This window comes from Mesorhizobium sp. U510 (assembly GCF_059180695.1).
In genome coordinates this window covers 5859873-5914411 of the sequence record NZ_CP180532.1, presented here as the reverse complement: position 1 = coordinate 5914411, position 54539 = coordinate 5859873, and the positions used below count along the sequence as shown (strand labels likewise).

Genomic DNA, 54539 nt, shown 5'->3' with positions numbered 1-54539 from the left:
GGTCCAGCGTCACATCGTATGACGAGGCGCCGGAGCCATCGAGCACCACATTGTCATCGATCGATGTGATCAGGTAATCCGTGGTCACCTCACTGCCCTTGTTGCGGCCCTGGAACAGCATGTTGCCGCCATAGAAAGTGGTGAATTTGCCGGTCTTGCAGTTGGCGGTGATCTCGAAATGCAGCGGCGACTTCATTTCCGCGTCTATGCACTCCTTGGAGAAATCGTGGCCATATTCGCGGCAGTAGACGCCGGCCTTCTGCCTGTTGTGCTTGGCCAGGATGCTGGCGTGCTCGGAGCCGATGCCAGACCTTTTGACGATGGTGAGTTCCATTCCCACCTTGTTGCCGTAGTAGATGGTCCTGGCTTCGGCAGAGGTGGCCAGCAGCAGGGCGGGAAGCACGAGCAGAAGACGTCGCATGAAAAATCCTCCCTTTGGCCGGGAGGATTTCACGCACGCGATCGCACGGTCAAGGCCTCAACGCACAACCGCCGCCGATGGGCATGTCATCGGCGGCGGCGCTACGCAGTTTCTGGACTGGCCTTACTGATTGATCTCCGGCTCGACCAGCTTTGCCAGGTTCCGCAGCAACTCCTGCCAGCCGAGATAGCAGGCCTCGACTGGGATGACGTCGGGAATGCCGGCCTGGGTGATGTCGATCTCGGTGCCGACCGAGACTTTTTTCAGGATCACCGTCACCTGGATCTCGCCGGGCAAATTGGGGTCGTCGAACCTGTCGGTGTAGCGCAGGCGCTCGCCCGGGACGAGTTCGAGATATTCGCCGCCGAAGGCATGGCTGCCGCCCGTGGTGAAGTTGCGGAACGACATCTTGAACGTGCCGCCGACCTTGGCCTCGAGATGATCGACCGTGCAGGTGAAGCCGTTCGGCGGAAGCCATTTGGCCAGCGCGTCGGCTTCGACGAAGGCGCGATAGACCTTTTGCGGGCTGGTGGTGAGAACGCGGTGCAAACGTACGGTACCGGGCATATCGTGTCCTTTCATGATGCCAGTTCGATGTCCCAAGGACGAACGGGGCTTGACCGATCCGACACGGGCTCGCAAATTTTTCGAGAACCCGGCCACGGGCCTGTCACGAAGGCGTAGGGCAAAACAGGTCGATTTGGGACTCGATTTTACGGTGGCTGGACTAATCGTCGCAAACGACGAACCCGATAGCCATTATGAGGAGAGTGTTTATAACGGTCGCTGAAATCGCGATATCCAAGGGGAGACGATGCGCTACATACGTCCGCTTTCAATCGAAGATGCCGTCGGCCAATTGGCCGGATCGGCTGGCATATCAGCCATTCTGGCCGGAGGCAGCGACCTCCTGGTGAGGATGAAGGGGGGCTTCGTCGAGCCCGACCTGATCGTCGACATCAAGTCGATCGCCGGCTTGAGCGACATCCGCGAAACCGCCGACGGCTTCAGCATTGGTGCTGCCGTTCCCTGCGCCGTGCTGGGCGAGAATGCCGCCCTGAAGAAATCATGGCCGGGCGTCGTCGAGGCGGCCAAGCTGATCGGCTCCAAGCAGGTGCAGGGTCGCTGCACCATCACCGGCAATCTGTGCAACGCCTCGCCGGCGGCCGACAGCGTGCCGGCGCTGGTGGCCGCGGGTGCCAAGGCAGTGATCGCCGGACCTTCGGGCAAGCGCACCATCCCCGTTGAGGCCGTGCCGATCGGGCCGGGCAAGACGTCGCTCGCCAAGGGCGAGATCATCGAGGCGATCCTGCTCGACAAGCGCTCGCCGCGTTCGGGCGATGCCTATCTGCGCTTCATTCCGCGCACCGAGATGGACATCGCCGTGGTCAGCGCCGGGGTGAACCTGACGATCGACGAGCATGGCGTCGTCACGGCGGCCCGCGTGGCGCTGGGCGCGGCGGCACCGACGGTGCTGCTGGTCGACGAGGCCGCCGAGGCGCTTATCGGCAGGAAGCTGGACGAGGCAGCGCTGGAGCGGTTGGCCAAAGTCTGCGCCGGCGCCTGCCGCCCGATCGACGACAAGCGCGGTACCATCGAATTCAGACGGAAAGTCGCGGGCGTGCTGGCCAGGAGAGCCGCAACGACCGCCTACGCACGTGCAGGAGGCAAATAATGGCTGGCATTGCAGTCTCGACGACAATCAACGGCGACAATATCGAATATCTCTGCCAGCCTGACGAGACGCTGCTCGACGTGCTGCGCGACCGGCTCGGCCTGACCGGCGCCAAGGAAGGCTGCGGCACCGGCGATTGCGGCGCCTGCAGCGTCATCCTCGACGACCGGCTGGTCTGCTCATGCCTGGTGCTTGGCGCCGAGGCCGAAGGCCGGCGCATCGAGACCGTCGAAGGCATGGCGCATGGCGACCAGCTGCATACGCTGCAGCAGAAATTCCTCGAGCACGCGGCGCTGCAATGCGGCATCTGCACGCCGGGCTTCCTGATCGCGGCCAAGGACCTTTTGGCGAAAAACCCCGACCCGACCGAGGAGGAAATCCGCTTCGGTCTCGCCGGGAACCTCTGCCGCTGCACCGGCTATGACAAGATCGTGCGCGCCGTCCAGGACGCCGCAATTGTGATGAAGGGAGCCTGAAGATGAATTTCGATCCGCGTTTTTCCGGGCGTAAATTCGCATCCGTCGGCACGCGCCCCATCCGCCCCGACGGCGTCGACAAGGTGACGGGCCGCGCCCGCTATGGCGCCGACTTCAACATGGCCGGCCAGCTGGTCGGGCGCGTGCTGCGCAGCCCGCATGCGCATGCGAAAATCCTCAAGATCGACACGTCGAAGGCGGAAAAGCTGAACGGCGTGAAGGCGGTGATCACGGCGAAAGACCTGCCCGACCTCACCGATGGCGATGCCGCCATGTACGACATCCTCGACAATTGCATGGCGCGCACCAAGGCGCTCTATGACGGCCATGCGGTGGCCGCCGTCGCGGCGATAGATGCCCGCACGGCAAGGCAGGCGCTGAAGCTGATCGAGGTCGAGTACGAAATCCTGCCGCATGTCACCGATGTCGACGAGGCGATGCAGCACCACGCCCCGCTGATCAATGACACGATCTTCACCGAGGGGCTGGAGGAAAAGCCGGTAAAGCCCTCCAACGTCACCAAGCGCAGCCAGTTCGGCCACGGCGATGTCCATCAGGGTTTCGGCCACGCCGATTTCATCGTCGAGCGCTCCTTCAAGACCGAGCAGACGCACCAGGGCTATATCGAGCCGCATGCCTGCGTGGCGAGCGTCTCGTCCGACGGCACCGCGGACCTCTGGGTCTGCACGCAGGGCCATTTCGTCTACCGCCAGCATTGCGCGCAGCTGCTCGGCATGGAAGCCTCGAAGCTGCGCGTCACCTCCTCCGAGATCGGCGGCGGCTTCGGCGGCAAGACGCATGTCTGGGCCGAGCCGGTGGCGCTTGCCTTGTCACGCAAGGCCGGCCGGCCGGTGAAGCTGGTCATGACCCGCGACGAGGTGTTCCGCGCCTCGGGTCCGACCAGCGCGACCTCGATCGACGTCAAGATCGGCGCCCGCAAGGACGGCACCATCACCGCGGCGGAAGCGACGCTGCGCTACAGCGCCGGCCCCTATGCCGGCTCCTGGGCCGAGATCGGCGCCATGACGGCGTTCGCCTGCTACAAGCTCGATAACGTCAAGACTGTCGGCTACGAAGTGCTGGTCAACCGGCCCAAGACCGCGGCCTATCGCGCGCCGTCGGCTCCGATGGCGGCCTTCGCGGTGGAAAGTGCGGTCGACGAGCTCGCCAAGGAGCTCGGCATGGATCCGGTCGACTTCCGCATCAAGAACGCCGCGCAGGAAGGCACGCGCTCGTCCTACGGCCCGGTCTACGGCCCGATCGGCATCGGCCCGACGCTGGAAGCGGTGAAGCACCATCCACACATGAAGGCGCCGCTCAAGAAGAACCAGGGCAGGGGCATGGCCTGCGGCTTCTGGTTCAATTTCGGCGGCCAGACCTGCGTGGACCTCAACATCGGCATGGACGGCTCGGTGTCGCTCGCCGTCGGCACGGTGGACGTGGGCGGCTCGCGCGCGTCGCTGTCGCTGGTGGCGGCGGAGGAGCTCGGCATCGACTATGCCCAGCTCAAGGCGGTGGTCGCCGACACGTCTTCGCTCGGTTACAACGACATGACCGACGGCAGCCGCGGCACCTTCTCCTCCTCGATGGCGACCATCTCGGCCGCCCGCAACGCGATAAAAATCCTGCGCGAGCGTGCCGCGCAGATGTGGGACATTTCCGTCGACGACGTGGTCTGGGAACAGGGCCACGCTGTCGCCAAGGGCGAGAAGCACGGCAATCTCGGCAAGCTGTCGCTGAAGGAGATCGCGGCCGAATCCGGCAAGACCGGCGGGCCGATCGCCGGCCACAGCGAGCTCGTCGCCGACGGCGCCGGCGTCTCCTTCGCCACCCATATATGCGACATCGAGGTCGACCCCGAGACCGGGTCGACCCGGGTGATCCGCTACACGGTGGTGCAGGATGCCGGCAAGGCGGTGCACCCGACCTATGTCGAGGGCCAGTACCAGGGCGGTGCCGCGCAAGGCATCGGCTGGGCGCTCAACGAGGAATATATTTACGGCAAGGACGGAAGGCTGCAGAACGCCGGCTTCCTCGACTACCGCATCCCGGTCTGCTCCGACCTGCCGATGATCGACACGCAGATCCTGGAAATCCCCAACCCCAACCACCCCTATGGCGTGCGCGGCGTCGGCGAAACCTCGATCGTGCCGCCGCTGGCGGCGATCGCCAACGCGGTGTCGAACGCCGCCGGCGTGCGCATGACCCACATCCCGATGTCGCCGCCGCGCATCCTGGCGGCGATCGAGGCGGAACGGGGAGAATAGGGCGAAAGCTAGGGGTAAGGTGTGTTGAGATTCAGGTCAGGCCGAGCCGAAAGTGGCGGGTTCCGAGAACCGGAGCGGAGCGTACTTGAAGTACGTGAGCACCGGAAGCCCAGGAACCTGCCATTTGCAGGCCGGCCTCACCTGAATATCAGCACACCATAGCGGCGATGGTCGAAGTCACCCTTTGGGGCGCGCTCGGCCAGCTCGCCGGCGGCAAGAGCAAGGTCGAGGTCGAAGCCAAGGACATCAGGGAGCTGTTCAGGAAACTGGCTGAACAGTATCCCGGGTTTGAGCCATGGATCGATCGCGGCATTGCGGTGGCGATCGACGGGACGATCTATCGCGATACGTGGTCGAAGAAGCTGCCGCCGGGGGCGGAGATTTTTTTGCTGCCGAGGTTGGCTGGGGGGTAAAGGAGCGAAGGCACGCTACCGCCGCTGATCGGGATCCGGCCCGTCACGTGGACTTGAGAAACGGCTCGATTGGCTGGGCAATTGCTTACCAGCTCCGCCGGTGAGTCATGCGACTCCCACGAACGTTATGCACTATTGGTGGACACCTGAAAGAGGGCCGATTTACTGGTCTGCCCCGTTACAGACCTCTCACGTTCGAGAACCAAGGCCGAATCACACGGCCCTTCGCAGGGGTCTGATGGCTAATACTCTCGATCGTATTCCGGCAATCCTTGCCGTTGATTGATGGGCAAAAGCTACCAGTCTCGCTCTGTAACATGACGATGTACCGTAGCGATTATATCGCTGGAACGGTCACGGCCATTTTCGAGGTTGGTGCATGTGCGTATGGCGTGCGACATACTAATCGCGGGAGTAGGATCATCAGAGGATGAAGTCGGAGCGCTGCCACGGAATGAAATCCACAAAAATAGCCTTGAACGCTCAGCCTGAAGCGGATGTTATCTCATTCTATCGGGCCAACGAGCGCCCTTATGGCGTGTTAAGTAATCTTTATCGACGGGAGATCGAGTTCGAGGGGCGCATTTTCCCTACATCCGAACACGCGTACCAAGCTGGAAAGGCCCTCAAACCTGCCGTTCGAGAATGGATTTTGGCCGCGCCGAGTCCTTCACTTGCGGCCATGGCCGCACACGGTCTTTACACGTGGGACGTGGTTCCCAACTGGGCGAGCATAAAGTTTGACCGTATGCGGGCAGTCCTCCGTGCCAAGTTCACGCAACACTCTGATCTGGCGGAAATCCTAGTTTCCACCGGTACGAAAAGGCTGGTCGAAGTTGGCTCCGTGAACAATGCCGTCAATCGACTTTGGGGAGAGATCAACGGCAAAGGCAAAAACATGCTGGGTATCATGCTTATGGAATTGAGGGACCAGATTTCCTGTCACACAGTAGGACACGCTCCGCGATCAAAACGGGAAGAAGTAGCCGATCAACAGCAATCTGTTTGCTTAAATGCGCGCTGACTCCCGATGACGCCATATGAAATCGAACTGGAACAACTGCAAGCAAGCCTCGACAGAGCACACGCTGAGTCGATCGAGCCTCTCAAATCGGCGATTGCCGGCGCAAGCCAATCGAGTGTCATTGCCGTGGGTTCTGGCGGCTCCTACACAGTTGCCTCCCTTCTATGCAGCCTCCACGAGGCCTATACAGGTCGCATTTCAAGGCCGATTACCCCGCTCGAACTGATCTGCAATCCAACTTTGGCGTCCACCAGCCCGATTTTCATCTTCTCCGCTGAAGGCAAAAACCCAGACATATTGGAGGCATTGCAGCGAGCTCGTCAGCATAGCTCTAGGGCTGTCCATGTGATCACTAACAGGCAGAATAGCCCGTTAATGGATCTGGTCCGGTCGATGAATGACGTCACCCCGCACGTATTCGATCTAGCCCAGAAGGACGGATATCTCGCGACCAACAGCCTCGCCTTGAGCGCCTCCCTAGTTGCGCGGGCATTCGGCGAACTCGATAAGGATGGCCCGCCTGATCTTTTCAGGATGTCTGACATCCGCTTCGATCAGCTCTCCTTGTTCGAATGGTTGGAAAGTGCGAGCGCGTTTGCGAGCGAGGCCGTTACTCGTAGAAGCATGATCATTGTCTTTTCACCGCGCCTCCGGCCCATTGCCGAAGATCTTGAATCGAGGTTTGCAGAATCCGCTCTGCTCTTCATTCAACTTGCCGATTTCCGTTCCTTTGCACACGGGAGACACTTGTGGCTGACTGAGCGATCCAACGACACAGCGCTTCTAGTGATTACAGAGCCTACTGTTGGAGGACTTTGGCAGGACATGCGTGCGCAGGTCCCTTGCGAAGTGGCGACATTTGAAATGCCGCTGAACGGATCGACTCCGACAGATCTGATCGCGGGCCTTCTGGGCGGTATGCATCTTGTCTCGAAAGTCGCAAATGCCGCAGGGAAGGATATCGCCAAACCGACGATCTCCGAGCTTGGCCGCAAACTGTACTATGCGAAGCTGGGCGAATTGGTACCGCCGCCTGAAGAAGAACAGATCCGTGGCGAACACTCCAAGTATGAGGTTCTGGGTGCCAGGTGGCCAAGCCGTCGCAGCAGCGGCAAAATTCGCCGCGCCCGGCTAGAGGCAGAAGCATCATTGGAGAGTCAGAAGTTTCGGGCGGTAGTCTTCGACTACGACGGAACATTGTGCAGCTCAAATGCAGTGGATACACCGCCGCCCGAGGCGATTTGCGCCCATATTCGGCGGCTGGCCGAAGCCGGCGTCATGATCGGGATTGCTTCAGGACGCGGCGGCTCGATAGCAGAGAGCTTCGAGAGTTTGTTCGATAAGTCTATTTGGCCGCGAATTCGAATGGGTCTTTACAATGGCGGCTGGATCGGCGAACTCGGCCACCGACCGCCCGCACAGGCAGGTTTGAATGACTTCCTAATTCATGCGAAACGGATTGTGGCGAGCTTGAAGTCTAGTGGTGTGCCAATTTACGTTGTACGTGAAAACCCTCCTCATCAGTTGAGCGTACGCTTCCAGAATGGAGTCAGCACTGAGGACATGTGGTTCGTCGTTGCGGACGCAATGAAGCAATCGGGGCTTGAGACCGGGACTATTCTTAGAAGCAAACATTCTATTGATATCCTTGCAAGCGGGGTTAGCAAATCGCACGTTGTCGCAAACATTGTGCAACGCGAGCGTATAGATCCCTATGAAATCGTGACGATGGGTGATCTGGGCGCATGGCCGGGAAACGACTCGTCGTTGCTGCAACATCGCTTTTCCCTAAGCGTCGATCTTCCATCGAGACGTCTTGACCGTGGTTGGAAATTGGCGCCTCGGTTTAAGAGAGATGTCGATGCAACCTTGTGGTATCTGGACCGTATGCAGACCTCTGATGAGGGGAGTTTCAGCTTCTCGCTTTCCGGTCAGGAAGAATGAAAGACGTCAACGCTCAAGCTCTCCTCGCTCAAGTGATGGACTGGAAGGATCCCGAAGTCGTTGGGCGTAACGCTACCGTTCTGCAATTACTGGCCGAATATAAATATAATCATTATCAACGGTTTGGGCCAGGAAAACAATTTGTCGAGAGCTTGGCTTTGTGGCTAAACCAATTCGACAAGAATGATCGGCCGGTGGCGCTCGAATTGGTTCGTGACAAGCTGATTTTTATCTCCGAACGCGAGATTTCGCACCTTGTTAAACTTTCTTACCCCGATGTGATTGTCCAAGACAGAATCCGATTGGTCGCCGAGGAAAATGAAATAGCGCCACACAAGGTGGCCTCATTGGCGACGCACCCCCGTTTCGAGGAGTTGAGAATCCGGTCGCTCTATCTTGGGTTGAGCGACGGCGCTCATACTAACGAACTTAGACGGGCCAGCAACGGAGCCATCAGTAACGAGCAGATCTGGCAGGCTTATGAGCTAGGAGACGCCAAGGCGGAGGACATGCTGGCAGCGCTTCACAAATCTCTGACGGCCGGGAGCTTTATTCCGCGCGCGGGCGCAAGTCAAAGTGACAAGGAACGCTTTAGTCTCGTTTGGCTAGTGGACGATTTCTCTGGGAGTGGTAACACTTATATCCGATATGATGCTGAAGATCGCAAATTCAAAGGAAAGATAAAGAAAATATATGAGCGAATTTATGAGGGCGACCTGATCAACCCGAATTACTATGAAGTGTCTCTCCTTCTATATGTCGCGACTAGGCAAGCGATCGACCACATTGAATACTGGTCAGAGCGGTTCACGAACGAAAAGGGCTATAAGCCACTGAAAGTACATGTACTTCATCCGATCGAGAAATACAGCTCACTCTCGGCGCCCCTCGATGCTCCAATTATCGAGATCGCCAAACAGGATCGATACTACGACGAAAGAGCTAGTGACGAACACATTAGGATAGGGGGCACGCGTGACGCAAAGCTTGGATTCGCGGCGTGCGCGCTTCCGCTAATCCTGTCTCATAATACCCCGAACAACTCGATCTATGCGCTGTGGGGCCCGGAAGACAGGTCGTTCTTCGGCCTATTTCCTAGGGTAAGCAGGCATCGAGAACTGTAATGGCATATCGCGCTAATCCCTTTCTTGAACGTATGTCCGAGCGGACAACGTCCGATCAGGACTTCGTTCACCTGTTCTCGCCCAAAATCCTGGAAAAGCTCCACGAGGACTGTTTTAAGGGTGCGGTCCATATTTTTCGCAGTCCGCCTGGCGGCGGCAAGTCAACAATATTGCGGGCCTTTACCCCTAACTCATTGCGGGCGTTTTGGAACGCCGGACCCAATCAGGCAGAAACGTACAAATTCCTGATCGACCGGGGTGTGTTGGGTGAAGAGGATGGGCCCGTCACATTGGGCGTAATGGTATCTTGCTCGTCGGGCTATGCGGATCTGCCCCCCGGTGCGTCGAATGCCAGCACTGAGTTGTTTCGGGCGCTCCTGAACTGCCGCATTGTAATGCGCACGTTACGCAGCCTGTCAGAATTCCTCAATAATGGTATGCCCGATGCGCTTGAGAACGTGCAACTGCACTATGCTGCCGATGCCAATGGATTGAGAGCCATCCCTCTTCACGATACCGCAGCAGCTATGATGAAATGGGCCGAAGACAGCGAGAGGGCCGTCTACGAGCATCTTGACATCTTATCGTCGAACAGGGCGGAAGATCCGCCTCCCTCCCATGCCCGCTTTGAATCTGTGTTATGGCTGCAATCTGTCCGTTTCTCTTACAAGGGCAGAGACGTTGCGGTAAACCGGCTGTTGATGATCGACGATGTTCAAGCCCTACGAAAGGCGCAGCGCTCGCTTTTGATCGATGAACTGGTCACGCTGCGACCGTCTATTCCGGTATGGCTGGCGAGCCGAACCATCGCGTTTGGCGACGAGTTTCTATCCCAAGGTGCAAGAAGTGGCCGTGATGTGCGTGAATACGCGCTAGAGGAGTTGTGGGGGACTGGCAGCAACAACAGACAGTTCATAGCCTTCGCGCAGAGCATCCTTGATCGAAGGTTTCAAATGCAAACTGTCGTTCCGGGTCAGGCTTTCGCGCAATACCTTCAGGAGAACTTTCCGCTCAACGAGTTGAACGATGCCTATGTCGAAGCGCAGTCGTTGTTCAACGTCTTCGCTGTCCGGCATAAGCGAAATATCCGCTATTCGGACTGGTTGGCCAATGCAGCAATTGGACCGCCGACGCCGAGCCTTGACGCGATCATAAACCTCTATGTTACTAGAATCCTGATCGCGCGAGACGAGGCAGACAAGCAGCTTTCGCTTGAGCTGACTCCGCTTCCAGCTGAAGAGCTTCAAGAGCGTGACAGTGCCGCGACAAAAGGCGCTGCCGAGATTTTTCTCAATTTCGAGCAGAAATTCCCATATTATTATGGCATCGAGAGATTGTGTACACTGGCGACGAATAATGTCGAAGAGCTCTTGTTTTTAGCGGCAGCGCTTTACGAGGGAATGAAGGCCAAGCAGGTTCTTCGACAAAGAGCAGCTCGGGAGTTGCTGCCGCAGGAGCAGGAAAAAAGATTCAAGGAAGCTGCCGCAAGCAAGCGTGATTTCATAACGCGCAACCACAAGGACGGCACCATGGCTCAGCGATTGCTGGATTCGATCGGCCTATTCTGTCGGGACCGGACTTTCCAGCCCAATGCCCCCTACGCTCCAGGTGTAACTGGCGTGCGGCTGTCTAACTCTGAGCTGTCGAAATTTGAGCGCACCCAGGACCAGACCAAGATTGGCAAGTTGAAAAAGGTACTCTTCGAATGCGTTGCTGAAAACCTTTTGGTAACTCGAGAAAGTTCTGCAAGCACAAACCGCGAAGGTGGCACTGTGTTCTACCTTAACAGAACACTCTGCGCGCACTTCTCCTTGCCGCTCCAGTACGGAGGTTGGCAGGAAACCACAATCCAGAAGTTATCGGACTGGATGGACGGTGGCTATCAGCCTACGGCAAAGCTCAGCTTGGAAGGTCGATGACATGATCTGGGAGAACTATGTCTTCCGTCGCGGAGTCGCGGTCGAAGACCTGTGGGACGATATGTATGCGGATCGTAAGGCGAACAATCGTCCGATGCGCCTTCTGTACATCGCTGGTCGCGGTTTCGACCTGAGGGCAAACGATGTCATTTCCAAATATGTTGAGCGGCTGAACGCGTCTGGGTGCCAGATTGAACAGGCGACCCTTCTTCTTATCGGCTTTGGTGGTTATCAATTGTCGTCTGAACTCGAGGAGCTGACGGAAGAAAATGCAGGCATTCTGGAAGAAATATTCAGTCGTGTTGGCAAGGTCGAAACCTACTTCATCGACGAAATAGAAGATGACGAGGAGTTGAATGCGACCATCATGCTGCGGCTTGGCGCATCCAAGATCCTTACATATCTGGACGACGTTACCGACGTCGTCCTCGATGTCAGTTCGCTGCCTCGAATTGTCTATCTCACAATTCTTCTTTCTATCTTGGCCCGGATCGTCCCGGCAACAGATAGTCAAGACCGACTGACGCGTCAGGGCGTGACCTTCCAGGTTTTGGTCGGTGAAGATCCCGAACTCGATAGCAAAATAGCAGCTCTAGACCCGAGTAACGATCTCGTATTGATCCCGGGCTATTCGGAGGCCTTTCAATCAGAGACGTTAAGGGATATGCCGATGGTGTGGTTTCCAATACTTGGGGAAAATCGCCTCGCGCAAGTGTCGAAGGTCGAAAGCAACATCCCTGAGTGGGCGGAAATTTGTCCTGTTTTACCACACCCATCAAGGGATCCGCGGAGGGGTGACAAGCTCCTCACGGAGTATGACAACGCGTTTTTTGTAAAGCGGCAAACACCACTCAGTAATATTATTTACGTTCACGAAGGTCATCCATTTGAGGTGTACCGGCAATTACTGGAGGCAATGCTACGCTTCCGAAATACATTAGCTGTTATAGGTGGAAGCCGCCTTGTTGTTACACCGCTCGCGAGTAAATTGATAACTGTAGGGAGCGCATTAGCTTGTTTCGAAATGAAGATGCGTTCCGTTGATACAACGTCCGGCGTTGCCATTCCTTATGCGGAGCCAAAGCGTTATATTGCGGATGTAGATGCGCTGCGATCTTCGAAGCCAGATCTGTCTGTTCTCGTTCTATCCGGTGATCCGTTTCAGGTATAGTTGGTGCATTAGTCAGACTTCTATGCGCCGATTGCTTTGCGGGCTGCAACTGCTCAGTCGCAGTCGACATGCGTCGTGAAGTATCAGTTAAGGGTTCGGGTGCGAAGGTCGACTTCGGGGTCCAATCTCCCTCATATGGCACCCCCATCGCAGCAAAAAACGTCTACATCTCCCTCAAAGTCGCCGTGATTGCGCAATCCTCACTTCGATCTCGCGCCTCCCCGCCAACATCTCATCCCCCGCCACACCCTCAAGCATCGACCACAATAACTCCGCCTTGGCCGAGCAGCATCGCGACCTTCTCCGCCAAAGCGGCCGGCGTGCCCGATCCCTGCCGATACCGCTGGGCCATGCGGTCGTTCTCCGGCTGGTTGCGGATCAGGCCTTCGAGCGCGCCGACCTCGCGGCCCAGCCGGTTCAGCGCCTGGGCGTCGCGACCATTTATACTTCCGCCGCCACCACCCGTCGAATTGTTGAAGCTTTATCTTCGCCCATGGTCTATCCGTAACCATCACCATCCCACACGGAGTTACTCCCATTGAGTGTAGCCTTTGCCAAGGAGGAAAGTGCTGAGGCAGCGTCGGAAACCATCCTGCCGGCTCGCCCTATTTCCGATCGGATCAACCTCGTCACCGAGGCGGGTCTCAAGATGCTGCATGATGAATTGGCTCGCGCCCGGGGGCGCTGGAGGCCGCCAGCGTGCTGGACGATGTCAACGAGAGGCGACGGCAGTCGGCGGTTCCGGTTCGCGATGTCACCTATTATGCCGAACGCGTCCGCACGGCTCAGCTCATGCCGGTGCCGACGTCCAATGACGTGATCGCCTTCGGGCACACCGTTACCTTCGCGCGTGATGATGGCCGCACCCAGACTTTCCGCATCGTCGGCGAGGATGAGGCCAACCCGGCGCAAGCTTCCATATCGCATGGTTCGCCGGTTGCCATCGCGCTGATTGGCAAGAGCGTTGGCGATGTTGTCCAGCTGGGGCAGCGCGAGCTCGAGATCCTGTCCATCTCCTAGTAGACCACCCCCGCCGCCTTTGCCCGCAGATACGCCAGCCCCGCCACCGCCAGATCCCCCACGGCCATCCCCCGGAACACAAACGCCGTCGCCTCACCGGCGCCCTGCCGCCCCACAAAATCACCGCAGACCAGGCCCGTCAGGTCGCCGGCGACCAGTGCTGCGTCGACCATGGGTTTGGGCATCTGCTTCTCCTGCTCCAGGTCGTCGACGACGATGCGGTCGAGGCAGCGCATCGTTGCCGGCAGCCAGGGCAAAGCGAGGTCGGTTATGGCGGTGAAGCTTCCCGGCTTCAGCCAGTTTGCGTCGAGGAACGGTTCGGGTTCGGGCACCAGCGTCACCGTCGACACCACCATGTCGGCGCCCTCCACCGCGGCCCTTGCCGTGTCGCAGGGGATTGCCTGCAGGCCGCGTGACCGCGCCATCTCGCAAAGCGCGTCGCGATTGCTTTTTCCCCGACCGAAGGCGCGGATTTCGCGCAGCGGAAAGAGGTCGGCGAACGCTTCGAGGTGGCCGCGCGCTTGCACCCCGCAGCCGATGAAGGCGATGGACGACGCATCGTGCCTTGCCATGCGCCTGGCGGCGACGGCGCTGAGGCCCGCCGTGCGCTTGGCCGTCACCCAATTGCCGTCGACCAGGGCCAGCGGCAGGCCCGTCTCGGCGTCGAGCAGCGTGATCAGCGAATTGAGCGTGGCCAGGCCGCGCGCGGCGTTGCGCGGGTTCACCACCAGCGACTTGGTGGCCAGAACGGGCGGCACGGTGGCGACGCCGAGCGTCGCCATGAAGTAGCGGTCGTCGCCCGGCCATACGGCCGCCTTCGGCGCACACCAGACCTCGCCCCGTCTCTGGCCGACGATCTGGCGTTCGATCTCGTCGACGATTTCTGGCGTGGAGATCGCCAGGCGATCGAGAACCGCCGATGACAGATAGGGCAGGGTTTCGGCAGTGTTCATCGTGTCATGTTTCCCCAGGAAAACCATCAGACTACACGATGCGCGCGGGGTCGAAAGCCTCGCGCCGCGAGCGGTGTTGCGGCACGCGAGGTCAGGCCGCGCCGCTCAGGCGTCTTGCGGCGGGGTCGAACAGCGCTTCCGCCGCCAGCGTCTGGCTGGAATGGGCCGCTTCGTAGGCAAGCGCCTCGGGCGCGGGGAGGGCGGGCGAGAAGAGAAACCCTTGCGCGACCATGCAGTCGAGCGAGCGCAGGATCAGCCGGTCGGCGTCCGTCTCGACCCCCTCGGCCATGACCTCTATGCCCAGCGTGCGGCCGAGATCGATGACCGTCTTGACCAGCGCCTGGTCCTCGACGGACTTGGCCAGGTCGCGCACGAAATGCTTGTCGATCTTGATCTTGCTGATGCGGCTGTTCTTCAGCGCCACCAGGGTCGAAAAGCCGGTGCCGAAATCGTCGAGCACGATCGATATGCCGGCGTCGGCGAGGCGGCCGATCTTTTCGTCGACCCGTTCGCGGTCGACCGGCGCTTCCTCGGTGATCTCGATCTCGAGCATCGCCGCGGGCAGGTTCCTCGCCCTCAGCATGTCCAGGATCATGTCGTCGACATTGCCGGCCTCGAGCTCGCGCGGCGACAGGTTCATGGCGACCCGCACATCGCCGCGGCCGTTCTTCACCAGGGCCTCGATCATGGCGCAGCAATTGCGGAACACCGTTTCCGTCAGCAGCGGAAGCAGGCCGGTCTCGCGCGCCGCGTTGACGATCTCGGGCGGCGCGATCGCGCCGTGGAGCGGGTGCTGCCAGCGCAGCAGCGCCTCGAAACCGACCACCGCGTTGGTGTCCAGGCGCACCAGCGGCTGGAACCACGAGCTGAGCGCGCCGGCCTCGGCGGCGCCGCGCAGGTCGCGCTCGATGCAGTGCTTGCGCTCCAGCGCCTGGTCGAGCCCGGCATCGAACAGACAGTATTCGTTCCTGCCCTTGCGCTTGGCGGCATAGAGCGCGAAATCGGCTCGCAGCAGCATTTCCGTCAGCCGCGGTTTTTCCGAGATGTAGATGCCGATCGAGGCGCCGACGCGCACGGAGTTCAACTGCGGATCCGGTTGCGCGATGGCCGCGATGAGGGACGAGGCGAGCGCGCCGGCCGCTTGCCGGGATGTCGCGGCGGGGAACAAGAGCACGAACTCGTCGCCGCCGATGCGGGCGATCGTGGCACCCTGCGGCGCATGGTCCTCGATCCTGCGCGCGACCTTGACCAGCAGGTCGTCGCCGATGTTGTGGCCATAGGTGTCGTTGACGGATTTGAAGCCGTCGAGGTCGATCAGCATGGTCACGAACGGGCCGTCGGAGGGCCCGAGCTCACGGATCGCCTGCTCGAGCCCGTACCGGTTGAGCAAATTCGTCAGCGGGTCGCGCCTGGAATTTCGGTCCATCTCGGCGGCTAATTCCGTCGCCTCGTATTTGAGGCGGCTGGCCTCGCGGAAGCTGGCCTGCCCGATCAGCGCGCTCCTGACCATTCCGCAGAGGAAAAGCACGATGGTGAAAGCCAGCACATAATTCTCGATGCCGCCCTTGGCCGCCACGCATCCGGCGGCGACCAGAAGCGGCATTGTCATGAAATTGATCGGCGCCGGTGCATATGAGGCCGAGTAGGTGACCGCGCCCGCCGACAGGCCCGAGAGCACGATCAGATAGAGCGGCGCCTGGGCCGTGGTGTAGCCGTCCGCCAGCAAGGCCAGGAAAGACCAGGCTATTCCCGACAGCAGGGCCAATGCGCCGTAGAGGGACAGCCAGGCGCCGACCCGCCTAGGGTCTCCGTCGGAAATGTTTGGCCGGAAGACGGCAAGCACCAGGCGCGCGCCGTTGATGATGCTGACCGTCGCGAACCACAGGACCGCGTCAAGACCGCCATGCGAAAGCAACTGCACGACCAGGACCAGCGCCGACAGCACCGTGCCCACAGGCATGGAAATGAAGATCCCTTTCCTCAGATCAGCGAACTGATCGCGGAGGATCCCCGTTGCCACGGCTTCGCTCTGCCCCTTGGGAGGGGGGCCAGCAAACAAGCGCTGGAAATGCCTTGCCATGGCATCGTGGTTAGGACAGCGGAATGAAAATCGTGTTAAGGATTTCAGCGGTTTACGGCTTGCCTTGCAAATAAAGGCAGACGCCGTTCCGCGGCCGAGGTTCGCAATGCCCCCCTCGGTAGCGCTGGGTCATGCGGTCGTTTTCCGGCACCGGCTGGTGGCGGATCAGGCCTTCCAGCGCGCCGACCTCGCGGTCCCTGCGCTCGAGCGGCTATCGAGAGCCATGTTCCCGGCCGTGCAGACGACCCCGGGCAGCGGACCTTGCTTAAACCCTTGTTCTTGGGCTGAATGGCGCAACGCAGCCACGCTGCGAGGGAGGGTATCGAGATGACCCAAGACAGTCCAAGACCGCTTGCCGAGATCGCCAGCTATCACGCCCATATCTATTTCGACGGGCCGGCCGAGCGGCAACATGCCGAATGGCTGCGCCTGCGCATCGGCGAGCGTTTCCGCGTGCGCCTGGGCAATTGGCACGAGGGGAAAGTCGGCCCGCATGACCAGGCCATGTACCAGGTCTCCTTCGCCAACGAGATTTTCGGCGCGCTGGTTCCGTGGCTGATGCTGAACCATGGCGGCCTGAGCATCCTCATCCACCCGAATACGCAGAACCCCAAGCGCGACCATCTGGTCGATCCGGTCTGGATCGGCCGGCCGCTGGGGGTGCATGGCGAGGTGCTTCCGGATGAGCATGAGGCGGAAGAGGCGCTGGAGCCGAACACCGAGCCGACGCTGCCGGCGTAGGGCCTGGCCAGCTATCCGTCGCACGGGATCGGGCGTTCGCAAAAAGCCGACAAGTAAGGTACCGTGCCTAACCGAGCAGCCCCTGGATGGTGGCCGCCACGGCTTGCGGCGCGTACGGCTTGGGCAGGAAGACGCCGCCGGTCGGCATGGCGTCCCGGGTCGGCTGTTGCTTGCCTGAGGTGATGATGATCTTGACCGGCGGCCAGCGGTCGCGCACCGCTGCGGACAAGCGCAGGCCGTCCATGGAGCCGGGCATGTCGATGTCGGTGAACAGGATGGCGATGTCCTGACGGCTTTCCAGTATTTGGATCGCCTGGTCGGCATTGCTCGCCTCCAGCACGCCAAACCCCGCCTCGCGCAGCTCGTCGGCGATGGCGAACAGCAGAAAGGCTTCGTCTTCGACGACGAGGACGGTGACAGGCGTCTGAATGGTCATAGCATGCCTTATGTAGTCAGTACGGTGCTGTCGGCAATTGGGGTGCCGGTGCGTTCAGCACGCATTCGACGCCGTCGGGGTGGTAGTCGATCTTGACCGATCCGCCGAAGTCGGTGCCGAAGACGCGCTCGATCAGGAACCGGCCGAAACCGCGCCGGCTCGGCGGCGTCACCGGCGGCCCGCCGCTTTCGCGCCAGCGCCAGATCAGCCTGATGCCGCCCGAACTCTCGTGCGACGGTCGCAGCGACCATTCGATGACCACCTTGCCTTGCGGGGTCGACAGCGCGCCATATTTCAGCGCGTTGGTGGCCAGCTCGTTGACGGCGAGCGCCAGCGTCAGCGCCATCTTCGGGTTGATCGGCAGGGCCGGGCCGGAAATCGAGATCTGTTCGAGCGGGAAGGTGGCGATGGTGTTGTCGACCACTTCGCGGATCGAGGCGCTGGTCCAGCGGGTCTTGTTCAGTATGTCATGGGCGTTGGCCAGTGCGCGCAAACGCTCGTTGAAGGTCGCGCTCGCGGTGGCGATATCGGTGTTGCGCAGCGTCTGCGAGGCGATGGCCGCGACCATCGCCAGTATGTTCTTGATGCGATGTTCGAGCTCGTGGGTCAGCAGCTCCTGCCGCGCCTGCGCCTCGCGCCGGTCGGTGACGTCCTGCATGACGCCGAACATCTTGACCGGCTTGCCGGTCTCGTCATGGACGAAATCGATGTGGCGCGACAGCCAGCGCAATTCGCCCGTGTCGGGACGCCGGATGCGGTATTCCACGGCGGGCACGGCGGTGCCTTCTTCTCGCGTACGCGGGTTGGAGCGGACATCCTTGTCCTCCGGAATGACGATGTCTTCCAGCACCGAGATGTGCACGCTGTCGCGCGGCGACAGTCCCCAGAGACCCCAGAAGCCCTCGGAGCCGACCACGGTTCCGCTGGCAATGTCGAGTTCGAGGGCCGCGATGCCGGCGGCATTCTGCGACAGCTGCAAGCGGCGCTCGCTCTGCAGCAGGGCCTGGGCCGCCTGCTTCTGGTCGTCGATATCGGTGTTGGTGCCGATCCAGCGCAGTATGGCGCCATCGGCATCGCGGATCGGGACGGCGCGGGCAATGAACCAGCGATAGATTCCGTCATGCCGACGTAGCCGGAACTCGGTTTCGTAGAAGGTTCCGGCGGCCAGCACGTGCTGCCACTTTTCACCGGCCGCGACGATGTCGTCGGGGTGCACGATGTCGGCCCAGTCATGACCGTCAAGCTCGCCCGGTGTTGCACCGGAATAATCGTAGACGCGCGGGTTGAACCAGTCGAGCAGCCCCTCCGGCGTCGCCGTCCAGACGTGATTGGGCATCGCCTCGGCGAAGGTACGGAACTGGGTCTCACTCTGGCGCAGCGCCTGTTCGGCAAGCAGCCGGTCGGTGACGTCGACACCTTGCACGAAGATGCCGAAAACCTCGCCAGCGGGATTGCGCACCGGCTGATAGACGAGGTCGATGAAGCGGTCTTCGATCGCCGCACCCGGCGTGCGCTGCAACTCGGCCCTCAGCGCGTGGCCGACGAATGCCTCGCCGGAGTTGAAAACCTGGTCGAGCAGTTCGAAGAAGCCTTGGCCTTCGACCTCGGGCAAGGCCTGGCGGATCGGCAGGCCGATGATGTCGCGGTGGCCGACGAGCTGCATATAGGCGGCATTGGTCAGTTCGACGACATGCTGCGGGCCAGACAGCATGGCCATGAAGCCCGGCGCCTGTTCGAACATCTGGCGCTGGCGGTCGCGCTCTCCGGCGCGCCAGCGGTCGGCGGCAACCTTGGCGGTGGTCTCGATGACGATGGCAACGACGCCGGCCGGTTCGCCGCTTTCGTCGAGCACCGGCGAATAGTCGAGATCGAGCCAGACCTGTTCGGGCCTGCCGGTGCGGTTGAGCGTCAGCACCTGCTCGCGATAGGCCAGCGTGTCGCCGCCCAGGCACACCTTCATGATGTTGTCGTTGAAGTCGGCGACTTCGGGCCAGCCTTCGCGCACTTTCGAGCAGCAATTGCGGATGGCGGCCGCCGGCGAATTCCGAATAGCCGTCATTGTAGATCATGACGCCATCCTCACCCCACAGCATCACGATCGGCACCCTGGAGCGCAGGATCAGCGAGACCGCCGTCTTCAGGCTCTGCGGCCAGACCTCGATCGGTCCGATCGAGGTCTGAGCCCAGTCGAAAGCCGCGATCAGCCGGCCGAGCTCTCCGCCGCCGGCGAGGAAGGCATGATCACGATCTCCTATCGCGTGTGTACTGGTCGCTGGCATGGCGTCTCGTGGATCGGTCGGCGTTTATTCGGGTTCAGTCGGGTCATCGGTAGGATTTCGGGCATCGCCGTCAACGATTGCCCGCCATCGGTCGTCACACCCACGTGACTTCGCGCCACCGGCGCGCCGCCGAACTGTCTCGCGTTCAATGAGATTGTGACCATGCATGCCCCGACCTGCAAAACCCGGGACGGGGCCGATCGGTTCCCGACGCGCGGAAATTTCCTTGGAATACAGGGCCTCGCCGCGCAATGGTCGGCGATTCTACCGAATTTCTTTGCAACCCGTTAATTTGGCCATGCTGTCAATAAGCGTTTGCTAATGCATGCCGGCCGGGACCGCGTGGCGGTTTGGGATAACGGTATGCGCGAAACTGATTGGTTTGGCGCGGGGTACGCAATGACCAAGAATCTCGGCAACGCACGTTATGTGCCGCCCAAGGACATGAAGGTTTCCTTCTTCGGCAAGGTGGCCCCAGCGCTGTTTCCGCTCGTCGCGGCGGCGCTGGGATACATGATCGGGCGACAGTTCTTCGGCCTGTAGGTTCCGATCGCTCGGCCGAAATATCAGCCACTGATTTCGGCTGCCGCGTCCTCGGCATTGGCATCGGCCCGCTTGACGCGTTCGCTGGCCAGCAGCACGACCGGGCAGGCGACCGCGGCGAGCACGGCTGTCGCCGTGTCGCCGAAGAACAGCTCTTCGCCCGGCCGTTGGGTGACACCCATGACCACCATCGCGGCCCCTTTGGCCACCTCCCTGGCGATCGCCCTGTCCGCCGTGGCTCGCGTGCGGATCGCGGTGTCGACGGCGACGCCGTAGCGGTCCGCGAGATCGGCGACATCCTTGAGCACGGCTTCCTCCCGCCGGTGCGAGACCGTGCCCGGCCCGCTGCCTTGCCTGGCTTGCGAGACATAGAGCACCTTGACGCGGGCCCGGTGCGGCCGCGCCAGCGCCAGCGCGAAATCGGCGGCGCGGCGCGCGACTTCGGTGCCGTTGACGGGGACCAGTATCGTCGTTCCGGCGCGCAGCGCCGGCATCTTTCCATTGGCCTTGGCGCCGTTCAGCACCAGGCAGAGCGGGCCGTCGAAACCACTGCTGATGTCCTTCAGCGCGCCGCTGAAGGTGCCTTTGTCGGTCAGCGTGTTCTCCAGTCCGACCAGCAGAAGCCCATAGCCCTTGCGGGCTTCCGCGGCGATTGTCTCGGCGCTGGCTTGAAGCTCGGTGCGGGCGGTGAGATGGACCTTGTCGACAAGCGTGTCCTCGGCCTTGCTGACGGCCCTCGCACTCCTGGCCGCGCCTTTCTTGACCTCCCTCGACGCCCGCTCCGAACCCTTGTCGCCGAGCTGCCCGGCGAGCTCGCCGTCCTGAAGATGAAGCAGTGTGGTCGGCATGCCGCTGCCGCCGCCGACCAGGCCTGCGAGATAGGCGGTGAACTTGCCGACCGGGCTGTCGTCGACCAGCAGCAGCAGGCGCTCCAGCCTGGAGACGAAGCCGCGCTCGTCGAGCAGTTCGCGCTCGACGCGCTGCTTCTCGGCATGGCCGACCGGCAGGCGGCCGAGCGCCCAGCGCAGCATGGGCGGCATGGCGAGCGTGGTGATGACGGCCATGGTGACGATCATCGTGAACAGATTGTGGGACAGGATGTTCATCGACAGGCCGATGCTGGCGACGATGACCTCGGTCGAGCCGCGGGCGTTCATGGCGCTGCCGACGGCGGTGGCTTCCTTCAGCGACATGCCGGCCAGCCGGCCGCCGAGGAAGGCGCCGCCGAACTTGCCGATGCTGGCGATGGCGACCAGTGCCACAGTCAGCAATGCCAGCGTCGGATCGGTGAGCACGGTGAGGTCGGCGGACAGGCCGGCCATGCCGAAAAACACCGGCATGAACAGCGCGGTGATGACGCCGCGCAGCTGGCTCTCGATGTGGTCGGACAGGATCGGCGATTCCCCGACCAGTATGCCGGCGACGAAGGCGCCGAGCACCGTGTGGACGCCGATCAGGTTGGTGATCAGCGCCATCACGCCCATGATGATGAGGATGACCGTGATGACGGCATATTCGCTGCGGAAAGAGTCGTTGCTCCAGCGGATCAGCGTGAAGACAAGCCGGCGGCCGACGGTGAAGGAGAACACCATGAACAGCGCCACCGAGACCACGGTGGTGATGAGCGGCACGACCTGCAGGCTGCCATGGGTGGCTATGCCGAAGGTGATCGCGATGACCAGCCAGCCGATCGTGTCCTCGATGATGGCCGAGGAGATGATGACCTGGCCGAGATTGCGGCGCATGAAGTTCATCTCGCGCACCACCATGGCGACGATCTTGACCGAGGAGATCGACAGGGCCGTGCCGAGGAACAGTCCCGCGACGACGCGCTGCCGCGGGTCGGGCAGCAACGAGTCCGGCAGGAAATGCGCCAGCGCGAAGCCGAAGGCGAAAGGCACGACGACGCCGGTGATCGAGATCGAAAAACAGGCCGCCCCGACGCGGCGCACCAGGCGCAGATCCGTCTCCATGCCGGTCAGCAGGAGCAGCAGCAGGATGCCGAGCTGGGACACCGCATCGATCATGCCCTTCTGCGCCGGATCGCTGGAGAAGATCAGGTGCTGGGCGTCGGGCCATATCCAGCCGAACAGCGAGGGGCCGAGCAGAATGCCGCCGATCAGCTGACCCATGATCGCCGGCTGGCCGTAGCGCTGGAAGATTTCGCCGAGGCCGCGGCCGACCAGCAGGAGAAGCACGATCTCCGCGACGAACAGGCCCTCGGCCGAGCCGCCCATGCCCGAGGCATGTCCGGGCGGCTGGGCGGCGAAAGCGCGGCTTGCCGGTGCCAGGGCAAGGGTAGCCAGCACGAGGGTGGCCGCGAGACGGCCTGACGTCGTTGCCGGTTGCCGGTTCATGGGTTCCCTCAAGCGTCGCGGCGGACTGACCATGACAACGCATGGTCGGCCTTTGCGTTGCAGCCGCCCGTTGCCGCATTTGGAAGTTATCGAGGTCAGACGTGGACATCACCGAAGGTGAGCTCGCCGTCGCCGCCGGACGCGAAAAGGACGATGGCGAACAGCCAGGCATAGAATGCAGCCACGCCGACCACGATCACCATGCCAGGAATGGGGCCAAGGGCGGCGCTGTCGACGGCATAGCGGAGCGAGCCGACGAAGCCGGTCCCGGCACCCCCGACCTGAAGGCTGGGCGTCGATATTTTCAGCACCCATCCAAGAGCAGGATCAGGAAGAGGTAGATGTAATTGCGGCGCAGGCGCCGCGCCAAGGCGGCGCGTTGCGACAGCAGGAATTTCGGCGCGCGCAGGCCTTCGCCGACGATAAGCAGCCAATCCGAGGCGAAGTCGGGTTGCGGGGAGAAGATCTGCGCGAAATAGTGGCGCTCGAACTGGCGCACGCGGGCGCGGTAGAAGTCGAAGAAGCGGTAGCGGCGCGCCTCGATCCACAAAAGCAGCAGGATCAGCAGCATGGCGAACAACAAGACGCCATGATGGGCGCTGGCCGTCGACAGTGAGACCGAGAGCATCGCTGCCACCACGGTGATCGCCCAGTTCGTGGTCCTGTCGAGCCGATCGCGCCAGCCCGCCATGCGCGCGATTTCGGCGCGATGGAAATGCGACAGCGTGTTCACGCGCTCCGTCGATGAAAGGACGGGACCCGCGGGCGTCGCCGACGCATCGTTCATGGCATCCTCCGGCAAGGACTAAAACAGTTTGCCGGCAACATTGTTCCCCTGGGTCACCTGGCGTGATTGTAAGAACGCCCGGTCATTCCGGCCCGCCGATCCAGTCGACCAGCAGGGCGGCGGCGCCAAAGACTGCGCTGATGGCGCACACGCAAGTCCAGCCGCCCCAAGTCCAGGCAACTCCGGCCAACAAGGAGCCGATGGCGCCGCCGATGAAGAAGATGCCGACGAACAGGCCGTTGAGCCGGCCACGCGCCTCGGGCTGAAGCAGATTGACGGCACGGCGGCCGAGCGTCTGGTCGCCGGTGACGCCGATGTCGAGCAGCACGGCGCTGATGCCCATCAGCGCCAGCGATTGCCATGACGCTTCGGACTGAGAGGCGCCGGCCCAGGCGGCGAGTGCCATCGCGCCGATCAGCACGATGAGACAGGCGATGGTGGCGGATCGCGTCCAGCCATGGTCGCCGGCGCGGCCGAACAAAGGCGTGACCACGGCGCCGCCGGCGCCGACGAGCGCGAAGAGGGCAATGCCGCGCTGGCCAAGGCCGAAGGGCGGCTGTGCGAGGCGTAAGGCGACCGCCGTCCAGAACAGGCTGAACGCCGCCATCACCAGCGCCGCGGTCAGTGCGCGCCGCCGCAGCACCGGCTCGTCGCGCAACAGCCCGAACAGTGAGGCAATCAGCGCGCCATAGGTCGATTTCGCCTCCGGTCGCCGCTGCGGCAAGGTGAAGGCGAGCACGCCGGCGAGCAGGACGAGCGCGGTAGCATTGAGGCCGTAGAAGGCGCGCCAACCCCACGCGTCGGCGACGAGGCTGGCCAGCGGCCGCGCCAGCAGGGCTCATCACATCGCCGATGACGCGGCCGGCCTCGCCGGGCGGCGCCATCGAAGCGGCGATCGGCACAAGGATCTGGATCGCCGAGCAGGCAGCGCCGAGGATAAACAGGACGATCAGCAGCGAGGCGATGGTGGGCGCGAAGGCAGCGACGCCCGCCGCAAGGGCGGCCGCGGCCAGCATGCGCAGGATCAGGGCGCGGTTTTCGGCGAGGTCTGCCATCGGCACCAGGAAGAACAGGCCGGCGGCATAGCCGAGCAGCGTGGCCATGGCGACAAGGCCGACGCTGGCGGCGCTGGCACCAAGCGACGGGCCGATCAGCCCGACCAGCGTCTGCGGCGCGAACAGATTGGTGACGATGATGCCGGTGGAGGCGGCGAAGAGCAGCGTCTGCGGGCCGGTGATGGTGCCGGCGGGCAGCCGCTCGCACAGCTGGCCATCATTGGTATCAGGCATGGAGTCCTCAGGAAGTTGCATATTGTGGGAGGACTTTATGCCGAAGCAATATCATGCTACAATTCAATCAATTCGATAATGATTATGCGAGATGTGCATGAATATCCATGACCTCGAAGCCTTCATCGCCGTGGTGGAAACCGGCTCGATCGTCGGCGCCTCGGCTAGGCTCAACCTGACGCAGCCGGGCGTCACGCGCCGCATCCAGAATCTCGAGGATGGGCTGGCGACAGCGCTGCTCGACCGCCAGTCGAAGCCTCTGAAGCCGACGGCGTCCGGGCGCGAGGCCTATGAGCATGGAAGGCGCGTGCTGCGCTCGCTGGAGGATCTCAGGGCGGGCGTGTCGCCGCAAGGCGAGGTCAAGGGCGAGTTCCGCCTGGGCGTCATGCCCTATCTCTCCGACGCGGCACTTGCGCTGCCGCTCGACACTTTGCGCGCCGCCTTTCCGCAACTGACGCTGCGCATCACCTCGGGCTGGTCGCCAAGGCTGGTGGAGCAGGTGGCGCGCAGCGAACTCGACGCCGTGGCGGTGTGCCTCGCCGAAGGCCTGGCGCCGCCGGACGAGCTGGTCTGCGACGATCTCGGCGTGCAATCGGTGCTGCTGGTCGCATCCCCCAGCCTCGGCGTGCCGAAGCCGGCGAATCTCGCCGACCTGTCGCGCTTTGCCTGGGTGATGAACGAAAACGGCTGCGGGTTTCGTGCCTTCATCCGTCAGAGTTTCGAGGCGGCCAGACTGCCGTTCCAGGTCGGGGTAGAGGCGCTCAGCGTCGACCTCAGAATGTCGCTGGTGGCACGCGGCCATGGCATCGGCATCGTCACGCCCGGCGCCTTTGCCGACAGCCGCTGGCGCGATAAGGTGGAGGTCATCGACTGCCCCGACTTCAAACCGCAAGTGCGCGCCTGGCTGCTGCACCGCCCGCCGGCGGGACGGCTCGCCCGTCCGATCGCGCTGTTTCGAGATGCGCTGATCGACGGGCTGAAGGTGCCGATGCCGCTGGTGTCGTAGGGAGGCTGACGACCAACTGGATGTGCACCTTCTACCAGTCGCAATGACGGTCGACATCGCCGACGATCACTTTGCATTACCAGGTCTTGACCCCTCCGCAACGAACCCCAGATCGACCATGCCGCCGCCAGATGAGCCGGTGCAGACTCGGGCGTCAGCTCCATGGGCGGCGGTCTTGTGACCGTTGAACTCGGGCATCATGTGCCGGAGGCGATGACATTGCGGGGGACCCGCGACCGGGCGAGGGCGTTCCCAAAGGTTGAGCGGATCGGACCAGAAGCAGAGCCAAAAAAGCAGCACAGATGGGGCGGGGAGCGATGCCGGCTTCAGACGGCGCGTTGTCCTCCGGAGCATGGCAGCCACAGCATACAAACGTGCCAGAAACAGGATCAAGAAGGAGAAAGTGCAATGACCATTCGTGATCTCATGCCGTGGAGCCGCGACACCAGCCAGTCTGCGACCCTCTTTCGCGAAGGCGATCGGGACCCGTTCATGGGCCTGCATCGCGAGATGAGCCGCCTGGTCGACGACATGTTCCGCGGCTTCGAGTCGCGGCTTCCGTCCATGGGCAGGTTCTCTTTGGCCGGCACCGGTTGGCCCAGCGTGGAAATCTCCGAAACGGACAAGGAGATCCGCGTGACAGCCGAGATACCCGGCATGGAGGAGAAGGACATCGAGGTGTTGCTCGATGACGGCGTCCTGACGTTGCGCGGCGAAAAACACTCCGAGACCGACGACAAGGAGCGTCAGTTCACCGAGCGGTTCTATGGCCGCTTCGAACGTCGCATCCCGATCGGCTTCGAAGTCGCGGAGGACAAGGTCGCCGCCGACTTCCGCAACGGCGTACTGTCCGTGAGCTTGCCGAAGTCCGAGAAGGCGCAGAGCAAGGCAAAGCGCATCCCCATCGGCGGCAAGAGCACCAAACACTAGAGCAGACCTGCCGGGCGTGCGTGCCGCGCACGCCCGGCATTGACCGGCGGATTTCGCGCCGGTCGCCCTTGAGAATCCCCCAGCGTTCGGCAACATGGCGGCAAGGCTGGGAGCGCAAGGATGAACAAGGCCATTTCCGCCGCACCGGGCAAGTCCGTACCGCGCAAGGCGCCGATGGCGCTGACCGAGGCGCTGGTGGCGCGGACCATGCGGGTGGTCGAGGATGCCGGGCCGACGCCGGGCATGGTCCATATGCAGGACGCCGACTATGCGCGGTTTCGCGACGAGATCCTGGCCTCGGCACCGCCCGGACCGCTGAAGCTGTTCGCCTATGGCTCGCTGCTGTGGAAGCCGGCCGGCGAGGTCAGGGGTGGCGAACGCGCGGTGGCGCGCGGCTGGCACCGGTCGTTCTGCTTCACGGTGCAGCGCTTTCGCGGCACGCTCGAGCAGCCCGGCCTGATGATGGCGCTCGACCGTGGCGGCCAGTGCCGGGGCATGGTGTTCGAGATCGCCGCGCCGGTCGCCGCCAATCTGGAAGCGCTGCTGCGCCGCGAGATGACCATCCTGCCCGCCGTCAACGTGCCGCGCTGGCTGCAGGTCAGCACGGAAGGCGGGATGAGCCAGGCGCTCGGCTTCGTCGTCGATCCCGCCAATCCGCGCTATGCCGGCAAGCTCGACAAGTCCGCGGTCGCGGCGACTTTGGCCAGGGCCGTCGGCCACTGGGGTTCGGGCGCGCAATATCTGTTCGAGACGATCCGCCATCTCGACGCCTGCGGCATACGCGACCGCAATCTGTGGCAGTTGCAGGAACTGGTGGCGCAGGAGATTGGGCGCGACCATGCGGCTGTCTAGCCGTTCGCGGGTCTACCGGGGACCGTGCGAACCAGGAAATCCCGAAAGCTTTCCGGCGGCTTACCCGTAAGCGTGGTGAAATCGCTGGAGGTCGAGGTGTAACGGCCCTCGGCGATCGAGGCGCATAGTGTGGCGAAAGCCTGTGGCCAGGGGCTGTCGAGGCGCGCCGACGCCGAAGCCAGATAGTCGCTGAGGGCGCAGGGACGATAGCGCAGGGGCCGTGCTGTCGCCTCGGCATAGAAGGCAGCGATCGCGTCGAAGCCCTGCGCCCGATCTCCGGTGATTGTGTAGAGGGTGCGGGATGTGTCGGTCTTTGCCGCCGCCGCGGCGACGGCCGCCGCCACGTCGTCGCGCGAAACCGGCGCGACCAGGCCCTGTCCGGCAGGCAGCGCCAATTCCCCCGAGGCGGGCTCAAGCCAGGTGTCGAGAATGAAATCGCTGTAGAGGCCGCAGCGCAGGATGGTCGAGGGCACGCCACAGGTGGCCAGCCGGCGCTCGGCGTCACGGTAGACCGGTGCGTAGTAGAAGGGCGAGGGTTCACCGATATCGACGATGCTGGTGAAGGTGATGTGGCGGACACTGGCGGCCGCTGCGGCCGCGATGGCGTTGGCGTGATGGCACATGACCGCCTCCGCAGCGCCATCGCTTGAAATCAGGACCAGCTCGTCGATGCCGGTGAAGGCTGTCTTCAGCGCCGAGGCATCCTCATAGTCGCCGACGCGCAGCGCTGTTTCCCGGGGCAGGCGCCCTTGCGCGGCCTCAGGCTTGCGGACCAGCGCGGCCACCTCGTGGCCTGATGACACCAGCCTCGAGACGACCGCGCGTCCGACATGGCCGGCGGCTCCGGTGACGAGGATCATCAGGGTGCTCCATCTTCTGCTCAGTCCAGTCTTGTGCCAGTCCAATCTTGCACTTGACGAACATATATCCCTGCGGTTATACGTCAACCAATAGCCAACGGGTTATCGATCTGACATGCCGGATACCCATGACATGCTCTTCAGGACGCTCGCCGACCCGACCAGGCGGGCGATCTTCGAACGGCTGTGCCGCCAGGGCGAGCAGACGGTGGGAGCGCTGACGAGCCAGTCCGGCGTCTCGCAGCCGGCCGTGTCGAAGCATCTGGGCGTGCTCAAGCAGGCTGGGCTGGTGCGCGACCGCCACGAGGGTCGCCAGACGCATTACAGCGCGCAGCTTGGCGCGCTGGCGCCGCTGATGGACTGGACACGCGAGATGGCCGGGTTTTGGGAGGCTCGGTTCGATGATCTCGAGGATTTGCTCAAAAGGATGGACCAGTGAACGATAGTGCCACTGAAAACCGCACTGTCGTCGTCGAGCGGCAGATCTCCCATCCGCCGGAAAAACTTTGGCGCGCGCTGACGCAACCGCATCTGATGGAGGAGTGGCTGATGAAGAACGATTTCAAGCCCGCTGTCGGCCACCGCTTCAACATCAGCGCCGATTGGGGCGGCGTGCTCGACTGCGAGGTCCTGGCGGTCGAGCCGAACAAGACGCTGTCCTACACCTGGAACCTTGCGCACCAGGATCCGGCCTTCGATCTCAGGAGCGTGGTGACCTTCACGCTCACCCCGACGCCAACCGGAACGCATCTGCGCATGGAACAATCCGGCTTCCGGCCCGAGCAGCGGCGCGCCTATGGCGGCGCCAAGATGGGTTGGCCGCAATTCTTCGAGAAGCTTGAGCAGCTTCTCGACCGGACGGACTGAAATCCACCGGCCGATTTGAAAAACCGAAGCTGACTTCACCGGGCGGCCCACCGCCAGCAAAACCTATGGAGAAAGACGATGAAGATCAAACTGACCAGCATCTATGTCGACGACCAGGAAAAGGCGCTTGCCTTCTACACCGGCGTGCTCGGCCTGACCAAGAAGGCCGATTTCAGCAATGGGCCGTTCCGCTGGCTGACGGTCGCCTCGCCGGACGAGCCCGAGGGCACAGAGCTGCAGCTGGCGCTCAACGACAAACCGGCGGCCAAGGCCTACCAGCAAGCGATGTTCGAGCAGGGTCAGCCGGCGGTGATGTTCTTCACCGACGACATCAAGGGCGATCATGAGCGCATCAAGGCGCGCGGCGGCAATTTCGCCATGGCGCCAACCGAGGTGACCGGCTCGACCATCGCCAAGCTCAACGATGGCTGCGGCAATCTCATCCAGATCACGCAGCTGGCGCGCTGGTAGCGCGCCCGGTTTTCACACATTTTCACGGGAGGTAAAATTGGACTGGAGCAAATGGATCAGGCAGGCGCATCGCTGGCTGTCGATCATCTTCACGGCGACCGTCGTCGCCAATTTCGTCACCATGGCGTTTGGACAGCCGCCCGCCTGGGTGGTTTATTCGCCACTGCCGCCGCTCTTCCTTATGCTGTTCAGCGGCCTCTATATGTTCGTGCTGCCCTATGTCGCGAAAGGACGTAGCGCACAGCGGGCCAACGGATAGGAGGAAGCGCATGGCCAAGTCGACGGCCGCCAAGGCTGAGCCGAAGCTGCTTTCGGGCGGCAATCCGCAGATCGCCAAGGGCTACGGCGATGCTCCCGTGCGGGCCTATATCGCGGCCATGCCGGGCTGGAAGCGCGAGATCGGCGGGCGGCTCGATGCGCTCATCGAGCGCGCCGTGCCCGGCGTGCATAAGGCAGTCAAATGGAATTCGCCCTTCTATGGCGTCGAAGGCGAAGGTTGGTTCGTCAGCTTCCATTGCTTCACCAGATACATCAAGGTGGCCTTCTTTCGCGGCCTGTCGCTGGATCCGGTGCCGCCGGGCGAATCCCGGAGCCGGGACACGCGCTACCTCGACATCCACGAGGACGGCGCGTTCGACGAGGCGCAATTCAGCGCCTGGGTGAAGCAGGCCAGCCAATTGCCTGGCGAGCGCATGTGAGCGCGCTATTGTTCATGGTTTGAGGAGAAACAGCATGACCGGATCGCAGGAGAGCAAATCTGCCTCCGAACTGATCGACGGCAGGATCAAGGAACTCGGCGACTGGCGCGGCGACATGCTGGCCCGGCTGCGCGCACTCATCCATCAGGCCGATCCCGATGTGATCGAGACCTGGAAATGGCGCGGGGTTCCCGTCTGGGAGCATGACGGCATGATCTGCACCGGCGAGACCTACAAGAGCATCGTCAAGCTGACCTTCGCCAAGGGTGCTGCGCTGCCCGATCCCGCGCGCCTGTTCAACTCCAGCCTCGACGGCAATACGCGGCGGGCCATCGATTTTCAGAAGGGTGAGGAGGTCAATGAAGAGGCGTTGAAGGCGCTCGTGCGGGCCGCCGTGGCGCTGAATACTTCCAAGGCTCGAAAGTAACTGCGTCATTGGCAGTTATCCTACGGTCGACGTTAGCGCTGCCCCTCACTGTCCTGCCGGACATCTCTCCCCGTAAACGGGGCGAGAGGGCCTGGCCGCAACGCCGGCGCATTTTCTGCAACGCTGGCGATTGGCGAAATCGGCCACAACAGCGTCCCTCGCCCCGTTTACGGGGAGAGGATGCCGGCAGGCAGGTGAGGGGCAGCGCCGGCGTTGGAAGTTGTGGCGATTTCGACGCCCACGCGACCATGGGATCTGCCGGAAGGCAGCTGCTGATATCGCCTCGCACACCGCAAACCAGCCGTGTTTACGATCTGGGAAGCTTGACGGTGCTAGATAGCGCCGGATGATGGCTGGCCGCCTTGGCCGCCCCCCGGATGGATTTGCCATGAACAGCCCGATGCGCATGCCGTGGGTGGACACGGCCAAAGGCCTCTCGATCATCCTCGTGGTCATGATGTACGCGGCCTACAACACAGGCGAGTACACGGGCGGCGTCGGCTTCCTGCACTATGTCATCGGCTTCGCGACGCCGTTCCGCATGCCGGAATTCTTTCTGATCTCCGGCCTGTTCCTGTCGCAGGTGATCGACCGGCCGTGGCGGCGCTACATCGACCGGCGCGTCGTCCACTATCTCTATTTCTACGTGCTGTGGGCGATCATCTCGATCGGGCTCAAGATCGGCATCTTCAGCCGCGATCCCGCAGGCATGCTGCACGATCTGGCAATGGCCGTCGTCCAGCCCTATGGCGTGCTGTGGTTCATCTACATGCTGGCGGTGTTCGGCCTTGTGGCCAAGCTCTTGCGGCAGTTCGGCGTGCCCGCCTGGATTGTCATCCCGTGTGCTGCCGCATTGCAGATGTGGGCTCCGCATCCGGACAGCTATGCGGTCGAACAGTTCGCGGCCTATTTCGTGTTCTTCTATGTCGGCTTCGTCATGGCGCCGCTGGTGTTCCGGCTCGTCGAATGGACACAGCCCCGCCCGATGCTGGCCGTCGCCGGTCTGCTCTTGTGGGCTGTCGTCAACGGCCTGCTCGTCTATTCGCCGGGCTATGCCATGCAACCGGTCGGCATGCAGATGGGGCTGGCGGCGTGGCCGCCGCTGCATCTTACTCTGGCCGTCGCCGGTGCGGTGGCGCTGTGCGTGCTTGGCGGCTTGCTGTCGCAATTCGCCTCGATGGAATGGCTGCGCTGGCTCGGCGAACATTCGCTGGTCGTCTATGTCGCCTTCACCATTCCGATGTCGCTCTTCCGCGGCGCCGCACTGGCAAGCGGCCTGCTGACCGACACCGGCATGCTCAGCCTGGCGGTACTGCTGGTCTCGATCATCAGCCCCGTCGTACTCTATCTCATCATCCAGCGCGTCGGCTTCGGCATGTTCCTGTTCGAGCGGCCGGCCTGGGCGCATATCGACAACAGCGCGCCGCTGGCGGCACCGAGCGCGGCGCTGCCTGCTGCCGCCGCTCAATCAAGCCGGACATAGCCGAGCCTGAGCAATTCCAGGAAAAGTGTGAAGCGGTTTTCCGTCCGGAATTGCATCAAAACAAGAGCCTCAGCCGTCCCGCAGCCACACCAGCATCTCGCCGGGCTCGCGATTGTCCCAGGCGTAATAGGGGATGGCGGTCAGGCACGTCTCGACGCTGGCCGGCGGCTCACGTCGGTAGAGCCCGTCCTGCCAGCCGTCGCCGGCATCGGCGCGCGCCGTGGCTGAAAGCGTCACCACGCCGCCCAGCAGTTCGGGCGCTTCATGCGCCTCGATGCCTGCCGTGCGCGGCAGGGTCAGGCGATGCAGCCGGCTGTCATTGTCCGATGCCTCGACGCAGTAGATCAGCGGCCCGCGCGACAGCGCGACGCGGCCGGCATCCTGCCGGACCTCCGGATTGGCGTAGAGCCGCTCGATCGGCATTTCGAGGTCAAGCCGGACGCGGTCGCCCTTTTTCCAACTGCGCCGGATCGCGGCATAGCCGTCGCTGGTCATGTCTTCGAGGTCGACCGCCTCGCCATTGATCTCAAGCGTCGCGCTGCTGCTCCATGCCGGGATGCGCAGGTGCAGCGTGAACTCCAAGGGCGCTTGCGGTTCGACCGTGATCTCGACCGCGCCGTCCCAGGGATAGCGGCTCGCCTGCGTGAGCTGCACCGGCGTACCCGCAATGTCGAAGCGGGCGGTGGAGTCGCCGTAGAGATGCACGGCCAGGGCATCGTCCGCCAGGCTGTAGAAATAGCTGCCGATCGAGGCGACCATGCGCCCGACATTGGGCGGGCAGCAGGGGCAGCGGTGCCATTTCCACCTGTTGTGCCGGCCCCGGCTTTCAAGCGGGTTCTCGTAGAAGAACAGCGAGCCGTCGAGCGACAGGCCGGAGATCGAGCCATTGTAGAGCGCGCGCTCCATCATGTCGGCGTAGCGGGCGTTCGGCCCCATGCCGAGCATGCGGCTTGCCCAGAACACGAGGCCTACCGCCGCGCAGGTCTCGGCATAGGCGCTCTCATTGGGCAGGTCGTAGTCGCTGGTGAAGCCCTCATTGTGCGCCGACGGGCCGAGCCCGCCGGTGATGTAGAGGTTTTTCGTGGTGAGGTCGTCCCACAGCCGGTCGAGCGCGACGCGCAGGCTATCGTCGCCATATTCGGTCGCGATGTCGGCCATGCCCGAATAGAGGTACATGGCCCGCACCGCATGGCCGACGACCTTGTCCTGTTCGCGGACCGGTCTGTGCGACTGGCTGTATTCATAGGTCTTGAAATGATAGGCCTTGGGGTCGGCGCCACGGGCGCGCGCTTCCTCGTCGAAATAATGCGGCTGTTGGCCACGCTGGTCGATGAAGTACTTCGCCAGATCCATGTATTTCTGCTCGCCCGTCACCCGCGCCAGCTTGACCAGCGCCAGCTCGATCTCCTCATGGCCGCAATAGCCCTTCTTTTTGCCGGGCTCAGGCCCGAGCACCGAGGCGATGTGGTCGGCGTAGCGGCACATAATGTCGAGCAGCTTGCGCTTGCCCGTCGCCTGGTAGTAGGCGACCGCGCCTTCGATCAGGTGGCCGGCGCAATAGAGCTCGTGGCAGTCGCGCAGGTTGGTCCAGCGCTTGCCGGGCTGGATGCGCTGGTACCAGCTGGAGAGATAGCCGTCCTCCTGCTGCAATTTGCCGTACATGTCGATGACGGCGTCGATCTTCTTCTCCAGTTCGGGGTTCTTGCGCCGGTAGAGCGAATAGGCTGCGGTCTCGATCGTCTTGCCGAGATCGGAATCCCAGAACATCTGCGTCGTCACCGTCGAGCCGGTGAATTCGGCGCCCTGGCGGTCCGCTTCATCGGGCGAAGGCGAGTGGAAGGGGATGACGATGCCGGGCGAGGGGCGGTCCGGATCGATCTGCTCCAGCATGCGCGCCTCGACGCAGCGCTCGTAAAGGATGTCGGCGGTGCGGGTCGCCACCGCGTCGGCGCGGTCGCCCCAGAAGCCGTGCACATCGACCTGCGGCACCGGCAGCGGCCGGAAGGCGAGTTTCGGCTTTTCCTTCGTGGCGGGGCGGGGGGATGGCGATGCGGTCATGAACTCACTCCATTCAGTCTGTCTATTTAACGGCCCCGGCCATCAGGCCGCGGATGTAGAAGCGCTGCAAAGCAAGGAACAGGATGAGGCACGGCACCATCATCACGGTGACGCCCGCCTGCACGGCGCCCCAGTCGATGGCGCCGAAGCGGCCCGACTGCAGTGCCGTCATCATCACCGGCAGCGTGAATTTGGACTGGTCGGTCATCAGCACCAGCGCGGCGAGGAACTCGTTCCAGGCGCCGAGGAAGGCGAACAGCGCGATGGTGACGACGCCCGGCCAGACCAGCGGCAGCATCACCTTCAAAAGCATGGTGGCGTTGCCGGCGCCGTCCATGCGCGCAGCCTCCTCGATTTCGCGCGGCACGGCGTCGAAGGCGTTGCGCATCATGAAGATCGAAAACGGCAATTGCAGTGTCACATAGACGCCGACCAGGCCGGTCAGCGTGTTGTGCAGGCCAAGCTTGGTCAGCACCAGGAAGATCGGCGTCAGGATCGACTGGAACGGGATCATGATCGTCGACAGGATGAGGACGAAGAACAGGTCCTTGAACGGAAAGCGGAAGCGCGAAAAGCCGTAGCCGGCCAGCACGCTGACGATGACCGACAAAAGGACGGTCATCACCGAGACATAGATGCTGTTTTGCGCCGAGGCCCAGAGCCCGTCGCCGAAGGAGTTGAGCGTGGCATAGTTTTCCAGCGAGAAGCCCGTGGTCGGCCATGGCGGCAGCGGCGGCATGCGCGCCTCGGCCGCCGGCTTGAAGGCCGACAGCGCCGTCCACACGATCGGCGCGACGAACAACACCGAGGCGATGATGCCGGTGGAGTGCCTGGCGAGGCGGGCGGCAAACTTGCCCCGGGCTGAAATCGCCTGAGCCATCAGTCGAGCCCCTCGGGCTTGCGCAGCAGCCACAGCTGGATGAGGCTGAGCGCCACCAGGATGACCAGCAGCACCATGGAGAGTGCCGCGCCATAGCCCAGCTTGAACGACACGAAGGACTGGTTGAAGATCCAGTAGACCGCCGTCAGCGTCTGGTTGCGCGGCCCGCCGCGCAGGATGATGTAGAACTGGTCGAAGGCAAGGATCGAGCCCGCGACCGACAGGATCAGCGCCAGCGCCAGCGTGCGGCGCATCAGCGGCAGCGTGATCGCCCGGAACCGCGCAAACGGACCGGCGCCGTCGATCACGGCGGCCTCCTGCAGGTCCTGCGGGATCGATTGCAGGCCGGTCATCAGGATGATCATGGTGAAGCCGGCGACCTTCCACACCACCATGGCGATGATCGACCAGAAGGCCGGCTGGAAGGTGGCGAGCAGGTTGAACTTCCTGTCGATCAGGCCGAGGTCGTAGGCGGCCGGGCTGAACAGGCCGGAATCGACGTTGAGCAGCCATGACCAGAGCAGGCTCGCCGAAGCGAAACCAACCACCGCCGGCATGAAGAAGAACGTGCGGTAGAGGTTGGTTAGCGGCCGCGGCTTTTCGATGAAGATCGCAAGGGGAAAGGCGACGGCGAAGATCGCGATGGTGACGACCACCGTGTAGTAGCCGGTGAATTTCAGTGCATTCCAGAACCTGGTGTCGCGCAGAATCGCCCAGTAATTGTCGAGGCCGATGAAGGCATGCTCGCCCATCAGCGGCCAGTTGTGCAGCGACATCCACGCCGTCATGCCGAGCGGGATGACGAAGAACACCATGACCAGCGCCACGGCCGGCGCGACATAGATGAGGCCGATCCATTGCCGGCGTCCGGCGCCGACGAGTTTTCGGGCGCGGGGCGGGGCGGCGGTGCTTGCGGCGATGGTGGCCATGCTTTGCCTGTTCTTACGTCGGATTCAATTGGACGCCCTACCTCCCCCTTGTGGGGAGGTCGGACCGCAGGTCCGGGTGCGGGACTGGCGCTGACCCCCACCCCGCTGCTTCGCAGCGACCCTCCCCACAAGGGGGAGGGTAAGAATTGCCGGCCACCCGCCCAGGGAGAAAGGCGGGCGGCCGGCAGGCGGCCGCTACTTCTGCGGCGCCTGGTCGATGATCGACTGCATGGTCTCCTGAGCGTTGGCGATGGCGCCATCGACATCGTCGCCGAAGAAGACCTCGTTGATCATCTGCGTCCACGGGCCGTTGGCGGAGTTGATCAGATCGTTGAACACCACCGAATAAGGCGTCTTGCCCTTGGCCATGGCCTCGGCGGCGATCTGGTAGCGCGGATCGAGATCCTTCAGCGCATCCTTGGCGATGTCGCCGCGCACCGGCAGGCTGCCATATTTGGCGAGGATGGTCTGGCCTTCCAGCGAATAGGCGAAATCCAGGAATTCCTTCACCACGGCGAGCTTCTTGGTGCCCTTGGTGACGACGAAATTGTCGCCGCCGGCGAAGGACGACCAGCCGCCATCCTTGCCCGGCAGGAAGGTGACGCCGTAATCGACATTGGGATACTGGGTGTTGAGCGCACCGATGGCGAAGGCGCCGGAGGGCGAGATGCCGATATTGCCGGCGGCGAAGGCGGCAAAGAAGTTCGCGCCGGTGTCGGTCTGCGCGCCTGCCGGCACCAGATCCTTCTTGACCATCGAGCGGTAGAGATCGATGGCGCCGCGCAATTGCGGGCTGTCCAGCGTCGCCTTGGAGCCGTCCGCGCTCAGGATGTCGCCACCAGATGCCCAGATCAGCGGCGTGAAGGTGAAGATGTTGCAGCCGCCGCAATTGCCGGAGAAGTAGAAGCCCTTGATGTTGCCGCCGAGCGCATTGACCTTCTCGGCGTCGGCGGCGATCTCGGCCCAGTTGGTGGGGCCTTTTTCAGGGTCAAGGCCGGCCTGCTTGAACAGCTTCTTGTTCCAGATCAGCACCGAGGCGTCGGCCGAGAAGGGCAGGCCGTAAATGTGGTCCTTGTAGGTGCCGGTCTTGACATGCGCCGGCGACAGGCTGGCGAAATAGGGCAGGGACTTGGCCCAGTCGGTGATGTCCTCCAGCTGGCCGGCGGCGGCGAAGGAGGGCGTGTAGATCAGGTCGAGCGACAGCGCGTCGGGCGCCGTGCCGCCGGCGGCGGCCGCGCCATATTTCGGGATGATCTCGGCATTGGGGATGATGTCGAGCTTGATCTGGTCCTTATGCGCCTTGTTGTAGGCGTCGACGATGCGCGGCATGAAATTCGAGCCGTCGGCCCGCACCCAGATGTTGGCGGTGTCGGCGACGGCAGCGCCGAGACCGCTGCCCAGAACGGCAGTGGCCAGGGCCAGTTTGGCAATCAGGTTCCTCATGTTTTCCTCCTCCAAGGGTTGGCCGCTGTGCGCGGCTTGGCGCCGGTCACGCGGCGCTTTCGTTTTCAGCCGTCCGGTGAGCGGCCGCAGGACTGACGCACCACCAGCCGGCACGGCAGTTTTCGAATGCCCGGCGCGGCGGGCTGACCGCCGACCAGGGATAGCAGGGTCAGCCCGGCCTCGCGCCCGAGGGCGACCAGGTTCATGTCGACCGAGGTCAGCGGCGGGCGCGTCGCTTCCGCGACGATCTCCCAATTGTCGAAACCGATGACGCCGACATCCCCGGGAACGTCGAGGCCGCGCTCGCGCAAGGCATCGATGACACCGCGCGCGATCTGGTCGTTGCCGCAAAAGACGGCGTCCGGCCGTTCGCTTTTGCCGTCGAACAATTGCGCCACCGCGTCATGTCCCCAGGCTTCCGACCAGGCGCCGAGCAGCGGTTCGGTGACCGGCAGGCTGTTTTCGGCGAGCACGTCGCGATAGGCTTGGGCGCGGGCGTGCACCACTGCAAAGCTCGCCGGTCCGCTGACATGGGCGATGCGCCTGCGGCCGAGCCGGCAGAAATGTTCGACCGCCAGCCGCGCGCCGCCGGCATCGTCCGAGACGAAGGCGACGGCGTCGGGATCGGGCTGGGTGAAGGCGTAGATCACCGGGATGCGCAGATTGGCGAGATCGACGGGCAGATGGCGGTCGATGCGTTTTCCCGTGGCGATGATGCCGTCGACGCGCTTGTCGAGCATGGCCTCGACATGCAGCTGGCCCAGCCGCGGATCCTCCTCGACATTGCACAGGAAAACCGAGACGCCATTGTCGACCAGCGCGTCCGAAATGCCCGACATCAGCGGCAGCGAGAAGCGGCCATAAGTATCGTTGGTGAGCAGGCCGACGGTGAAGGAGCGGCGCCTGAGCAAGCTCTGCGCCAGGCTGTTGGGCCGGAAGCCCAGGCTGCGCGCCGTCTCGCGGATGCGCTCGCGCGTCTCGGCGGTCATGCGCCCCTGGTCGTTGAGTGCCTTCGATGCGGTGGCAACGCTGACGCCGGCCCGCGCCGCCACGTCACGCAAGGTGACGGGCTTGGGGAAAACCGGAACAGGCTGATCGTCCGATACCATCGAGGATCCTTAGTTGGGAAAAGGTTTTCTCTTACAGGCCGGAACAAGGCCCGGCCAATGGCCGAGCCCGATCGAAACTGTTTGGAAAAACCTTTTCTCAAGTCGAGGCTAAGCCAGATCGGGGGATCGTTCAAGGGGAAAGTTGACGTCGGCGATCGCTTCACCGCAAGCTTGGCATCGACGGATTTTCGCCGGAGATTCCGCTGCCGCTCCGGAAGTGTCAGCGAAGTGTTAATCGCTCCTGCGCCATGGTGGCTGTCCGCCAAGACAGCAGAGCCCCGCAATGTCCGACACACCCTACAATCCCAAAGGTCCGGCGCGGCCCGTCGCTTCGGCACGAAACGGGGAGGGTGGGCAGGATGCGCGTCGGGCCGAGCGTCGCCGCGATGCCGACATCTCCAAGCTCAACGCCGAACTCGCCGCGCAGGCGGCGCTGATCGCCGGCCAGGAGGTTGCGCTGGCGCACAGCCGCAAGATCTTCGACCGCGCCTCGGTCGCCGCGCGCATCGGCGTGTGGGAATGCAGCCTGCCCGGTGAACAATTGCACTGGACCGATGTGGTCTACGACCTGTTCGACCTGCCTCGCGGCACGGCACTCGACCGCTCGGAGATCATCAAGTGCTATCCTGCGGAGTCGCGCAAGGCGCTGGACAGTTTGCGCAGCCGCGCGATCGCCGAGCGCAGCGGCTTCACCCTCGACGCCGAGATCACCACCTTCGCCGGCCACAGCCGATGGATCCGCATCACCGCGACCGTGGAGTGCGAGGAAGGCGTGCCGGTGCGCATCTTCGGCATGAAGCAGGACATCACCGAGGAAAAGATCCAGTCGGACCGGATGCGCTATCTCGCCGAATTCGACGCCATGACCGGGCTTGCCAACCGCGCCCGCTTCCAGGCGCGGCTGGCGCAGGTGGATGCCAGCCGTCCACTGGGCGCGCTGCTGCTGATCGATCTCGACGGCTTCAAGGCGGTCAACGACACGTTCGGCCATGTCGTCGGCGACGAGTGCCTGAAGGCGGCGGCCGAGCGACTCGCCGAAGGCTGCGGCGAGGCGGATCTGGTGGCGCGCGTCGGCGGCGACGAGTTCGCGGTGCTGCTTGGCTCGCATCTCGACCGGGCTGCCGTCTCCGGCGTGGCGCGCGAGATCGTCGAGAGGATGGGCAAGCCGGTCGCGGTCCGCGGCCAGTCGCTGCGGCTGGGCGCCTCGGTCGGCATTGCATTTGCCGGGCAAGGCGCGCCTTGCGACCTGTTCGCGCAGGCCGACACCGCGCTCTACGCCGCAAAGGCGGCAGGGCGCAACACGTTCCGCATCTTCAAGACCGAGGCCGGCGGGAAAGGCCGCAGCGCTGCGGCGTAAAGGCCTGAGTTTTTCAGGGAAGGCCTGGATGGCTTCCCCTTGGAATTGTTTGCGAACAAAGAGATAGGGCTGTGATTTGAAGCTCTGAATCGCCTGACGGCACACTGCGTGTCGGTCATTTATTGTCCGCGCAACCTGGATACTCACCTCCCAGTGGCACCGCTCGCACCTTCGGGATTTCGGGGCACAGAGTCTGCCGAAGAGCGACGCCAGGCGACATTTTGCAAAGTGCCGACAGAACAGCCGTGGGACTTAACGTTTCCGCAAGCATTTCCCCGTTAGGTCGGTTGCAATGGCCTCGTGGCGGAGCGGCTACGCTGGAGACGGCAAATCTCTGAAGCCTCGGTTCGATCCCGAGGCGAGGCCTCCAAAAATCTTATCGCCGAGACCCTGTGCCCGACCTCTTGTCGCGGCCGATTTGCGCGGTTGCGGCCATTGTCGCATCCGACGATCATGGCCACGAAGATGTAGGGCCGACGTTAAAACCACCCATCTGCATTTGGCATGCAGGTCGCTCACGAAAAGAGTGCTATGGCAGGAGCGCGAGCCTGCTCGCTCCGATCTTCCCCGACATTCGAGGTCATTTTCGTGCGTGAACCGCCATCGCTGCCGGTCTTTGGAAAACTCGGCGTCAAGCCATCCGTCGCCGTCGTGGCGGCGCCAGCCGCCTCGGCAGGCATCGTGCCGCGCTTGCGGGAGGTTGTGGCCGCGCATGGCGGCATTGCGCTGAAGCTGTCGGTGGTCGCCTGGACCATAATGGTCCTGGGTACGGTGTTTTTCATGTTGCAGGGCTGAGGGGTCATGGCAAACCGCTACGCGCTGCGCATGGATCTGCCCCAGAGCTGGGCCATCGTCGATGTGTTCACCGGCCAGCCAGCCGTGATCAGGCAAAAGGTGATGGTTGGCATGAGCCCGCGCGAGGCCGAGGACATGGTCGTGCAGATGAATGTCGGCGACATCAGGCGCCGGGAGAGGGCGGAGCGCAAGGGTTGAACGTTCCGGGGTGGGCCAAGACCCCGCACACCAAGAGGATTCCCGTGAGAGCGAGCCTGAGGCAAAAGATACTGGAGGTCTGCGACCGCAAGATTTCCGAGAAAGGGCCTGCCGTGGGCGTGTCGTTCTACGCGTTTTTCGCCAACAGGAATGACGATCCCGAGCTGCTGATGGAAGCAGCGGAATGGTGGATCAGGACCCACCGCCTCGACCATTTCGAAAAAGCCGCGAAGATACGGACGATGATCGAGGACATGGACCTCGGCTGATCAGCCGAAGTCGTCTGATGTCAGCACATACATGCTCTTGCGCGTGCGGCCGTAGGCCTTCGACGCAACATCGCGAATGACGCTGCTCTCGGTGTCGAACGTTGCGAGGTAGCCCGCTTCATCGGCGCTGGTTCGCGGCTGGATCTTGGTCATCGCATCGGCGGCGACCGAGAAGGAAATCTGGAACATCCCGTCATGGCCGACGAAGCGGATGCGCTTGCCGGCTTCGTCATAGCTTCGGCTGCGGTTGGGGAAGGTCAGGCTCATGTTTTTGCCTCCGTTGCGGCGGCCTTCTTGGTCGCCCGCTTCTTCTTCGGCGTCGGGTTCAGGGCTTCGGCGACGCGGTCTGCCTCTTCCTTGGCCAGGCGCAATGTCCTGAGCTTTGCGGTCTTGATCTCCCTGGCCTTCGCCTCGGACATGTACTCGGCGGTTGCCTTGTTGCGCTCCGCCGTCTTCTTCTGCTTGTCGACGAAGCGGGCTTCAGCTTTTTCCATGATCGTCTGGTTGCCGTCGGCCATCGCATAAATCTCCTTGGTGCTGGAATCGTGAAAATGAACTTGTCCGATAAATAGGCACTCGACCGGCAAAATTCAATTTTTTGAATTATTTGACCGCCTTCGGATATCACGAAACGGCAAGGCGAAATAATACTTTTCAATATTTATCGGGTCCGCGAATAATTTTTGGCACTCCTATCTATCGAGTGCCAAAGCGCCTATATGGGGGAAGCGGCCGCCTAAGCTGGCCCCAGAAAGAAGTTTTCATGAAGTTTCGGCCACTCCACGACCGCGTCGTCATCCGGCGCGCCGAAGGCGATACCAAATCCAAGGGCGGCATCATCATTCCCGACAATGCCAAGGAAAAGCCGCAGGAAGGCGAAGTCATCGCCGTCGGACCCGGTGCACGCGACGAAAACGGCGCGCTTGTGCCGCTCGACGTCAAGGCCGGCGACCTGATCCTGTTCGGCAAATGGTCGGGCACCGAGGTCAAGATCGATGGCGAGGACCTTCTGATCATGAAGGAAGCCGACATTATGGGCGTCATCGAGAAGAGCGTCGAAGCCAAGAAGGCCGCCTGACTGGTGCGCCGCGCCTTCCGCGCGGGGTTCGTCCACTCCAAATTCGAACGGGATTGAAAAAATGTCTGCCAAGGAAATCAAATTCGCCACCGACGCGCGTGACCGCATGCTGCGCGGCGTCGAGATCCTCACCAATGCGGTGAAGGTCACGCTCGGCCCCAAGGGCCGCAACGTCATCATCGACAAGGCCTATGGCGCGCCACGCATCACCAAGGACGGCGTCACCGTCGCCAAGGAAATCGAGCTTGCCGACAAGTTCGAGAACATGGGCGCGCAGATGGTGCGCGAAGTGGCCTCGAAGACCAACGACCTCGCCGGTGACGGCACCACCACCGCGACCGTGCTGGCCGCCTCGATCCTGCGCGAAGGCGCCAAACTGGTTGCCGCCGGCATGAACCCGATGGACTTGAAGCGCGGCATCGACCAGGCGGTTGCCGCAGTTGTCGTCGAAATCAAGGCGAAAGCCAAGAAGGTCAAGTCGTCGGCCGAGATCGCGCAGGTCGGCACCATCGCCGCCAATGGCGACGCAACCGTCGGCGAGATGATCGCCAAGGCGATGGACAAGGTCGGCAATGACGGCGTCATCACAGTCGAGGAAGCCAAGACCGCCGAAACCGAACTCGACGTCGTCGAGGGCATGCAGTTCGACCGTGGCTATCTCAGCCCGTATTTCGTCACCAATGCCGACAAGATGCGTGTCGAGCTGGAAGAGCCCTATGTGCTCCTCCACGAGAAGAAGCTCGGCAATCTGCAGGCGATGCTGCCGATCCTCGAAGCGGTGGTGCAGAGCGGCAGGCCGCTGCTGATCATCTCCGAGGATGTCGAGGGCGAGGCGCTGGCCACGCTGGTCGTCAACAAACTGCGCGGCGGCCTCAAGGTCGCGGCCGTCAAGGCGCCGGGCTTTGGCGATCGCCGCAAGGCGATGCTGGAAGACATTGCGGTGCTGACTTCAGGCCAGATGATCTCCGAGGATCTCGGCATCAAGCTCGAAAACGTCACCATCGAGATGCTCGGCCGCGCCAAGCGCGTGCTGATCGAGAAGGACACCACCACGATCATCGACGGCGCCGGCACCAAGGCGACCATCCAGGCGCGCGTCGCCCAGATCAAGGGCCAGATCGAGGAGACGACCTCCGACTACGACAAGGAGAAGCTGCAGGAGCGGCTGGCCAAGCTGTCGGGCGGGGTTGCTGTCATCCGCGTCGGCGGCGTCACCGAGTCGGAAGTGAAGGAAAAGAAGGACCGCATCGACGACGCGCTGAACGCGACGCGCGCGGCGGTCGAGGAAGGTATCGTGCCCGGCGGCGGCGTCGCTCTGCTGCGCGCCCGGTCGGCGCTGTCGGGCCTCAACGGCGCCAATGCCGATGTCACCGCCGGCATTTCGATCGTGCTCAGGGCGCTGGAAGCGCCGATCCGCCAGATCGCCGAGAATTCCGGCGTCGAGGGCTCGATTGTCGTCGGCAAGCTCGCCGACAGCAAGGACCACAATCAGGGCTTCGACGCCCAGAACGAGACCTATGTCGACATGATCAAGGCCGGCATCGTCGATCCGGCGAAAGTGGTGCGCACCGCACTGCAGGACGCCGGCTCGATCGCGGCTCTGCTGATCACCGCCGAAGCCATGATCACCGACGTTCCGGCGAAAGATGCCGCGCCTGCCGGTGGCGGCGGCGGCATGGGCGGTTACTAAGAACTCGGCCTGCCTGCGGGGGCGGCTTCATCGAAGCCGTCTTCCAGGTCTGAGCTGAATCCACGCCGGTTTTTGCAGCCGGATACGATCGCCGGGGGATCTCTCCCGGCGCACAGGCCTCTAGCCCAGGAGATCGATCCATGATCGTGTTCGCGCAGAAGCCACAGACGGTCGTCACGACCGAAACCACCGAGGAAAGCCGCTTCGACCGCATCCGCAGGATTGCCGCCGACAAGCACAAGAAATCGGATTCCGACACGGCAACGCCACAAAAGGGCGAACCCAAGCGCCCGATGTAAGGTTGCACCGCGCCGCTACTGGCCGTTCAACCTCAGCACCACACATCGCGCGTCAACGGCGCGAGCTCGATGCCGTTGGCCGAGCGTGGTCCAGCCAGACACCTTCCTGTCGGCAGTATCGGCGTCTCCGGTATTGTCATTATATTAGCTTAAGCGCATATTTGTCCGGCAGCGAGCCCTTGGCCGCCAACGCGTCCCAGGGCGCCTGCAATTGTTCCGAAAAATAAATCACTCCGTGCCGCTCGAATTATGGAGCCGCACGAGACAATGACATTTGGAGGAAATACCCATGAAAGTGACTATCTTGGCAAACTATGCGCCTCATGCCGCCAAAGGATTGATGCAAGGCTCCGACAGGCAGGCTGCGGTCAAGGCGCTTTTCGAAAGCGTTGGCGGCAAGGTGAGCAGCGTGATGTTCACGCGCGGCATCTATGACGTGGTTGTCAATGGCGAGGTGCCGGACCAATCAGCGGGGATTGGCATGTCCCTTGCCGTGCGAGCGAGCGGCTCACTGACCGAGATGGTTGTGCTGGAAGAACTCGACATGAAGGCAGTGCTCGCGGCCGCCAAAAAGGCTGCCGGCGCTTACAAACCCGCCGGCTGATGGACTTGCCTTCCTGATCAAGGCAGCACGGTTCGATGCCGTGCTGCCGCTTGTCCGACAGCGCATCTTCTTGCGACTTTCGCGGCGACTGGAATTCAAGCTAGTATCGTCGAGTGGTCGTTTGGTGCAGAGAGCTTGCGGAAACGGAACCGCGATTCCCAGTTCGGAGACAAGCCATGTTCGCCGCCAAGGCCATCGACACCTCGGACAAGGCCGCGTTCTATCGCGACCTCGCCGCTCAGCTGAAGGCACTGCTCGACGGCGAGAGCGACTCGATCGCCAATGCCGCCAACACCGCGGCACTGATCTTCCAGATGGTGCCGGACCTCAACTGGGCCGGCTTCTATTTCCTGGCCTCGGACGAGGAGCTGGTGCTGGGACCGTTCCAGGGCAAGCCGGCCTGCGTGCGCATCACGGTCGGCAAGGGTGTCTGCGGAACGGCGGTCGAACTCGGCACCTCGATGCTGATCAAGGACGTGCACGATTTTCCCGGCCACATCGCCTGTGATGCCGATTCACGTTCGGAACTGGTCGTGCTGCTCGAGGACGACGAGGGCGTCTTCGGCGTGCTCGATCTCGACAGCCCGCTGCCCGGCCGCTTCGACAAGGCCGACCAGGCCGGCATCGAAACGCTGGCCGCGATCTATGCGGCCGCGAGTTCGTTCGAGGATTGAGCGCGCATTTTTTTCCGGGCCGGCTGTCTAGGCACGATCCCCTAGGCGGAAGAACATCGCCAGCTTCAGGCTCGTCGCGATCCGTTCGGCCCGGTCGACGAACACCGCGGCGATTTCCGGCCCAAAGAGTTCGGCCGCCGTCTGGCTGAACATGGCCAGCCAGATGTCGAAATCGGCCTCGGTCACGTCCCCGAGCTTCAGGTGCGCCGGGACCGGGCGGCCATGATAGTCGCCCGTCTTGAGGATGACCGAGCACCAGAAGTCGGTCATCTTCTCGAGATGCGGTTCCCAGTCGCCGGGGATCTCGCGCGCGAAGATCGGTCCGAGACGTTCGTTCTTGCGCAGTCGCGCATAGAATTCGCGAACGAGCCGGCCGATCGCAGCGCGATCGACGCCTGCATGATGCAACGGCTTTTCCGGGGCCGGACGCGCATGATCCGCCAGCGACGATTTCAATGTCATTGCAGAAGTCCTGTTGTTGTCGTGATCAGGAAAGCCGAAGCCAGCGGATGGCGGCTTGCACGAGGTTGAGCCGGTCGCGCACGAGGCGGAATCCCAGATTGTCGGGCGGCGTGCCGACGGCGCAACCGCCGCTTTTCCCGTCCCTGATGAAGTTCGACATATAGGTGCGATGGAAACCTTCCACGACATGAACGCCGCAATTGTCGATCGAGCTTGCTATGCCGGCGCCGTCGGCGGCTTCCGTCGTATGGACGTAACAGGTCGAAGTCCACTCCCAGACGTTGCCGGCAATGTCGGCCACCCCCTTGGAGTTGGGTCCAAATCCGCCCCTGATCCTCGGCTGCGGGTCCGGTTGCCGCCCGAGTGAAGCCTCGGTGCGATATTGGACGAGCCAGCGCTGCGCCGGGTTGTTGGGGTCGGTCTCGCCAGCCTCGATGTCGCCGCGAAAGCGTTCGCCCGCCGCATAGGCCCATTCCACGTCCGTCGGCAGGCGCCATGCCGATCCGGTCTCGGCCGAGAGCCAGTCCGCATAGGCCTCGGCATCGATATGGCTCACGCCCGTAACCGGAACATTGCCGCTGCCGCGGCCATCGGCCGGCTTGCAGGCGCCGGCCATGATGCAGCGCCGGTAGTCCGAAGCGCTTACCTGGTATTTCATGATCTCGAAGGGCTCTGCCACCGTTGCCCGCACCACGGGAGCACTGACGGGGTGGTTCTGCCTGAGGAATTCCCCGGGCAGCGGATGAGCGAACGATCCGGGCGCGAGGGTGACGAGTTCGGAGCGCGCCAGGAACTCCCGATCCGGCACAGGGAGCCAGCCGATGGCGCCTGTCGCGCCCAGCGTGAACAGCGCGCAAGCCAGACCTCCGAGAGCCAGGATGGGGTTGAGGGGCATGGCAGTTTTCCCGCGTTCGCGGCCCTGCAGGAATGTCGCAAGGCCGCGTCTACCTTAGGACCCGAGGCGGCAGCTAGGACGCAATCGCCCTTGGGGCTTCGACCTGCATCATCAGGTCGTCGTCCCAGCTTCCGTCGACCGTGAAATGCGCGGTCGCGCCGAGTTCCACTGCCTCGATCAGATTGTGGTTGACGTAGGCGTAGACGCCCGGCTGCAGGAATGTGTAAAGGGCAGCTCCGGCCGAACCCCCGCGAATGAACCAGGTTTCGAGGTCCTTTGCCGGCGGGTTCGCGAACTTGCCCTGTTCCCATACATGGTCGCCATGTCCACCAATCAGGTGCGGACGTGTGTCGCGATTGGCCTGCGAATGGACGATCAGGACAGTCTCGCCGACCTTGGCCTTCATGGCGTTCTCGCCGGTCAGCGATCCTGCCTTGCCGTTGAACACGACGTGGGTGGGGATCAAGCCACGCATGACCTTCACCGTGTCGTCGTAATTGTCGCCGGCCGAGTCATACTTCTTGAATTTACCCTGCTCGTCGCGGGGAATGTAGAAGTCGCTTTCGCCGATATAATAGATGTGGTCATAGCGGACCGGCTTGCCCTTGTCGTCCTTGAGCCCGTCGCGCGGCAGGATCATGATCGCTCCGTTCATGCCCGAAACGACATGCCAGGGGATCATCGGACCGCCGGGCGCGCAGTGGTAGACGAAGGTCCCCGAGCGCGTCGCCTTGAAGCGAAGCGTCGTCTGCTCGCCGGGATTGACCAGGGTCAGCGCACCGCCGCCAAGCCCTCCGGTGGCGGCATGGAAGTCGATGTTGTGGGCAAGCGTATTGGTGTCGGGGTTGATCAGCGTGAGTTCGACATAGTCACCCTCATGCACGACCATCAGAGGTCCCGGGATCGAGCCATTGTAGGTCATGGCGTTGAGCTGGGTGCCGTCGGCGTCGATCACCATCGGCTTCTCTTCTATGGTCATCGTGAATTCGACGACCTTGGGACCGCTTTTGGCCACCTGGTCGTGGGCATGGACGAAAGGCGGCGCGACCAATGTCACCTTCTCCCGCGGCAAGCCAGCGACTTCCTTGGCGCTGGCCATAGCCGGCATCGAGCCGACCGTCGCGACGGCCGCAGCCGCAAGAACAGACCCTAACAGGGCTTCGCGTCTCGTAAGCATTTCCCGCTCCTTTTTTTGAACCGTTCGATACTTGGAGAATAAGCCTTTCCACGAGGACTTCTTTGCGCTGGCGCAAACTTGAGATTCATTTGTCTTGATCTGGTTCTGCCGGGGGAGCGATGCCTGTTCGGGAGACCGGCAACTGCCGGTGAATGGAAATGCCCGCACGGCGCCGGGCGCCAAAACGTCGTGTGGGAGTGACGGCGCCGAAGCCGCCACTCCCACAGGACTTTGCAATTCCGATGTCGAGCGCGGACAAAACCTGTCTGTCCGCCCGGCATTCGGCCTCGATCAGTTCGCCTTCGTCACCTGGGCAAACAGCGTGGGGAACACGGTCTTGGCCTTGCCGACCTGCTTGACCGCCTGCGCCGCGTCGAGGTTCACGGGCTTGCCGACCACGATCAGAGCCACCATGCCCATCCCGTAATGCGGACTGCACTTGACGCCGTAGACGCCTTCCTGCGTCATGGTGACAGTGGTCGTTTCACCCATCTTGCTTTTGATTTCCTGGGCGCCGTCGGGGGCCATTCCCTTGATGGTTTCGACATTGTGGGTCTTGTCGCCAGGCACGAACTTGATCGTGTCGCCGGGAGCCGCCTTGATGAAATCAGGCTGGAAGACCATGGACCCCTTGTCTCCCTTGGTCAGCAGCTGCACGACGTGCTCTTCGGCGTTTGCGACGCCGGCAAGCGCAAGCAGGGCGGCGGCCGCGGCGATCAGGTGGAATTTCATGGGTAAGTCCTTTCTTGGGTGCATCACGGCTCAAACCGTTGCAGCCTTCTAGCCGACCGCACGGACAGGCGATTTGCGCTGGCGCAAACTGGCGCACGAAATATAGACTGGGTGCCGGCGTCATCTGGAGCCGTGGGCAGCGAGGGTTTGGGGTTGCCGCTTGACCGGTCGATCATCGCGAGGCTTTCGCTGTTCGAGGGCCTGGGGCCCGCGGAGCTGGACAGCATTCTGCGGGATGCCCGGTCCGTGCGCTTTGCCAAGGAAACTGCAATTTTCGAGCAGGAGGCCGAGGCGCGTTCGTTCTACGTGCTCTTGGCGGGACATATTCGCGTCGTGCGGACCACGCCCGACGGGCGCCAGGTGATCGCCCGCTACATCAGTGAAGGCGAGATATTCGGCGTTGCCGCCGCACTCGGCCGGCTGACCTATCCGGCAACCGCGATCGCCGCGGTCGACTGCGTGGTTCTGGTCTGGCCGAATGCCGTGTGGCCGGATCTGTCATCCCGGTTTCCCGTTCTTGCCGCGGGAACGTTCAAGACGGTCGGCGCGAGGCTGCAGGACACGCAGGCGCGCGTCATGGAACTGGCCACCGAGCAGGTCGAGCAACGCGTTGCCAGCGCGCTGCTGCGGCTGGTGAAGCAGACGGGGCGCAAGACCGATGCCGGCATCGAGATCGACTTCCCGATCTCTCGCCAGGACATCGCCGAGATGACGGGGACGACCTTGCATACGGTGAGCCGGCTGCTGAGCGCCTGGGAGGAACGCGGGATCATCGTCAGCGGCCGCCAGCGTGTCACCATCACCGACGCGCATCGCCTGGTGATGCTGGCGGAGCATCGGGACGGCTGACCGGCCCGCCGGCGATGGCGCGTTCAAGGCCTTTCAGGAAATCGGCTTCGTCAATTCGATGATCCCGGCAGGCCTCGGCGATCGAATGGAACGGGGCGATGTGGCAGCCCACGCAGTGCATGCCGTGCCGGATCAGCACGGCGATGCTTGCCGGCCATCGTCTCATGACCTCATCCATGGACATGTTCGGATCGATCCGCATGGGCGTCTCCTTCGTGGTTCTCCCATCCGTCGATCGTAGCAGAGGCGTTTGGCCGGTCGTTGTGCTGGCGCAAGGAAGGAGCGCGTCGGAAAATGGAATGAGATGCGGCCAGGCGAACAGCCGACGTCCCTGCGAACGCCGGTATGCGAACCTCGTGGAAAGCTTGCCGAGCTAAGCCAACTTCACCAGCATCAGGCTGAAGCAGCCGATGAACAGGAAGGCGCAGAAGGCGAGCGCCAGCGGGCGCAGGCCGCGCGAGCGCAGCTGCGAAATGTCGGCCTGCAGGCCCATGGCGGCAAGCCCCATGGTCAGCATGATGGTGGTGGCGAGTGCCATCGCTGATTTTACTTCGGCCGGCATGGTGACCAGGCTGTTCAGAGCCACGACGGCGATGAAGGCAGCAACGAACCACGGCATGGGCGGCCGTGCCGCCGATTGGTCGCGGCTGCCGCGCCGCGCCATCAGGCCGAGCGCGATGACCATCGGCGCCAGCATGGCGACGCGGGTCAGCTTGGCGACCGTGGCGATCTCGCCGGACTGGGTGCCGTTCTGGAAGCCGGCGCCGATGACCTGCGCCACCTCGTGGATTGAGGCGCCGGCCCATAGGCCGAAAGCGTGCTGGTCGAGGCCGAGCAGTGGCGCCAGCAGCGGGAAGCCGAGCATGGCGACGGTGCCGAACAGCGTGATCGAGGCAACGGCGTAGGTGACGTCCTCGTCGCGCGCATCGGTGACGATGTTGGTGGCGACGATGGCGGAGGCGCCGCAGATCGAGGTGCCGGCGGCAATCAACTGCGCCAGCTTGCGGTCGACGCCGATCAGCCGGCCGAGCGTGACGGTGAAGAGGAAGGTGGCGCCAAGCGTCGCCGCCACGATGCCGACGCCGCCGGCGCCGATCGAGACGACCTGGCCGAGCGTCAGCTGGAAGCCGAGCAGCACGATAGCGAAGCGCAGCAGGCGCTTTTGCGAGAAGGCGATGCCGGCCTTGGCGTGCACCGGCGTGCCGAGCACGTTGGAATAGACCATGCCGGCGACGACGGCCAGGATCATCGGGCTGAACAAAGCGAAGCCGGAGACATTGTGCGCCGAGAAGGCCACGGCCGTGATCATCGCCACCAGCACAATGCCGGGGATAATGCCGTTCCACACCGAATCGAGCCGCTTGCGGCTTGCGGCCAGGTCCGCCGATATCAGGCTTTTCGGAATATCGTTCGCGATGTGGGTGGCGGAAGACAATGCAATGCTCCAGGCAGGTATACCGGAGGAATGCCATTCCTGAAACGATCTTTCCAACGAATTGTTATGGTCAGAATGATCGATTTTTACGAACGATCAGCAATCATTGACCAGCGTTGGCGCTGCCCCTCATCCGCCTGCATGCCGTTCGTCTCTCGAAAAGCCAAGCAATTGGCTTCTTGTCCGCTGTGCGGATCAGTCCTCAGCTCCCGTACAACGGGGAGAAGGGAACTGGCCGCGTCAGAGCTGCGCCTCGATCGCCGCCTTGTCGATGACCGACCAGACGTTCCTGATCCGGTCGTTCAAAAATTCATAGAACACATTCTCGCTGAACGAGACCTTTTTGCCGTTGATGGGCAGGCCGAAGAAGGTTCCCTTCGGCGTGCAGTTGAACTGCAGGCGGCTGGCGATGTAGGGCGGGTCGGAGACCAGCAGTTGGACGTCGAAATAGAGGTCCGGGATTTCGCGAAAATCCCGCTCCAGCATGGCGCGGTAACCCGATAGGCCGACACGGTCGCCATTGTAGTGGACCTCGTCATGGACGAAGCGATGCAGCCTTTGCCAATCCTGGTTGTTGAGGCAGTCGATATAGCCTCGGTAGAGATCAGTCTCGGTCACGGCGACGGCTCCGGGGTTTCTTCAATCGCGTTCCGGCAAGAAGATAGAACGGCTGCGTGCGCAGTCCAGACGTTCTAGCCGCGATAGCGCAGCGCATCGACCAGCAGCGAGAAGGCCGGCGTCGCCTGGCGACGGCTGGGGTAATAGAGGTGGTAGCCGGGGAAGGGTGGGCACCAGTCTGCCAGCACCCGCACCAGCCGGCCGTCGGCCAGATGCGCGCGCAGCTGGTCCTCGGGCAGATAGGCAAGGCCGAGGCCGGCCAGCACCGCGTTCATGCGTAGCCTCGCCGTGTTGAAGATCAGCTGGCCCTCGACGCGCACTTTCAGTTCGCGCCCGGCCTTTTCGAATTCCCAGGCATAGAGCCCGCCATAGGTCGGCAGGCGCAGGTTGATGCAGTTGTGGGTGGTGAGCTCCTGCGGCGTGCGCGGCTTCGGCTGTCGGGCGAGATAGGCGGGCGATCCAACCACCGCCATGCGCATGTCCGGGCCGATGCGCACCGCGATCATGTCGTGCGCCACCTGTTCGCCAAGCCGCACGCCGGCGTCATAGCGCTCGGCGACGATGTCGGTCAGGCCGTAATCGACGATGATCTCGACCTTGATGTCGGGATAGTCCGGCAAAAGCCGCGCGATCGCCGGCCACAGCACCGCCTCGGCGGCGTGCTCGCCGGCGGTGATGCGGATGGTGCCGGCGGGCTTTTCGCGCAGGGCGCTCAGCGCGGCGAGCTCGGCCTCGATCTCGTCGAGCCTTGGCCCGACGGAGCGCACCAGTCGCTCGCCGGCCTCGGTGGGCGCCACGCTGCGCGTGGTGCGGGTCAGCAGCCGCACGCCCAGCCGCTCCTCCAGCGCGCGCACCGTGTGGCTGAGCGCCGATTGCGAGACGCCGAGCTGTGCCGCCGCCCGGGTGAAGCTTTTTTCCCGCGCGACGGCGAGGAAGGCGGTCAGCTCGTTCAGATTGTCTCGCGGCATTGATGATCTCTCCTCATAAGTACATGCCGGATATAGCATCTAATCCAGATCAATCGCAGGCGCTAAATAGAGGCCATTACAATCGGGCTGTCGGAATTGGCGGCCCTGAAGACCTGGGGCAGCGTGCTGTCCGGCGTCTAGAAGGAGAAACCATGGACATCAAGCGAAGCGGCTCGCAGCCTTCCGCGAAAGGTCCAGCCGACTACTTCACCGGCACGGTGCGCATCGACGCACCATTCAAGGGCAGCGAGCCGGCCCGCGTCGGCGGCGCCACCGTGACTTTCGAACCCGGCGCGCGCACCGCCTGGCACACGCATCCGCTTGGCCAGACGCTGATCGTCCTGTCGGGCGCCGGCCTGGTTCAACGTGAGGGCGGCCCGGTCGAGCCTATCCGCCCCGGCGACATCGTCTGGTTCGCGCCCGGCGAAAAGCACTGGCATGGCGCGGCACCGACCACGGCGATGACCCACATTGCCATCGCTGAGGCCCTCGACGGCAAGGTCGTCGACTGGATGGAGCATGTCACCGACGAGCAATACGCGGTTTGAGCAGGCATCAGCGCTTTGCGCTCGAACCGATACCGCAACGAAGGAAACCAAAATGATCGATAAACCAGTGCCGCACAGGAATCCGTTCTCCGATATCGCGCCCGCGCTCGGCAAATACACCGACGATGTGTTGTTCGGAGATGTCTGGAAACGGCCCGGCCTTTCGCCGCGCGACCGCAGCCTCGTCACCGTCAGCAGCCTGATCTCGAACTACCGGGTCAACGAGATGCCTTTCCACATGAAGCGGGCGCTCGACAATGGCGTCACCCGCGACGAACTCATCGAAACCATCACACATCTCGCCTTTTACGCCGGATGGCCGGTTGCCAGCACGGCGATCGGCGTTGCCCGCAAGGTTTTCGAGCAGGCGGATGCCGAGAAAAAGGAATAGGAAAATGCCTTGGTCGAAGGACGAACTCGAGAGAATCGCGGCAACCGACGATCTGCATATTTCGCCTTTGCGCGATGACGGCGTGACCCTGGGCACGCCGACCTGGATCTGGTCGGTCGTTGCCGACGGCACGCTTTATGTGCGCGGCTACAACGGTCAGCAGTCGCGCTGGTATCGGGCCGCGATCAGGCAGAAGGCCGGACGCATCACTGCCGCCGGCCTGACCAGGGACGTTGCCTTCGAAGCAGTCGAGGGAACCGTCAACGCCCGCATCGACGACGCCTACCGGGCGAAATACGCAGCCAGCCCTTATCTCGCACCGATGATCGCGGCGCGCGCCCGCGCCGCCACAGTGCGGATCACACCGAAGGAGAATTGAAATGCAAAAGCGCACACTTGGAAAGAACGGTCTCGAAGTCTCGGCCATCGGCCTCGGCTGCATGGGCATGAGCCATTCCTACGGGCAGCCGATGGAGACGCCGGATGCCGTCCGCCTGATCCGCTCCGCGTTCGAGCGCGGCATCACTTTCTTCGACACAGCGGAGGTCTATGGGCCGTTCAAGAATGA

59 protein-coding genes and 5 pseudogenes (2 of these 64 cut by a window edge) are annotated in these 54539 nt (G+C 62.8%); 37 read left to right on the top strand and 27 right to left on the bottom strand.

Annotated features, from left to right (window positions below; genetic code table 11):
* A protein-coding gene (locus tag ACLGL5_RS30595; RefSeq protein WP_069092751.1) for a hypothetical protein crosses the window boundary here: on the bottom strand, nt 1–421 show its 5' portion. 35 nt of this gene lie to the left of the window's left edge; 421 of the gene's 456 nt are visible here — the first part of the coding sequence; it begins with the start codon at nt 419–421; its stop codon lies beyond the left edge, outside the window.
* A 123-nt stretch (nt 422–544) separates the two neighbouring features.
* Complete coding sequence (locus tag ACLGL5_RS30590) at nt 545–988, bottom strand: SRPBCC family protein (protein ID WP_494372822.1); 444 nt, start codon at nt 986–988, stop codon at nt 545–547.
* A gap of 247 nt (nt 989–1235) precedes the next feature.
* On the opposite strand from ACLGL5_RS30590, the gene ACLGL5_RS30585 reads away from it, so the two are divergent.
* From ACLGL5_RS30585 to greA, 11 genes and pseudogenes are all read left to right on the top strand, one after another.
* Nucleotides 1236–2096 (top strand): FAD binding domain-containing protein, encoded by an 861-nt coding sequence (locus ACLGL5_RS30585; protein WP_069092750.1) that lies wholly within the window; start codon nt 1236–1238, stop codon nt 2094–2096.
* Nucleotides 2096–2572: a (2Fe-2S)-binding protein gene (locus ACLGL5_RS30580; RefSeq protein WP_064985961.1), complete on the top strand. Its 477-nt coding sequence runs from the start codon at nt 2096–2098 to the stop codon at nt 2570–2572. Before ACLGL5_RS30585 ends, ACLGL5_RS30580 begins: the two co-directional genes overlap by 1 nt.
* Nucleotides 2573–2574: 2 nt before the next feature.
* Nucleotides 2575–4839 carry a xanthine dehydrogenase family protein molybdopterin-binding subunit gene (locus ACLGL5_RS30575; protein WP_019859699.1) on the top strand — a complete coding sequence of 755 codons (2265 nt, stop codon included), beginning with the start codon at nt 2575–2577 and terminating at the stop codon, nt 4837–4839.
* Nucleotides 4840–5006: 167 nt separating this feature from the next.
* Nucleotides 5007–5252 (top strand): MoaD/ThiS family protein, encoded by a 246-nt coding sequence (locus ACLGL5_RS30570; RefSeq protein WP_038648544.1) that lies wholly within the window; start codon nt 5007–5009, stop codon nt 5250–5252.
* Between the two features lie 430 nt (nt 5253–5682).
* Nucleotides 5683–6276: a riboflavin biosynthesis intermediates N-glycosidase gene (gene ybiA / locus ACLGL5_RS30565; RefSeq protein WP_494372821.1), complete on the top strand. Its 594-nt coding sequence runs from the start codon at nt 5683–5685 to the stop codon at nt 6274–6276.
* 6 nt (nt 6277–6282) lie between these two features.
* Nucleotides 6283–8220: an HAD-IIB family hydrolase gene (locus tag ACLGL5_RS30560; protein WP_083246833.1), complete on the top strand. Its 1938-nt coding sequence runs from the start codon at nt 6283–6285 to the stop codon at nt 8218–8220.
* Nucleotides 8217–9344 (top strand): phosphoribosyltransferase-like protein, encoded by a 1128-nt coding sequence (locus ACLGL5_RS30555; RefSeq protein ID WP_069092748.1) that lies wholly within the window; start codon nt 8217–8219, stop codon nt 9342–9344. Before ACLGL5_RS30560 ends, ACLGL5_RS30555 begins: the two co-directional genes overlap by 4 nt.
* Entirely contained in the window at nt 9344–11263 is a 1920-nt protein-coding gene (locus ACLGL5_RS30550; protein WP_069092747.1) for an ORC-CDC6 family AAA ATPase, read from the top strand. The genes ACLGL5_RS30555 and ACLGL5_RS30550 overlap by 1 nt, the downstream gene beginning before the upstream one ends.
* 1 nt (nt 11264) lies before the next feature.
* On the top strand, nt 11265–12434 hold the full coding sequence (locus tag ACLGL5_RS30545; RefSeq protein WP_069092746.1) for a hypothetical protein: 1170 nt from the start codon (nt 11265–11267) through the stop codon (nt 12432–12434).
* Nucleotides 12435–12711: 277 nt separating this feature from the next.
* A complete protein-coding gene (locus tag ACLGL5_RS30540) occupies nt 12712–12942 on the top strand; it encodes a hypothetical protein (protein WP_141700963.1) in 231 nt (76 codons plus the stop codon).
* 30 nt (nt 12943–12972) lie between these two features.
* Nucleotides 12973–13454: pseudogene (greA, locus tag ACLGL5_RS30535) on the top strand (transcription elongation factor GreA).
* On the opposite strand, the gene ACLGL5_RS30530 reads toward greA, so the two are convergent.
* Together ACLGL5_RS30530 and ACLGL5_RS30525 are read right to left on the bottom strand one after the other, a co-directional pair.
* The gene (locus ACLGL5_RS30530) at nt 13451–14407 is read right to left on the bottom strand and encodes an ornithine cyclodeaminase family protein (RefSeq protein ID WP_069092745.1); all 957 of its coding nucleotides are present in this window, start codon (nt 14405–14407) and stop codon (nt 13451–13453) included. The pseudogene greA and the gene ACLGL5_RS30530 overlap by 4 nt on opposite strands.
* Nucleotides 14408–14498: 91 nt before the next feature.
* On the bottom strand, nt 14499–16367 hold the full coding sequence (locus tag ACLGL5_RS30525; protein ID WP_245307201.1) for a putative bifunctional diguanylate cyclase/phosphodiesterase: 1869 nt from the start codon (nt 16365–16367) through the stop codon (nt 14499–14501).
* A 447-nt stretch (nt 16368–16814) separates the two neighbouring features.
* Here ACLGL5_RS30525 and ACLGL5_RS30520 point away from each other — a divergent pair, with 447 nt between their 5' ends.
* Nucleotides 16815–17228, top strand: coding sequence for a DOPA 4,5-dioxygenase family protein (locus ACLGL5_RS30520; protein ID WP_069092743.1), 414 nt, complete (start codon nt 16815–16817; stop codon nt 17226–17228).
* A gap of 67 nt (nt 17229–17295) precedes the next feature.
* Here the strand turns inward: ACLGL5_RS30520 and ACLGL5_RS30515 are convergent, their stop codons facing one another.
* From ACLGL5_RS30515 to ACLGL5_RS30500, 4 genes and pseudogenes are all read right to left on the bottom strand, one after another.
* The gene (locus ACLGL5_RS30515) at nt 17296–17664 is read right to left on the bottom strand and encodes a response regulator (RefSeq protein WP_069092742.1); all 369 of its coding nucleotides are present in this window, start codon (nt 17662–17664) and stop codon (nt 17296–17298) included.
* A gap of 16 nt (nt 17665–17680) precedes the next feature.
* Nucleotides 17681–18322, bottom strand: coding sequence for a sensor histidine kinase (locus tag ACLGL5_RS30510; protein WP_494372959.1), 642 nt, complete (start codon nt 18320–18322; stop codon nt 17681–17683).
* A 9-nt stretch (nt 18323–18331) separates the two neighbouring features.
* Nucleotides 18332–18553, bottom strand: a pseudogene (locus tag ACLGL5_RS30505) (PAS domain-containing protein); the annotation flags it as partial.
* Nucleotides 18554–18661: 108 nt separating this feature from the next.
* Nucleotides 18662–19943, bottom strand: a pseudogene (locus tag ACLGL5_RS30500) (PAS domain-containing protein); the annotation flags it as partial.
* Nucleotides 19944–20306: 363 nt separating this feature from the next.
* Between ACLGL5_RS30500 and ACLGL5_RS30495 the strand changes: the two are divergent.
* The gene (locus ACLGL5_RS30495) at nt 20307–20486 is read left to right on the top strand and encodes a hypothetical protein (protein WP_141700962.1); all 180 of its coding nucleotides are present in this window, start codon (nt 20307–20309) and stop codon (nt 20484–20486) included.
* 23 nt (nt 20487–20509) lie between these two features.
* Here ACLGL5_RS30495 and ACLGL5_RS30490 read toward each other — a convergent pair whose 3' ends face one another.
* The 3 genes and pseudogenes from ACLGL5_RS30490 to ACLGL5_RS30480 all read right to left on the bottom strand — a co-directional run bounded on the left by ACLGL5_RS30490 (nt 20510) and on the right by ACLGL5_RS30480 (nt 24919).
* Nucleotides 20510–22723, bottom strand: coding sequence for a cation:proton antiporter domain-containing protein (locus tag ACLGL5_RS30490; protein ID WP_069093482.1), 2214 nt, complete (start codon nt 22721–22723; stop codon nt 20510–20512).
* Nucleotides 22724–22938: 215 nt separating this feature from the next.
* Nucleotides 22939–23630, bottom strand: a pseudogene (locus tag ACLGL5_RS30485) (DUF2270 domain-containing protein).
* Between the two features lie 82 nt (nt 23631–23712).
* Nucleotides 23713–24919 (bottom strand): annotated as a pseudogene (locus tag ACLGL5_RS30480) (MFS transporter).
* Between the two features lie 97 nt (nt 24920–25016).
* Between ACLGL5_RS30480 and ACLGL5_RS30475 the strand changes: the two are divergent.
* The 3 genes from ACLGL5_RS30475 to ACLGL5_RS30465 all read left to right on the top strand — a co-directional run bounded on the left by ACLGL5_RS30475 (nt 25017) and on the right by ACLGL5_RS30465 (nt 27707).
* Nucleotides 25017–25925, top strand: coding sequence for a LysR family transcriptional regulator (locus ACLGL5_RS30475; RefSeq protein ID WP_019859685.1), 909 nt, complete (start codon nt 25017–25019; stop codon nt 25923–25925).
* 408 nt (nt 25926–26333) lie between these two features.
* A complete protein-coding gene (locus tag ACLGL5_RS30470; protein ID WP_069092740.1) occupies nt 26334–26855 on the top strand; it encodes an Hsp20/alpha crystallin family protein in 522 nt (173 codons plus the stop codon).
* 120 nt (nt 26856–26975) lie between these two features.
* Entirely contained in the window at nt 26976–27707 is a 732-nt protein-coding gene (locus ACLGL5_RS30465) for a gamma-glutamylcyclotransferase (protein ID WP_069092739.1), read from the top strand.
* Here ACLGL5_RS30465 and ACLGL5_RS30460 read toward each other — a convergent pair.
* On the bottom strand, nt 27704–28567 hold the full coding sequence (locus tag ACLGL5_RS30460; protein WP_069092738.1) for an NAD(P)H-binding protein: 864 nt from the start codon (nt 28565–28567) through the stop codon (nt 27704–27706). The two genes, ACLGL5_RS30465 and ACLGL5_RS30460, sit on opposite strands and share 4 nt — an antisense overlap.
* A gap of 115 nt (nt 28568–28682) precedes the next feature.
* On the opposite strand from ACLGL5_RS30460, the gene ACLGL5_RS30455 reads away from it, so the two are divergent.
* The 7 genes from ACLGL5_RS30455 (at nt 28683) to ACLGL5_RS30425 (ending at nt 32513) form a co-directional block, all read left to right on the top strand.
* Nucleotides 28683–29006 (top strand): ArsR/SmtB family transcription factor, encoded by a 324-nt coding sequence (locus ACLGL5_RS30455; RefSeq protein ID WP_010910781.1) that lies wholly within the window; start codon nt 28683–28685, stop codon nt 29004–29006.
* Nucleotides 29003–29434 (top strand): SRPBCC family protein, encoded by a 432-nt coding sequence (locus tag ACLGL5_RS30450; protein WP_069092737.1) that lies wholly within the window; start codon nt 29003–29005, stop codon nt 29432–29434. The genes ACLGL5_RS30455 and ACLGL5_RS30450 overlap by 4 nt, the downstream gene beginning before the upstream one ends.
* Before the next feature lie 78 nt (nt 29435–29512).
* A complete protein-coding gene (locus ACLGL5_RS30445; protein ID WP_069092736.1) occupies nt 29513–29905 on the top strand; it encodes a VOC family protein in 393 nt (130 codons plus the stop codon).
* Between the two features lie 37 nt (nt 29906–29942).
* Nucleotides 29943–30164, top strand: coding sequence for a hypothetical protein (locus tag ACLGL5_RS30440; protein ID WP_019859676.1), 222 nt, complete (start codon nt 29943–29945; stop codon nt 30162–30164).
* A 10-nt stretch (nt 30165–30174) separates the two neighbouring features.
* The gene (locus ACLGL5_RS30435; protein WP_019859675.1) at nt 30175–30603 is read left to right on the top strand and encodes a DUF1801 domain-containing protein; all 429 of its coding nucleotides are present in this window, start codon (nt 30175–30177) and stop codon (nt 30601–30603) included.
* 34 nt (nt 30604–30637) lie between these two features.
* Nucleotides 30638–31030, top strand: a complete 393-nt coding sequence (locus tag ACLGL5_RS30430; protein WP_019859673.1) for a DUF1801 domain-containing protein — start codon at nt 30638–30640, stop codon at nt 31028–31030.
* A gap of 388 nt (nt 31031–31418) precedes the next feature.
* Nucleotides 31419–32513, top strand: a complete 1095-nt coding sequence (locus ACLGL5_RS30425; RefSeq protein WP_064985928.1) for an acyltransferase family protein — start codon at nt 31419–31421, stop codon at nt 32511–32513.
* A gap of 69 nt (nt 32514–32582) precedes the next feature.
* Here the strand turns inward: ACLGL5_RS30425 and ACLGL5_RS30420 are convergent, their stop codons facing one another.
* The 5 genes from ACLGL5_RS30420 to ACLGL5_RS30400 form a co-directional block, all read right to left on the bottom strand.
* Nucleotides 32583–34571 (bottom strand): glycoside hydrolase family 127 protein, encoded by a 1989-nt coding sequence (locus ACLGL5_RS30420; protein WP_069092735.1) that lies wholly within the window; start codon nt 34569–34571, stop codon nt 32583–32585.
* Nucleotides 34572–34593: 22 nt separating this feature from the next.
* A complete protein-coding gene (locus tag ACLGL5_RS30415) occupies nt 34594–35451 on the bottom strand; it encodes a carbohydrate ABC transporter permease (RefSeq protein WP_019859670.1) in 858 nt (285 codons plus the stop codon).
* On the bottom strand, nt 35451–36380 hold the full coding sequence (locus ACLGL5_RS30410; protein WP_069092734.1) for a carbohydrate ABC transporter permease: 930 nt from the start codon (nt 36378–36380) through the stop codon (nt 35451–35453). Before ACLGL5_RS30410 ends, ACLGL5_RS30415 begins: the two co-directional genes overlap by 1 nt.
* Nucleotides 36381–36575: 195 nt before the next feature.
* Nucleotides 36576–37823 (bottom strand): ABC transporter substrate-binding protein, encoded by a 1248-nt coding sequence (locus ACLGL5_RS30405; RefSeq protein WP_038653077.1) that lies wholly within the window; start codon nt 37821–37823, stop codon nt 36576–36578.
* 65 nt (nt 37824–37888) lie between these two features.
* Nucleotides 37889–38932, bottom strand: coding sequence for a LacI family DNA-binding transcriptional regulator (locus ACLGL5_RS30400; protein WP_069092733.1), 1044 nt, complete (start codon nt 38930–38932; stop codon nt 37889–37891).
* Nucleotides 38933–39215: 283 nt separating this feature from the next.
* Between ACLGL5_RS30400 and ACLGL5_RS30395 the strand changes: the two genes are divergently transcribed.
* From ACLGL5_RS30395 to ACLGL5_RS30380, 4 genes are all read left to right on the top strand, one after another.
* Entirely contained in the window at nt 39216–40289 is a 1074-nt protein-coding gene (locus ACLGL5_RS30395) for a diguanylate cyclase domain-containing protein (RefSeq protein ID WP_064985915.1), read from the top strand.
* Nucleotides 40290–40877: 588 nt separating this feature from the next.
* Nucleotides 40878–41084 carry a hypothetical protein gene (locus ACLGL5_RS30390; protein ID WP_245307197.1) on the top strand — a complete coding sequence of 69 codons (207 nt, stop codon included), beginning with the start codon at nt 40878–40880 and terminating at the stop codon, nt 41082–41084.
* Between the two features lie 6 nt (nt 41085–41090).
* Entirely contained in the window at nt 41091–41282 is a 192-nt protein-coding gene (locus ACLGL5_RS30385; RefSeq protein ID WP_019859663.1) for a hypothetical protein, read from the top strand.
* A 44-nt stretch (nt 41283–41326) separates the two neighbouring features.
* A complete protein-coding gene (locus ACLGL5_RS30380; protein ID WP_010910767.1) occupies nt 41327–41551 on the top strand; it encodes a DUF6500 family protein in 225 nt (74 codons plus the stop codon).
* On the opposite strand, the gene ACLGL5_RS30375 is transcribed toward ACLGL5_RS30380, so the two are convergent.
* Together ACLGL5_RS30375 and ACLGL5_RS30370 are read right to left on the bottom strand one after the other, a co-directional pair.
* Nucleotides 41552–41818: a DUF1488 family protein gene (locus ACLGL5_RS30375; protein ID WP_019859662.1), complete on the bottom strand. Its 267-nt coding sequence runs from the start codon at nt 41816–41818 to the stop codon at nt 41552–41554. It abuts the gene before it with no gap.
* Nucleotides 41815–42069, bottom strand: coding sequence for a hypothetical protein (locus ACLGL5_RS30370; protein WP_010910765.1), 255 nt, complete (start codon nt 42067–42069; stop codon nt 41815–41817). Before ACLGL5_RS30370 ends, ACLGL5_RS30375 begins: the two co-directional genes overlap by 4 nt.
* 245 nt (nt 42070–42314) lie before the next feature.
* On the opposite strand from ACLGL5_RS30370, the gene ACLGL5_RS30365 reads away from it, so the two are divergent.
* From ACLGL5_RS30365 to ACLGL5_RS30345, 5 genes are all read left to right on the top strand, one after another.
* Nucleotides 42315–42629: a co-chaperone GroES gene (locus ACLGL5_RS30365; protein WP_019859661.1), complete on the top strand. Its 315-nt coding sequence runs from the start codon at nt 42315–42317 to the stop codon at nt 42627–42629.
* A gap of 61 nt (nt 42630–42690) precedes the next feature.
* A complete protein-coding gene (gene groL, locus ACLGL5_RS30360) occupies nt 42691–44319 on the top strand; it encodes a chaperonin GroEL (protein ID WP_038648449.1) in 1629 nt (542 codons plus the stop codon).
* A gap of 140 nt (nt 44320–44459) precedes the next feature.
* Nucleotides 44460–44618 carry a hypothetical protein gene (locus ACLGL5_RS30355; protein WP_019859659.1) on the top strand — a complete coding sequence of 53 codons (159 nt, stop codon included), beginning with the start codon at nt 44460–44462 and terminating at the stop codon, nt 44616–44618.
* 274 nt (nt 44619–44892) lie between these two features.
* A complete protein-coding gene (locus ACLGL5_RS30350; RefSeq protein WP_236952324.1) occupies nt 44893–45222 on the top strand; it encodes a GYD domain-containing protein in 330 nt (109 codons plus the stop codon).
* 176 nt (nt 45223–45398) lie between these two features.
* The gene (locus ACLGL5_RS30345; RefSeq protein ID WP_069092731.1) at nt 45399–45896 is read left to right on the top strand and encodes a GAF domain-containing protein; all 498 of its coding nucleotides are present in this window, start codon (nt 45399–45401) and stop codon (nt 45894–45896) included.
* Between the two features lie 27 nt (nt 45897–45923).
* Here ACLGL5_RS30345 and ACLGL5_RS30340 read toward each other — a convergent pair whose 3' ends face one another.
* The 4 genes from ACLGL5_RS30340 to ACLGL5_RS30325 form a co-directional block, all read right to left on the bottom strand.
* Nucleotides 45924–46358, bottom strand: a complete 435-nt coding sequence (locus ACLGL5_RS30340; RefSeq protein WP_019859655.1) for a group III truncated hemoglobin — start codon at nt 46356–46358, stop codon at nt 45924–45926.
* Nucleotides 46359–46383: 25 nt separating this feature from the next.
* On the bottom strand, nt 46384–47253 hold the full coding sequence (locus ACLGL5_RS30335) for an SUMF1/EgtB/PvdO family nonheme iron enzyme (RefSeq protein ID WP_069092730.1): 870 nt from the start codon (nt 47251–47253) through the stop codon (nt 46384–46386).
* A 73-nt stretch (nt 47254–47326) separates the two neighbouring features.
* On the bottom strand, nt 47327–48430 hold the full coding sequence (gene nirK, locus ACLGL5_RS30330; protein WP_038648438.1) for a copper-containing nitrite reductase: 1104 nt from the start codon (nt 48428–48430) through the stop codon (nt 47327–47329).
* Nucleotides 48431–48721: 291 nt separating this feature from the next.
* Nucleotides 48722–49162, bottom strand: coding sequence for a pseudoazurin (locus ACLGL5_RS30325; protein ID WP_038648435.1), 441 nt, complete (start codon nt 49160–49162; stop codon nt 48722–48724).
* 153 nt (nt 49163–49315) lie between these two features.
* Between ACLGL5_RS30325 and ACLGL5_RS30320 the strand changes: the two genes are divergently transcribed.
* Nucleotides 49316–50011 carry a Crp/Fnr family transcriptional regulator gene (locus ACLGL5_RS30320; protein ID WP_038648432.1) on the top strand — a complete coding sequence of 232 codons (696 nt, stop codon included), beginning with the start codon at nt 49316–49318 and terminating at the stop codon, nt 50009–50011.
* Here ACLGL5_RS30320 and ACLGL5_RS30315 read toward each other — a convergent pair.
* From ACLGL5_RS30315 to ACLGL5_RS30300, 4 genes are all read right to left on the bottom strand, one after another.
* On the bottom strand, nt 49962–50213 hold the full coding sequence (locus ACLGL5_RS30315; RefSeq protein WP_027047120.1) for a DUF1858 domain-containing protein: 252 nt from the start codon (nt 50211–50213) through the stop codon (nt 49962–49964). The two genes, ACLGL5_RS30320 and ACLGL5_RS30315, sit on opposite strands and share 50 nt — an antisense overlap.
* 171 nt (nt 50214–50384) lie before the next feature.
* Nucleotides 50385–51446 carry a YeiH family protein gene (locus ACLGL5_RS30310; protein ID WP_083246832.1) on the bottom strand — a complete coding sequence of 354 codons (1062 nt, stop codon included), beginning with the start codon at nt 51444–51446 and terminating at the stop codon, nt 50385–50387.
* Between the two features lie 240 nt (nt 51447–51686).
* A complete protein-coding gene (locus ACLGL5_RS30305; RefSeq protein ID WP_019859647.1) occupies nt 51687–52064 on the bottom strand; it encodes an ester cyclase in 378 nt (125 codons plus the stop codon).
* Nucleotides 52065–52138: 74 nt separating this feature from the next.
* The gene (locus ACLGL5_RS30300) at nt 52139–53032 is read right to left on the bottom strand and encodes a LysR family transcriptional regulator (RefSeq protein ID WP_064985908.1); all 894 of its coding nucleotides are present in this window, start codon (nt 53030–53032) and stop codon (nt 52139–52141) included.
* A 152-nt stretch (nt 53033–53184) separates the two neighbouring features.
* Between ACLGL5_RS30300 and ACLGL5_RS30295 the strand changes: the two genes are divergently transcribed.
* The 4 genes in view from ACLGL5_RS30295 to ACLGL5_RS30280 are tightly spaced (at most 52 nt apart) and all read left to right on the top strand, a layout consistent with a single transcriptional unit that may run on beyond the window.
* A complete protein-coding gene (locus ACLGL5_RS30295) occupies nt 53185–53580 on the top strand; it encodes a (R)-mandelonitrile lyase (RefSeq protein WP_038648418.1) in 396 nt (131 codons plus the stop codon).
* 52 nt (nt 53581–53632) lie between these two features.
* On the top strand, nt 53633–53971 hold the full coding sequence (locus ACLGL5_RS30290; RefSeq protein WP_038648415.1) for a carboxymuconolactone decarboxylase family protein: 339 nt from the start codon (nt 53633–53635) through the stop codon (nt 53969–53971).
* A 4-nt stretch (nt 53972–53975) separates the two neighbouring features.
* Nucleotides 53976–54350, top strand: coding sequence for a DUF2255 family protein (locus tag ACLGL5_RS30285; RefSeq protein ID WP_019859640.1), 375 nt, complete (start codon nt 53976–53978; stop codon nt 54348–54350).
* Nucleotide 54351: 1 nt separating this feature from the next.
* Nucleotides 54352–54539 carry the beginning of an aldo/keto reductase gene (locus ACLGL5_RS30280; protein ID WP_069092729.1) on the top strand. Its footprint extends 802 nt past the window's final position, so 188 of the gene's 990 nt are visible here — the first part of the coding sequence; its start codon is at nt 54352–54354; its stop codon lies beyond the right edge, outside the window.

Bases quoted from the DNA above. Each gene is read 5' to 3' on its own strand.
- ACLGL5_RS30425 (WP_064985928.1), top strand. From the start codon at position 31,419: ATGAACAGCCCGATGCGCATGCCGTGGGTGGACACGGCCAAAGGCCTC.
- ACLGL5_RS30555 (WP_069092748.1), top strand. From the start codon at position 8,217: ATGAAAGACGTCAACGCTCAAGCTCTCCTCGCTCAAGTGATGGACTGG.
- ACLGL5_RS30570 (WP_038648544.1), top strand. From the start codon at position 5,007: ATGGTCGAAGTCACCCTTTGGGGCGCGCTCGGCCAGCTCGCCGGCGGC.
- ACLGL5_RS30415 (WP_019859670.1), bottom strand. From the start codon at position 35,451: ATGGCTCAGGCGATTTCAGCCCGGGGCAAGTTTGCCGCCCGCCTCGCC.
- ACLGL5_RS30445 (WP_069092736.1), top strand. From the start codon at position 29,513: ATGAAGATCAAACTGACCAGCATCTATGTCGACGACCAGGAAAAGGCG.
- ACLGL5_RS30525 (WP_245307201.1), bottom strand. From the start codon at position 16,367: ATGCCTGTGGGCACGGTGCTGTCGGCGCTGGTCCTGGTCGTGCAGTTG.
- ACLGL5_RS30585 (WP_069092750.1), top strand. From the start codon at position 1,236: ATGCGCTACATACGTCCGCTTTCAATCGAAGATGCCGTCGGCCAATTG.
- ACLGL5_RS30355 (WP_019859659.1), top strand. From the start codon at position 44,460: ATGATCGTGTTCGCGCAGAAGCCACAGACGGTCGTCACGACCGAAACC.
- ACLGL5_RS30335 (WP_069092730.1), bottom strand. From the start codon at position 47,253: ATGCCCCTCAACCCCATCCTGGCTCTCGGAGGTCTGGCTTGCGCGCTG.
- ACLGL5_RS30400 (WP_069092733.1), bottom strand. From the start codon at position 38,932: ATGGTATCGGACGATCAGCCTGTTCCGGTTTTCCCCAAGCCCGTCACC.
- nirK (WP_038648438.1), bottom strand. From the start codon at position 48,430: ATGCTTACGAGACGCGAAGCCCTGTTAGGGTCTGTTCTTGCGGCTGCG.
- ACLGL5_RS30460 (WP_069092738.1), bottom strand. From the start codon at position 28,567: ATGATCCTCGTCACCGGAGCCGCCGGCCATGTCGGACGCGCGGTCGTC.
- groL (WP_038648449.1), top strand. From the start codon at position 42,691: ATGTCTGCCAAGGAAATCAAATTCGCCACCGACGCGCGTGACCGCATG.
- ACLGL5_RS30410 (WP_069092734.1), bottom strand. From the start codon at position 36,380: ATGGCCACCATCGCCGCAAGCACCGCCGCCCCGCCCCGCGCCCGAAAA.
- ACLGL5_RS30530 (WP_069092745.1), bottom strand. From the start codon at position 14,407: ATGAACACTGCCGAAACCCTGCCCTATCTGTCATCGGCGGTTCTCGAT.
- ACLGL5_RS30515 (WP_069092742.1), bottom strand. From the start codon at position 17,664: ATGACCATTCAGACGCCTGTCACCGTCCTCGTCGTCGAAGACGAAGCC.
- ybiA (WP_494372821.1), top strand. From the start codon at position 5,683: ATGAAGTCGGAGCGCTGCCACGGAATGAAATCCACAAAAATAGCCTTG.
- ACLGL5_RS30375 (WP_019859662.1), bottom strand. From the start codon at position 41,818: ATGAGCCTGACCTTCCCCAACCGCAGCCGAAGCTATGACGAAGCCGGC.
- ACLGL5_RS30520 (WP_069092743.1), top strand. From the start codon at position 16,815: ATGACCCAAGACAGTCCAAGACCGCTTGCCGAGATCGCCAGCTATCAC.
- ACLGL5_RS30285 (WP_019859640.1), top strand. From the start codon at position 53,976: ATGCCTTGGTCGAAGGACGAACTCGAGAGAATCGCGGCAACCGACGAT.
- ACLGL5_RS30370 (WP_010910765.1), bottom strand. From the start codon at position 42,069: ATGGCCGACGGCAACCAGACGATCATGGAAAAAGCTGAAGCCCGCTTC.
- ACLGL5_RS30590 (WP_494372822.1), bottom strand. From the start codon at position 988: ATGCCCGGTACCGTACGTTTGCACCGCGTTCTCACCACCAGCCCGCAA.
- ACLGL5_RS30545 (WP_069092746.1), top strand. From the start codon at position 11,265: ATGATCTGGGAGAACTATGTCTTCCGTCGCGGAGTCGCGGTCGAAGAC.
- ACLGL5_RS30580 (WP_064985961.1), top strand. From the start codon at position 2,096: ATGGCTGGCATTGCAGTCTCGACGACAATCAACGGCGACAATATCGAA.
- ACLGL5_RS30300 (WP_064985908.1), bottom strand. From the start codon at position 53,032: ATGCCGCGAGACAATCTGAACGAGCTGACCGCCTTCCTCGCCGTCGCG.
- ACLGL5_RS30575 (WP_019859699.1), top strand. From the start codon at position 2,575: ATGAATTTCGATCCGCGTTTTTCCGGGCGTAAATTCGCATCCGTCGGC.
- ACLGL5_RS30455 (WP_010910781.1), top strand. From the start codon at position 28,683: ATGCCGGATACCCATGACATGCTCTTCAGGACGCTCGCCGACCCGACC.
- ACLGL5_RS30430 (WP_019859673.1), top strand. From the start codon at position 30,638: ATGACCGGATCGCAGGAGAGCAAATCTGCCTCCGAACTGATCGACGGC.
- ACLGL5_RS30475 (WP_019859685.1), top strand. From the start codon at position 25,017: ATGAATATCCATGACCTCGAAGCCTTCATCGCCGTGGTGGAAACCGGC.
- ACLGL5_RS30550 (WP_069092747.1), top strand. From the start codon at position 9,344: ATGGCATATCGCGCTAATCCCTTTCTTGAACGTATGTCCGAGCGGACA.
- ACLGL5_RS30495 (WP_141700962.1), top strand. From the start codon at position 20,307: ATGCGCGAAACTGATTGGTTTGGCGCGGGGTACGCAATGACCAAGAAT.
- ACLGL5_RS30405 (WP_038653077.1), bottom strand. From the start codon at position 37,823: ATGAGGAACCTGATTGCCAAACTGGCCCTGGCCACTGCCGTTCTGGGC.
- ACLGL5_RS30435 (WP_019859675.1), top strand. From the start codon at position 30,175: ATGGCCAAGTCGACGGCCGCCAAGGCTGAGCCGAAGCTGCTTTCGGGC.
- ACLGL5_RS30470 (WP_069092740.1), top strand. From the start codon at position 26,334: ATGACCATTCGTGATCTCATGCCGTGGAGCCGCGACACCAGCCAGTCT.
- ACLGL5_RS30365 (WP_019859661.1), top strand. From the start codon at position 42,315: ATGAAGTTTCGGCCACTCCACGACCGCGTCGTCATCCGGCGCGCCGAA.
- ACLGL5_RS30295 (WP_038648418.1), top strand. From the start codon at position 53,185: ATGGACATCAAGCGAAGCGGCTCGCAGCCTTCCGCGAAAGGTCCAGCC.
- ACLGL5_RS30395 (WP_064985915.1), top strand. From the start codon at position 39,216: ATGTCCGACACACCCTACAATCCCAAAGGTCCGGCGCGGCCCGTCGCT.
- ACLGL5_RS30385 (WP_019859663.1), top strand. From the start codon at position 41,091: ATGGCAAACCGCTACGCGCTGCGCATGGATCTGCCCCAGAGCTGGGCC.
- ACLGL5_RS30290 (WP_038648415.1), top strand. From the start codon at position 53,633: ATGATCGATAAACCAGTGCCGCACAGGAATCCGTTCTCCGATATCGCG.
- ACLGL5_RS30340 (WP_019859655.1), bottom strand. From the start codon at position 46,358: ATGACATTGAAATCGTCGCTGGCGGATCATGCGCGTCCGGCCCCGGAA.
- ACLGL5_RS30510 (WP_494372959.1), bottom strand. From the start codon at position 18,322: ATGCAGGACGTCACCGACCGGCGCGAGGCGCAGGCGCGGCAGGAGCTG.
- ACLGL5_RS30560 (WP_083246833.1), top strand. From the start codon at position 6,283: ATGACGCCATATGAAATCGAACTGGAACAACTGCAAGCAAGCCTCGAC.
- ACLGL5_RS30325 (WP_038648435.1), bottom strand. From the start codon at position 49,162: ATGAAATTCCACCTGATCGCCGCGGCCGCCGCCCTGCTTGCGCTTGCC.
- ACLGL5_RS30465 (WP_069092739.1), top strand. From the start codon at position 26,976: ATGAACAAGGCCATTTCCGCCGCACCGGGCAAGTCCGTACCGCGCAAG.
- ACLGL5_RS30345 (WP_069092731.1), top strand. From the start codon at position 45,399: ATGTTCGCCGCCAAGGCCATCGACACCTCGGACAAGGCCGCGTTCTAT.
- ACLGL5_RS30315 (WP_027047120.1), bottom strand. From the start codon at position 50,213: ATGCGGATCGATCCGAACATGTCCATGGATGAGGTCATGAGACGATGG.
- ACLGL5_RS30420 (WP_069092735.1), bottom strand. From the start codon at position 34,571: ATGACCGCATCGCCATCCCCCCGCCCCGCCACGAAGGAAAAGCCGAAA.
- ACLGL5_RS30490 (WP_069093482.1), bottom strand. From the start codon at position 22,723: ATGGGCGGCTCGGCCGAGGGCCTGTTCGTCGCGGAGATCGTGCTTCTC.